This window comes from Caecibacteroides pullorum (assembly GCF_019239235.1).
Classification (GTDB): Bacteria; Bacteroidota; Bacteroidia; order Bacteroidales; family Bacteroidaceae; genus Bacteroides; species Bacteroides pullorum.
On record NZ_JAAZTS010000023.1, the window covers coordinates 1 to 52631 of the forward strand.

The window sequence follows — 52631 nt, forward strand, 5'->3', positions numbered from 1 at the left end:
AAAATAAAATTGACCCCCATCACCAGGACTTTTAAAGGGGCAATCGTATGATAAATAAGGTGGGCAGATTCTTTTTGGCCAAAGGGGTCAAATTTGTTTGGCTTTTCCAGGTATGAATTGGATAATTTTATTTTTGGCAGGATTGTTTGAGGTAAGCCTTACATTCTGCTTGGGAAAAACGAGAGAGGCATCAGGTATTGGTTTTTATCTGTGGGGAAGCGGTTTCTTGGCTTCCACGGTATTGAGTATGGCATTACTTGCCAAAGCGGTTCAGACTTTGCCATTGGGCACGGCATACGCCATTTGGACGGGTATCGGAGCGGTCGGCACGGTCTTGATTGGGATATTCGTTTTCAAAGAGCCGGCCACTCCCATACGGCTTTTCTTCCTGTTCACGCTCATTGCCTCCTTGATTGGATTGAAAGTTGTGTCATACTGAAAGGAGGAATAAATGATGAAATATGAATTGAGAGAAAACCACGGCATTCCGGCACCTCTGCTGGCTCTGCTGGCAGTCGCTACCGGGCTTTCCGTTGCCAACTGCTACTACAACCAGCCTTTGTTGGGCAGCATGGCAAAGGATTTTGGGGTAAGCGACTTTTCTGCCAGCATGGTTGCGACATTGACCCAGATAGGTTATGTAGTCGGACTTGTGTTTGTCATTCCGCTTGGCGATTTGGTTTCACGAAAGCAGCTGATATTGACCAATTATATCATTTCATCGTGCGCATTGCTTGCCATAGCACTTGCCCCTAACATCTATTGGGTGTGGGGCGCATCCTTGCTTGCCGGAGCATCTTCGGTTATGCCGCAGTTCTTCATCCCGTTGGTGTCTTTCCATTCAGCACCAGCACACAAAGTACGCAACGTGGGGATTATACAGTCCTGTCTGCTCATAGGCATTCTTGGCTCACGGGTGTTAAGTGGTTTCCTGGCTGATATGTGGGGATGGCGTTCCGTCTATTTTGTGGCTTGTGTGTTTATGCTCGGATGCTTTCTTATGATTTACAAGATGCTTCCCGTTCTGCCTGCTCGTTCACGTGAAAATTATGCGGGTCTGATGAAATCCTTGTTGCGTCTGCTTGCCAAATACCCGTACTTGCGTATCGCTTCGTTGAGGGCGGCATTGGCTTATGGCTCGTTCTTTGCGTTGTGGAGTTGCCTTGCTTTCCGGATGAAGCAAGAGCCATTCTTTGCGGATGACGATATTATCGGGGCACTCGGTTTGTGCGGATTGGCAGGTGCGTCTACGGTTGTATTCATTAGCGGCTATATCCAGAAGTACGGCGTAAGGTTCTTCTCCATTGTCGGGGGATGTGTTATCTTGGCTGCATGGTTGTTGGCATTTTTTGGAAATGACAGCTACTTGTGGATGATAATCGCCATCCTTTTGATTGATGCAGGAATGCAATGCATCCATTTGTCAAATCAGACCAGCGTGGTCTCCCTTGACGCATCCGCCATCAACCGAGTCAATACCGTTTATATGACCATCTACTTTCTGGGCGGTTCTGCTGGTACGTTCGTTTCAGGTCTGTTTTGGCAACATTACGGATGGGCAGGCGTGGTAGGAGTAGGAGTTGCCTTTACCGTGGCTTCCTTGTTCGTTAATTGCTTCCAACCAAGACTGCATAAGGATGAATGCTCAATATTCTGACTAAAATAATTTTTGGAATGATCCTTTCAGTCTGAATATTTTTCATACCTTTGTACCGTAAGAGTTTCCCGAACAAGCAAAGCGATGCAGACCACGGCAATTAGAACGGTTACCAACTCATTACCCGAAAACGAGGCAATTCTTCTAACTTTCTTGATTTCAAAGAGGTATATTCCTCATACAGATTTACGGAAAATTCATGGAAAAACGCCCCAACTTCAACAGATATTTCCTTTTATCCGCCTACAACCTTACTTCTAAAACTCCCAATACTCTTTAAGCACCAACCCGTCACATTCCTTCAACAACTTCAGAAGTCCGGGTTTGTGCTCCAGGCCAACCAATACCAACAAACGTTTGCCTGAATAGGCTTCGGCCATCTTCCGGATATTGGCAGCCATCACCTCGTTGCGCTCATACCAACGGGACGAACAAAGCCTCGCCAATGATTGAGCATCTCCTCCGTTTCCACAATAGACACCAACTTCTGATAAAGAATATACTCACGAAGCGACAAATATCCCATCGTCATGCTGGAATTCATGTCACGCGGTGAAGCGAATTCCATATCATTATAGTTCATCACTTGGAGGATCAGCTCCATATCTTCCCGATTCTTCCGACTCAGTTTATCCGCCCGATACAAGGACAATGCGTCGCGCCACATGCTGTCCTGCCGTTCAAAGTACCGATGCTCCCGATACCATTCATTTCGACCCGTAATTTCGAAAGGACGTAAATCTACGCCCCGCTCCTGCTGGTAGCGATGCGCTCCTATGTTTTCATTAGTCGACAGAAGGTCGGGATACTTCTCCAGATCGAAGCGGAAATTTTTGTCGAAGAAAGTAGAATCCAGCTCCATCAACACCACATCGGGCTGAACCCGCAACAGGATGGCATAAACACTATCACTATTGAAATACGTACAAGGATTATGTTTCGTCCCCACCAGACAAACTTCAGTCTGGCCTTGTACCCGACAGAGACTACAAAGAATAAACAGGCAAAATATCAGACTTTTTTTCATACGCTTAATAATGGTACACCTCAGTACAAAGATAACACTTCCATTTCAAAAGCAAACAGCTTTGAACAAGCGAAAAGGAAAAATCACATCCGATGCTAGAAATTTATAACAGGTTTACTATCTTTGTAATCGGGTTAAGAATATCCTTCCAAACCAATACGCATGAGAGAGAAAAAGAAGAAACGCTATGCCTGTCTCATACTTGAAAAACGGCATAATCGGCTCACGTTTCTGTATTCCAAACCTTAAACCTCTATTGAGCCCATAGAGAAATTGTATAACCATGAACAGATTTATCATTCCCCTGTTTACGTTCATCAGTCTCTTTTGGACAGCTTGCAATGACGACGACAAGCCGACAGATATCGTGAAAGAGATTGCCATGTCAGTTTCTTCGGAAACAGGCATCATGTATGCCCCCTCCGATACCGATAAAGAACACCCCATAGAATGTATGCTCATCAAGACTGAAGACAATTTCAAAGAATGGCAACCGCTTGCTTTCGGTGCCATCGAAGGCTTCACCTACGAACGAGGGCATGAATATGAACTTCGGGTCAAAAGAACCATTCTTGCCAATCCACCGATGGATGCCCCAGACCGCACCTATACGCTTGTATCCATTCTTCAGGACCGGCTTGTCACTGAGCCTGAAATACCGGATGACAAAGAAATCCAATCGGAAGAAGATATCGAGTACGAAGAATCATGCCCCATCAACAAGTATGCTATTGCTATGGGAAAAGAACTGTTGGTTGACAGTGAAGGTAATATAAGATATAATAACGGTGATCGGTTACCATCTTATGATATGGCTCGGCTTTGGATAGAAAACATTCTCCCTAAAGATGATCCGAATTGGATAGATCTCCAACGTATCCCCTATATGGCGACTTATATTTATGTTTTGTCACCCCTTACTGATGAAATCCGCCTGATCAGAAACGGTTCATCGGGACCGATGTTCAAGGATGTAGTTCCGGAGGACGAGTTCAATCACATCACAGGTTCCATGCAGGCAGGCGAAGAACTGCATTACGCACTGATTCTTGCCAATGTCTACAAACTAGGATTGCAAAAATTGGAATTCACGCTGAAGAAGCAATAATACGAACTGTCATCCTTAAATATATAAAGTACATTATTAAGGCGCGGATTACGCGGAAGAGCACGGAAAAGACTAAAAAAGATCCGTGAATTCCCGCGTAATCCGCGCCTTCATGCTACAATCGGCCAGTCACTCTTTACCACTTTCTCATATTCCTCCCCAAAAAGTTCTATTTTTGTGTAGTTTTTCCGACGGCGCCTGCGTCTAACGGACAAAAAACAACTACTTAATTCGATATGGAAACATTGGATACTACATTTGCGCAAATGATCAGGGAACACAAAAGCACCATCTACACGGTGTGCTTCATGTTCTCGAAAGATTCCGATGAAGTCAGCGACCTGTTTCAGGAAGTACTCATCAATCTGTGGAAAGGCTACGCATCTTTCCAAAACCGCAGCAGCGTTGACACCTGGATTTGGAAGGTGAGCTTCAACACCTGTATCTCCTACGAACGGAAAAAGCAGAAGCGGGCCACCCTCCCACTAACCATGGACATCAACCTGTTTGAAGACAAGGACGAAGACTCCCGGCAAATCCGGCAACTCTACGACCGCATCCACCGGCTCAAGCCTTTCGATCGTGCCATCGTCCTGCTATGGCTGGAAAACATGAGTTACGAAGAGATAGGTGCCATCGTCGGCATCTCGACCAAGAACGTATCCGTGCGCCTGTATCGCATCAAGGAGGAGTTGAAAAAAATGTCGAACCGCTAAAAACGCATCAGTATGGAAAAGTATCAAGATAACTTCGAACTGGAAGAAATGAAACAACAAATCCAGTTATTGAAAGACAAGCTGGCCAAAGAAACCATTATCAGCGAAAAAATGATGATGCAATCCACCCGGGAAAAACTAACCTATATCAATCGCAATAAGAGACTCATGTATATAGGAATTCCGTTTGCCCTGATCTATTGCAATATGTTTTTCATCTGGATGAACTATTCATGGATGTTCTGTGTCGTCACTTCCCTCTTTCTGATTGCCGCCTGCCTGTATCAGATATACAGCCACAAAGGCGTAAACATCCAAGAAATATCGACCGACAATCTGGTGGACATCAGCAAAGCCCTGATACGCATGAACCGTCTGGGGCTGAAATGGCTGTGTTTCGGACTGCCGTTCGCCCTGCTATGGATTGTTTGGTTCATCATTGAGAGCTACCCCAAAGAAAGCGGAGAATCCATCTGCATCGGAGGAAGTGTCGGGTTCGTGGCCGGAGCCATCATAGGCCTGCGGTATCTCAAGAATAAACGTCGCAAAGCCAAGGAGGCCATCCGCGACATCGAGGAATACACCCGGGAGGACTAAAATTCCATAGCCAACATTACCCACCCTAAACATCAACATTAGCTCCGTAAAGTGGCACTTTAGCGCGCTAAAGAGGGACTTTACGGAGCTAAAGAGGGATACTGCATTTCCATCTCCAAAGTTCTGTTCGAACGGACTACAGTACACATATTTTTTCTCCAGTCAGGAAATTCTTTTTTGTTAGTCAGGAAAAAATATTTTGCCAGTCAGGGCACGACATATACAAGAGTGACAAAGCAACAGATACGCAATTCAAGGAATACAAAGCCAAGAAATTGAAACATTGCATAATTTTGATAGAACAATTCCGATTGCATCGTTTAGTTGTATGTTCAGACTATAATATAGAGCTTTCCGTTTTTTGGAAAATCTGCAAAAAGAAATCAGGAACTTGAAGGGATAATCAAGAACAAATGCTATCTTTGCAATACTAACAAAAAATAGAGTTGTTCAACCCATATGAAATGGCAAGTGTGCATATAGCTACGCTTAACGGATAGCATTTTAGTCATAGTTATTCAGCAACAGACAGGCTTATAATAGGTTTGTCCTTTCTTGTTTTGCCATTATTCCAAATTCATAATTATGCGATGTGTCATGCCGCCTTGCGCAGCAGGACTTGTCGCATCATATCAAGTTGAACAATGAACTATACATATAAGAATATTTGGCTCATCAACTTTCCCGTAATGATGAGCATCCTTATCGAACAACTTATCAATATTACCGATGCTATTTTCTTGGGACATGTAGGAGAAATAGAACTGGGTGCATCCGCTCTTGCCGGGATTTGGTATCTGGCTATCTATATGCTTGGCTTCGGTTTCAGTTTGGGCTTACAGGTCGTTATCGCACGGCGTAATGGCGAGCAGCATTATTCCGAAACAGGGAAGACATTCTTTCAAGGATTGTTTTTCCTGTCGGGACTTGCTGTCTTTTTGTATTTGTTCTCCAAACTGTTTTCCCCGATTATTCTAAGTAGGCTGATTGCTTCTGCGGAAGTCTATCATGCTGTGATTGATTATTTGGACGGGCGAATTTGGGGACTATTGTTCTCCTTTCCATTCCTTGCTTTACGTTCGTTCATGGTCGGCATCACCCGTACAAAAGCCTTGAACATGGCGGCTCTGACAGCTGTATTAGTGAACATTCCAAGTAATTGGCTGCTCATATTCCATTGGAACATGGGAATAGCAGGTGCAGCCATCGCATCGTCTTTTGCCGAAGCGTGTTCGTTGGCAGTGTTGGCAATTCGTGTTTCACGTAAAATGGATAAAAGGCTTTATGGCTTGTCTTGGAGCTTCGACAAAGGTGTATTACTCCATGTTTGTCGTGTATCCGTTTGGAGCATGTTCCAATCGTTTATCAGCGTAGCCCCTTGGTTTCTGTTTTTCGTAGCAATAGAACATTTGGGAGAATTGCAACTGGCAGTGGCAAACATTCTCCGAAGCATATCCGCCCTGTTCTTTGTCATTGTCAATTCATTTGCCGCCACAACTGGTTCGTTAGTAAGCAATCTGATTGGAGCAAACGAAAGAGGACAAGTGTTTCCGCTGTGCAGCAGGGTTATACGATTAGGCTATGCCATCGGCTTACCGCTGATTACGCTTGCGTTGGTATTCCATCAGCCTGTTGTCAGTGTCTATACAGATAATTCGAATATCGTACAAACTGCATGGTTGCCGTTTGTGGTCATGTTGCTTAACTACGTCTTTGCCTTACCCGGTTATGTCTATATGAATGCTGTAACGGGAACAGGAGCAACACGGACAGCTTCCATCTTTCAGGCGACAACCATTGTCGCCTATCTGCTCTACCTGTGGGGATTGAGCCATTGGGATGTACCCCTTGCCGTTTATTGGACGGTAGAATACCTGTTCGTGATTGGACTTGGGGTGCAATCTGTTATTTATCTTAAATATAAACACTATTAAAAATTGAATGTCATGATGAAAAAGATATATCCACGCACAGGCGACACGCAGACTGTGTACCTGAATGCGGTTGTAAAAGACCCGTCTATCGAAGTGGGCGACTATACCATCTACAATGATTTCGTGTCCGATCCGTTGCTTTTCGAACGAAACAATGTGCTCTATCATTACCCTATCAACCATGAGCGGCTGATAATTGGCAAGTTTTGTTCCATTGCCTGCGGTGTGAAATTTCTGTTCAACTGTGCCAACCATACCTTGAAATCCTTATCCACCTATACTTTTCCGCTTTTTTATGAAGATTGGGATTTGCAGAAATCGGACGTGGTAACAGCTTGGGATAACAAAGGCGACATCGTGATAGGCAACGATGTATGGATAGGCTATGAAGCATTGATTATGGCTGGCGTTCACATCGGCAACGGGGTAATCATAGGCTCCCGTGCCGTTGTTACGAAAGATGTACCGCCTTATACGATAGTTGGCGGTGTTCCTGCTCGACCAATAAGGAAACGTTTCACGGACGATACAATTCAAAAACTGGAAGCATTGAAATGGTGGGATTGGTCTTATGAGAAAATCAAGCAAAGTTTGCCTTATCTTTTGAATGGAGATATCGAAAATTTATCAAAACAAAAATTCCCGTAAAGCACTGACTTTACGGGAATTAACTCGCGGAGAGACAGGCTCTCGAACTTATACTTTCACAGAATATCATAAAACTGCAAACGACTGATAATCAAGTGTAAATTACAATATAGAGTAAAAGTAAATGTTTCTAAATGTCTTTTGCTATCTCAATAATTGGGTGTATATTTGGGTGTAGAATTTCAAACGCACCCAATTATGAATATCAAGCGCAACATCATTTTTGCATTGGAGAGCCGGAAAAAGAACGGTGTGCCAATCGTAGAGAACGTACCCATCCGTATGCGTGTCATCTTTGCCAGCCAACGCATCGAGTTTACAACGGGCTACCGGATTGACGTAGCCAAATGGGATGCAGATAAGCAGCGGGTAAAGAACGGATGTACCAACAAGCTAAAGCAAAGTGCAGCCGAAATCAATACGGACTTGCTGAAATACTATGCCGAAATCCAGAATATTTTCAAGGAATTTGAGGTGCAGGAGGTCATGCCAACGACCCAACAGTTGAAGGAAGCTTTCAACATGAGAATGAAAGACACCAGCGAAGAACAGCCGGAAGAAGCCCCTGTCAGCTTTTGGGAGGTGTTCGATGAGTTTGTAAAAGAGTGCGGTAACCAGAATAACTGGACGGCATCCACCTATGAAAAATTTGCAGCAGTGAGGAACCACCTCAAAGAGTTCAAGGAGGATGCAACGTTCAACTATTTCAACGAGTTTGGATTGAACGAATACGTCAACTTCCTGCGTGACACCAAGGATATGAGAAACAGCACCATCGGCAAGCAAATGGGATTCCTCAAATGGTTCCTGCGCTGGAGCTTCAAGAAAGGACATCATCAGAACATTGCATACGATACGTTCAAACCGAAACTGAAAACCACCTCGAAAAAAGTAATCTTCCTGACTTGGGATGAACTGAACAAGCTGAAAGACTACCAGATACCCAAGGATAAGCAATACCTGGAACGTGTGCGTGATGTTTTCCTGTTCTGCTGCTTTACGAGTTTGCGGTATTCGGATGTTCGCAATCTGAAAAGAAGCGATGTGAAGTCCGACCACATCGAAATAACCACAGTCAAGACTGCCGACAGCCTGACGATTGAACTGAACAAATACAGCAAAGCCATACTGGACAAATACAAGGACATCCATTTCGAGAATTACATGGCTCTGCCCGTCATCAGCAACCAGAAGATGAACGATTACCTGAAAGAGCTGGGCGAACTGGCAGAAATCAACGAGCCTGTACGGGAAACCTACTACAAGGGAAATGAACGTATTGATGAAGTCACACCCAAATACGCTTTGCTCAGTACCCATGCAGGAAGAAGGACATTCATCTGCAATGCGCTGGCTCTCGGAATCCCGGCACAGGTGGTCATGAAATGGACGGGACACAGCGACTACAAAGCTATGAAACCCTACATTGACATAGCGGATGATATTAAGGCAAATGCCATGAACAAGTTTAATCAACTATAAAAGTATCAAACAGTTTCATAGATAGTTACCAATGACTATATTTGTAGAAATTATCATCACAATATGAGCAACAAGGAATCCAACATAGAGAAAACGAATTTTGATGCATTCATACAAGCGGTCGGTTCGGAAATAGAACAGGCACAAGTAAGGCTGATTGTTGCAGCCAATGCACAAATGCTGTTCCATTACTGGAAGATAGGCAATTACATCCTTTATCACCAGCAGCTGCACGGATGGGGAAGCAAAATCATCAAGCAGTTGGCAAAGGCTATCCGACTGCATTACCCTGAAAAGAAAGGCTATTCGGAACGTAACCTTACCTATATGTGCCAGTTTGCAAAAGCATATCCTTTAAGAGCGTTGCAAAGTTTCATAGAAACAGATGCAAGCCTGTCTGTCCCAACCATACAGAGTGTGACCAATGAAGTATTAAAACTGAATGACAAGCAATTTACGCAGGAACTTACTGCGCAAATGCAATCGATTGATTGTCAATCATTAGCAATTACGCAGGAAGTTCCTGCGCAATTTGAAGATGTGGGAAAAACCGTGTCTGCCATTTACAGGATGGGAATCAGGGAAATAGAAGAAGTTTTCTTGACCTCTCCTATAGCCAAAATAAACTGGACAAGCCAAATGACTATACTTGACAGTTCGCTACCTTTAGGTCTAAGCTACTGGTACATGAAGCAGTCTGTGGAAATGGGATGGAGCAGCAATGTATTGAAAATGCAAATTGACAGTGATTTGTATAGCCGACAAATCAGCAACAACAAGGTAAACAATTTCACGACCACACTTCCGGCTCCACAAAGCGACCTTGCCAATTACCTACTCAAAGACCCGTACATCTTTGATTTGGCAGGAGCCAAAGAAAAAGCAGACGAAAGGGATATTGAAGAACAGCTGGTGAAACACGTTACCCGCTACCTGTTGGAAATGGGCAACGGTTTTGCCTTCGTTGCCCGGCAGAAGCACTTCCAAGTCGGAAACAGCGATTTCTTTGCCGACCTGATTCTATATTCCATTCCGTTGCACGCATATATCGTGGTAGAATTAAAGGCTACCCCATTCAAACCGGAGTATGCAGGACAACTGAACTTCTACATCAATGTGGTGGATGATAAACTGAGGGGAGAGAATGACAACAAGACTATCGGGTTGTTGCTATGCAAGGGAAAAGACGAAGTTGTGGCACAATACGCATTGACAGGCTATGACCAGCCCATCGGCATCAGCGATTACCAATTGAGCAAAGCGATTCCCGAGAAACTGAAATCAGCGTTGCCCAGCGTGGAAGAAGTGGAAGAAGAACTGGCCTCTTTCCTTGACAAAGACAATAACACTCAAAAATAGTTGCGTCCATGAAAGATGTAATTACAACGCTGATTCCCCGATACGGAGAATTGAACAGAATATATAAAGACTGGTTTGATAATAAAGGTTTCTCTTTTGAAAAGCAGAAATTCATTACCAAGTTCTATCTGGACTACAATGATGTAACGGTTCTTGAAACAGCCATTCTTGAACTGGTGTTTCATCTTCCACAGGAGCAATACACACTGATTCTGAATAGCCTGAAAAAGGAAGTATGCGAAAACATAAGTTATTACAAGAAAGGATGTATGCCGGATGAACAGACCGTTTACAATATCTGCTTCCGAGTTTCAGAAATCTATAAAGAAGCCATAGAAGAACAGCAATACAAGACGACCAAGCTCCATGCTCCGCTAAACGAAGCATACCACCGATACGATTCCATAGGTTATCGGGAACACACTGCAGAGGATGAAAAGCGTGCGGAAATGGAATATGAACGGTGCAAAGATGAATACGAGGAGAAAAAAAACAAGCTGACCGAACTCTACGATCTGCAAAAACAGACCAGAGAGAAAGCCCTGCAATATGCAAAAAGCCGTTTCAATGAAATCTATCGGCTGGGCTGCCACCTCAAAGAGACATTGGCGAAATATGTATTTGATGAAACAAACGAGCCGGAAGAGCCAGCCGAACAAGAACCAAATGCCCCCAACATACAGGAAGAAGTGCTGGGAACGAAACAGACTGAGTATTTCAATATGGAACTGCTTTCGCTCATTCATGTAACCTGCGTGGGAGAACAGTTCGAGAATATTTCCGAACATGATTTCTATACCTGCATGAACCTGCTACCAAGCGACACCAAACCCCAAATCAGACCGAGAGAAAAAATACGTACCTGCTATCTGATATTCCTGATGAGCGAAAAACTGCCCAAACAGGACAGGGAGAATTGGAAGAGGAATATCCTGAAAATATTGGATATTGAGGAAAGCTACTACAAGTCAAAGTACAAAGAGCCTGTTTCCGATTTCCCCAGTGACAGCAACCGGAAATTTGCCAAAGAAATGGATGGTATATTCCGATAATCTGTGATATGCCCTGACATTTTACGAAACAACCACTTTTACCACTCAAATTAAATTTTTGAGTGGTATTTTTATTATCTGATATTCAGATAAATAACAAGATATTCCATTTATATCAACCACATCCTTACCACTTACAACCCTACCTAATTTTGCATCGTTCGAGAACAGAGATAACAGCCAGTGCGCAGGGCTGATTGTTAAACGACTAAATAGATTGAACGATGAAAAATCTTCAAGAATTATTATCAAAACCCGTCTGGCAGATGACAGGTGAAGAGTTCATATTCCTAAGTAAGCACGCTTCCCGTCAAACGGAAACGCAGCCACAGCCCATTACAGACACAGAAAGAAAATATGTGTACGGAATACTGGGCATAGCCAAACTGTTCGGGTGCAGCCTACCCACCGCCAACCGTATCAAGAAAAGCGGAAAGATTGACAAGGCAATCACTCAGATAGGACGTAAGATTATCGTGGATGTTGAGCTTGCCCTTGAACTGGCTGGAAAGAAAACAGGAGGACGGAAATAACGGGAGGCATGGCTATGGACTATATGAAAGAGACTAAGGAAATATCGGCTGAAGAAGCCATAATCCTTTGGCAAGCCTCACGTTTGAGCCTGTCGAAAAGTTATGAGAAAGCACCTGAAATCCTTAAAGTACATGATTCTGTCATTGGGACATTGGGTAATTTCAGCGCATCCATCGGCAAAGCCAAAAGTAAAAAAACGTTCAATGTATCGGCTATCGTAGCCGCTGCATTGAAGAACGGCACAGTGCTGCGGTATGTGGCTGAACTGCCTGAAGATAAGCGGAAAGTGCTTTATGTTGATACAGAGCAAAGCCCTTACCATTGTCTGAAAGTCATGACGCGCATTTTGCGAATGGCTGGTTTGCCAGATGATAGGGACAATGAGAATCTTGAATTTCTTGCCTTAAGAAAATACACGCCTGAGCAGCGTATCAGGATTGTGGAACAGGCTATTTACAATACACCCGAAATCGGTCTTGTAATTATAGACGGCATACGGGATATGGTGTATGACATCAACAGCCCCAGTGAATCAACACGCATCATATCCAAGCTGATGCAGTGGACGGACGACAGGCAGATACATATCCATACGATACTGCATCAGAACAAAGGGGATGAGAACGCAAGAGGGCACATTGGTACGGAGTTGAACAACAAGGCGGAAACCGTATTGCAGGTAGAAAAGGACAAGGGCAACGGTGACATCAGCCATGTTTCAGCCATTCACATCCGGGCAATGGACTTTGAGCCTTTCGCATTCCGTATCAACGACAAAGCCCTTCCCGAACTCATTGAGGGATACAAACCTGAAACAAAGAAGCCGGGAAGACCCGAAGAAGAGAAGTTCGACCCTTACAGGCATATCACCGAGCAGCAGCACCGTATCGCATTGGAAGCCGTTTTCGGGCTGAAAGAGGAATACGGCTACAAGGAACTGGAAGATGCCTTAATCAAGACCTATATGTCAGTGGGTGTAAAGCTGAACCATAAAAAGGCGGTATCGCTCATCACCATGCTCCGCAACAAACGGATGATAGTGCAGGAGACAGGCAGAAAATACACATTCATGCCTGACTTCCACTATTAGCCCATTTCCCTGCAATCACTTCACTTTATTCTCGGGGTGTATATATTAGGAATATAGTGAAGTGCTTGGGGAATGGGACTAAATCACTTCACTTTATTACCGTATCCTATATATACGAGAATTTAGTGAAGTGATTATAGACCGTACTTCCTAAAAAGGTACGGGCAAAAAGAAAAATAAACCAATTCACCAACTACTAAAACAATCATTTTATGGATATACAGACAGCCAAGCAAATCAGAATAGCGGATTATCTGCATAGTTTAGGATATTCTCCCGTCAAGCAACAAGGTGTCAATCTGTGGTATAAATCACCGTTAAGGGAAGAAGCCGAAGCCTCGTTCAAGGTAAATACCGAACGTGAACAATGGTATGACTTCGGTTTGGGTAAAGGTGGTGGTATCATAGAACTGGCTGCACACCTGTACGCTACCGACCATGTACCTTACATCTTGAAACGGATAGCAGAGCAGACACCGCACGTGCGCCCGGTATCTTTCTCTTTTGGAAAGCAAAACTCTTCCGAGCCGAGCTTCCAACAGTTGGAGATTGTTCCGCTGTCATCTACTGCCCTGCTTGCCTACTTACAAGGTAGAGGAATTAACATAAAACTGGCGAAAAGAGAATGTAGTGAAGCACGTTTCACTCACAACGGCAAGCGGTACTTTGCCATCGCCTTTCCCAATGGTTCGTGTGGATATGAAATCCGCAACCGCTATTTCAAGGGCTGCATCGCCCCAAAGGAAATCTCCCACATCAGGCAGTCGGGAAAAGCGAGGAATACCTGTTATGTGTTCGAGGGATTTATGGACTACCTCTCCTTTTTGACATTGAGACAAGAGAGCTGCCCAAATTATCCGGAATTGGACGGGCAGGACTACATTGTATTGAACTCCGTATCGAATGTAAACAAGGCTCTCTATCCGTTGGGCAATTACGAACGCATCCACTGCTTTTTCGACAACGACCATGCAGGACTGGAAGCACTCCGGCAAATCCGCATGGAATACGGCAGAGAGCGGTACCTCCGGGACGCTTCGCAGATTTACAGAGGATGCAAGGACTTGAACGAATACTTACAGAAACAGATTGAAAGAAAAAGGCAGCTCCAGTCCGCCAAAGGGGTGCGCAGCCAATCACCGGAAAAGAAGAACGGCTTCCAGTTATAGCCCACTATAACTACACGCTTCGCTTTCGTAGTTGTGGGCTCTCCCGAGGGGATTAGGGCTTTGCCCTAATGACCCACTCAGGGCGTTTCACCCCTGAGAACCCCGAGCAAAGAGTGACCCTCTCTTTGCAATCTCCGCTTATGGGTTACCCCTAAGAACCCCTCTGCGAAAGCGAGCAAAGTAAATCAATTGTAAACAAAGGAAAGAAGCTATGGCAACAAAATCAAGCATACATATCAAGCCTTGCAACATCGCATCGAGCGAGGCACACAACCGAAGGACTGCCGAGTATATGCGTAATATCGGGGAGTCCAGAATCTATGTCGTTCCCGAACTTTCCACCGATAACGAACAGTGGATAAATCCCGACTTCGGCACTCCCGAACTGCGAACTCATTATGACAATATCAAGCAAATGGTCAAGGAAAAGACCGGACGTGCCATGCAGGAAAAGGAAAGGGAACGCAAGGGAAAGAATGGAAAGATTATCAAGGTGGCGGGATGCTCACCCATCCGTGAAGGAGTATTGCTTATCAGACCGGACACCACACTGGCTGATGTACGCAAATTCGGTGAAGAGTGCCAAAGACGCTGGGGCATCACTCCGCTACAGATTTTCCTGCATAAAGACGAAGGGCATTGGCTGAACGGTCAGCCGGAAGCAGAAGACAAGGAGAGCTTCCAAGTCGGTAACAGATGGTTCAAACCAAATTATCATGCTCATGTCGTATTCGACTGGATGAACCATGAAACTGGAAAGAGCCGAAAGCTCAATGACGAGGATATGGCAACCATGCAGACCCTTGCTTCCGATATTCTCCTGATGGAACGTGGACAGGCAAAAGCTGTCACAGGTAAAGAGCATCTGGAACGAAATGATTTCATCATTGAGAAGCAGAAAGCCGAACTGCAACGTATAGAGGAAACCAAGCGACACAAGGAACAACAAGTAAGCCTTGCCGAACAGGAACTCAAACAGGTAAAAGCAGAGATACGCACGGACAAACTAAAGAAAACAGCCACCAATGCTGCTACCGCCATAGCAAGCGGTGTAGGTTCTCTTTTCGGAAGCGGTAAGCTGAAAGAACTGGAACATCACATCGAGCAGCTACATCAGGAAATTACCAAACGGGACAAAGCTACTGATGAATTAAAAATTCAGATACAACAAATACAGGAACAGCATAGCAGACAAATTCGTAATCTTCAAAGAATACATAATCAAGAACTTGAAGCCAAAGACAAGGAAATATCACGATTGAGCACCTTGCTTGAAAAAGCCCACAAATGGTTTCCCATGTTCAAAGAGATGTTGAGAATGGAAAAATTATGCGCTGTTATCGGGTTTACCAAAGACATGATAGAAAACCTCTTGACAAAGAAAGAATCCATACAATGTAGTGGCAAAATTTATTCCGAAGAACACAGGTGGAAATTTGACATCAAGAATGATATTTTTAGGGTTGAGAAACATCCGATGGATAGTGGTAAGCTTATGCTGACCATAAACCGACAACCCATAGTACAATGGTTTAAGGAACAATGGGAAAAGTTACAGCAGAATCTACGTAACTCGGTGCAGAGAGAGCAAAAATCCAGAGGATTTAGAATATAGAATAGCCTATTATTAATAAAATCAAGTATCTATGCATCCAAACAGATTGTTTTTATTACAGAATCAAAATCCTAAGAATTTATAAAAAATGAAGCCTAAAGAAGTTTTGGAAAAATGGATAGATTGCTTTAACAAAGCAGATGCTTATCATATAGCAGAGCTGTATGCTACTAATGCAGTAAATCATCAAGTCGCAAACGAACCAATAATAGGTAAAGAATCAATCTACAAAATGTTTGTGAATGAATTTGCCACTGCTAAAATGGTTTGTATGGTGGAAAATATTTTTGAAGATGGCGAATGGGCTATCATGGAATGGAAAGACTCTCTTGGACTTCGTGGATGCGGATTTTTTCATGTAAAAGATAACAAAATCGTCTTTCAAAGAGGGTATTGGGATAAACTTTCATTCTTGAAGCAACACAATCTTCCAATTGAATAAGTACTATCAGAATACGGACTGGGAAATTGAAATACCCAGTCCGAGTTATATAATGAATTTTACTTGTTAAACTATTTAAAGTCAGTTGGATAACAAACCATACCTTTCACATTCTCAGTAGCTCCAGGTATTAATTCAGCCACCATGCAATATTCATGAGAGACTTCGAAAGGAAATTCAATTCCTAAATCGATAGCCTTGCGATAGCCAAATCGAGGATAATACTCTTTATGCCCCAATACGACTGCTGTGCCGTAACCCAAAAGTGCTGCCCTCTGATGGGCTTACTGAATCAACATCCCCCCCAATTCCCTTACGCTGGAATTCCGGCAAGACTGCCAATGGAGCTACACTCAGGGATGTGACAGACTGGGTGTCACTGTCTATCTTTACTTCTGTAAGTAAGATATACCAGACAATTTGTTTTTCTGTCATTTTCTTGTTCTTATCTAATTGTTAGGCTCATTGTTGTTATACATTGTTTAATTATAGATAAATCGTGAATATCCTTCTCTCTTAAATCGTAGCCCGAATGGAATACTTGTTGCCCTTTTGCAGAAATGCAAGGGATGCTTCTGCCTTCAAAGACTGCTGTTCCAAAATAGTCCGGTTGAAATTCATACCAGCCTCCATCCAAGTCGGCTTGTTTGGAAGTGCCGTCCGCATTCAAGACAAAAGGATGGATATCAATATAGCCTAATTCTTTGCTATACAGTTCCATACGGGTGGGCAACCAATTTGTTTCAATTTGATATCCTCTCTCCTGCAAAAGATCAAGGAGTTGGTCTGTATAATTGGCATCAAAATCAATGTCAATATCTCTATGCAAGCGGGTTTGCTGTCCGTACAAGACATCCACTCCCCAGCCTCCATCCAACCAAAACTGCATGTCCAGGCTTTCCAACAAGTCCAAAACTTGAAATAACTCTGTAATCGTAGTGTGTTCTTTCTTTGTCATATAATAATTCTTTAATAAATAATACTATGCGTAATTATCCAACTGCTTGATTGAAGAAATAAAATTTGCACCCACTCCAATCAGAAAGATAACCCATCCGCTGATCATAAAGACGGATGTGATACCCCATGCTTCCACCCAATATCCTGAAGCTACGATACCCAGCATTGATGGAAAGGTACTCAAACTAAAGATGAGAGAAAAAGTCCGTCCAAGCATGTCCGAAGCCAAGTTCTGCTGAATAATAGCGATGAAAAGCGCATGGTAAATGGAATAGGCTATGCCTCCTGTAAATGTTAGGCAAACAAAACCTATAAATGCGCTTGATGGTAAATAACTGGCGCTAATCAGATACAATCCCAATATCACATAAGCCGTATGCATCACTAATGTTTGCTTGCTTTTCAAAGCCTTACAGGCAAGTACTAAACCGCCCAACAATGCCCCTGAGCCCCAACCCATTTCCACAACTCCCATTTGCAAAATGTTTCCGTTGAAATGCAGAAGCGTCATAAAAGGAAATAACGTAAAAACAGGCATAAGGACAAAAGTCACCAGCGTAAAGCATACGAATAAAGGCAAAATGCCCATTGTACGCCGCAAGGTATGCCAACATTCCGTCAGTTCTTTTTTGAAATCTGGAAGAACTTTCGTTTTTTGAAGAGAAGGAATCTGGACACAAAGTAAGGTCAGACAAGCAGCAACAGCTCCGATCACATCTATGAGCAGAATATACTGTATGGGAAGCCAAACAACGAGGCTTGCCCCTACAACGGGAGCTATCACCTCACTGAAGGATTGAATGGAATGGTACAAACCTGATACCCTGACAAGATGGTGCTTGGGAACCAGTAGAGGGATGCTTGCCTGTAAAGCAGGTGCATGAAACGTACTGCCTATTGAACGACAAGCAGTCAATAGATAAAAAAAAGAAAGGTCTTTATAACCCTTGGTTATCACAATAAAAAGACATAGGGTACAGAACGCGATGAACAAGTCCGAATAAAACATCGTTTTCTTTCGATTCCATCTGTCAACATAGACCCCGGCAAACAAGCCTAATACAAATTGTGGTAAAAATCCAGCTAAAATAGCCAGAGATAAAGCTGTCGGGGATTTAAATTCGTTGCTAATCCAAAAAATAATGGAGAAGCCAACAATCGTACTTGTTAAAATAGATATGAGTTGGCCTATTCCTATCACGGCCAAAGTTGATTTCCAATGATTCATTGTGCTAATATTTCATGCGTTTATAGATAAGTACTTTCGTACATTAAACAAAACGAAATTCTATCCACACAAAAAACTTGTATTATAATCCACTCCTGACGTTGGAATACAATAACAAATACTTTCAGGACGATGTAAAGTCCTGAAAAATCAAACTGAATGGATAGATAAATATTAGTCTTTTCTCATCGGATTCTTTTAATATCGCTACTCTTTTATTATGTAGTGGTTGTATTATCTTAAATAAAACAAAAACACTCGACTTTACATTCTTGGGTGTAAAACTGGGTGTTTGTTTTGCAATTTGCTGATTTTCAGCGTTTGTTGCGGAGAGACAGGGATTCGAACCCCGGGTGCCTCGCAGCACAACGGTTTTCAAGACCGCCGCAATCGACCACTCTGCCACCTCTCCAAAACTCCATCGGGGAGTACCTCCATTTTTCAAAGGCGGGGCAAAGGTACAAATATTTTTCTGAAATACAATAGTCTCAGAAAAAAAATACCTACATATTGTCATTTTTATGTTATTCAGCATAGAAATACGCATAAAGATGCCATATATATGAAATATTTAATGTATTTTTGCACGCTCAAAAGAATTATTTCTTATAACCCATCAAAAACTGAATGAATTTTATGGAATTGAACAAGACTTTCATTGACGGGCTCTGGAGCAAAGAAATCAACGTGACTGACTTTGTCAGCAGAAACATCACCCCCTACACCGGAGACGCATCTTTTCTGCAAGGACCTACCGAACGTACCAAACGCATCTGGGAAATTTGCCTGAAAGCACTCGAGGAAGAGAGAAACAACAACGGTGTCCGCTCCTTGGACAATACCACAGTATCCACCATCACTTCACATCAAGCAGGCTACATTGACAAGGAAAATGAACTGATTGTCGGCTTACAGACTGACGAACTGCTGAAACGCGCCATCAAACCTTTCGGCGGCATCAACGTCGTAGCCAAAGCTTGCCGCGAAAACGGCTTGGAAGTAGATGACAAAGTGAAGGATATCTTCACACACTATCGCAAGACACATAATGACGGCGTGTTCGACGCCTATACTGACGAAATACGTTCTTTCCGCTCGCTGGGCTTCCTCACCGGACTGCCTGACAACTATGCACGCGGACGTATCATCGGTGATTATCGCCGACTGGCCCTCTATGGTATTGACCGCCTGATTGAAGCCAAGGAAGAAGACAAGCGCAACCTGACCGGCCCCATGACTGACGCACGCATCCGCTTGCGCGAAGAGGTAACCGAACAGATCAAGGCGCTGAAAGAAATCAAAGTAATGGGCGAATACTACGGACTTGACCTGAGCCGCCCTGCCACTTCGGCACAAGAGGCTGTACAGTGGGTGTATATGGCTTACCTGGCTGCCGTAAAAGAACAGGATGGAGCTGCCATGTCGCTGGGTAACGTATCGTCTTTCCTGGATATCTTCATTGAATATGACTTGGCTCACGAACATATCGACGAGACTTTCGCCCAGGAGCTTATCGACCAGTTTGTCATCAAACTGCGTATGGTTCGCCACCTGCGCATGCAGTCTTACAATGATATCTTTGCAGGCGACCCGACTTGGGTGACCGAAGCTATCGGAGGACGTTTCAACGACGGACGTACAAAGGTAACGAAGACTTCGTTCCGCTTCTTGCAGACACTTTATAATCTCGGTCCATCGCCCGAACCCAACCTCACCGTACTGTGGAGCCCCGACCTGCCCGAAGGCTTCAAGGATTTCTGTGCCAAAGTTTCGGTAGACACCAGCTCCATCCAATACGAGAATGACGACCTGATGCGCGAGGTTCGCGGTTGCGACGACTACGGCATTGCCTGCTGTGTATCCTATCAGGCTATCGGCAAGCAGATACAGTTCTTTGGAGCACGTGCCAACCTGGCCAAAGCCTTGCTGCTGGCTATCAACGGCGGACGTTGCGAAAACACGGGTACCGTCATGGTGAAAGGTATCCCCGTACTGACCAGCGACACACTGAACTTCGAAGAGGTAATGACCAACTATAAAAAGGTACTTACCGAAATAGCACGTGTCTACAACGAAGCGATGAACATCATTCACTACATGCACGATAAGTATTATTACGAGAAAGCACAAATGGCTTTCGTAGATACAGATCCGCGCATCAACCTGGCCTACGGTGTAGCCGGACTGTCTATCGCACTCGATTCTCTGTCGGCTATCAAGTATGCCAAAGTGACGGCACGTCGCAACGAAATCGGCCTGACTGAAGGTTTCGACATCGAAGGCGAATTCCCCTGCTTCGGCAACAACGACGACCGTGTGGACCACCTCGGCGTAGACTTGGTTTACTACTTCAGCGAAGAATTGAAGAAATTGCCTGTTTACAAAAACGCACGCCCTACCCTTTCGTTGCTGACCATTACATCCAACGTCATGTATGGCAAGAAGACAGGTGCTACTCCCGACGGACGCGCCAAAGGTGTAGCTTTCGCTCCGGGTGCCAACCCCATGCACGGACGTGACAAGAACGGAGCTATCGCCTCCCTGAGCTCTGTAGCCAAATTGCGCTACCGCGACTCGCAGGACGGAATCAGCAACACGTTCTCCATCGTACCCAAGTCGCTTGGACCAACGGCCGAAGAACGTGTGGAAAACTTGGTAACAATGATGGACGGCTACTTCACCAAGGGTGCCCACCACCTGAACGTGAACGTACTGAACCGCGAGATGCTGGAGGACGCCATGGAGCATCCCGAAAAATATCCGCAACTTACCATCCGTGTATCCGGTTACGCCGTGAACTTCATCAAGCTGAGCCGTGAACACCAGCTGGAAGTAATCAGCCGCTCATTCCACGAACGCATGTAACAAACTATGATTAGAGTTCATTCTTACGAAAGTATGGGAACATTCGACGGGCCGGGACTCCGGCTCGTCGTCTTTCTGCAAGGCTGCCCGTTCCGTTGCCTCTACTGTGCCAACCCCGACACCATCGACCCGAAGGGAGAAAGCAAAGAAACACGTCCTGAGGAAATACTCGAGATGGCCGTCAGCCAAAAACCGTTTTACGGGAAAAAAGGAGGAATTACCTTCAGTGGTGGAGAACCTACCGTACAGGCTGAAGCACTGATACCACTGTTCCAAGCGTTGAAGGCACAGGGTATCCACATCTGCCTGGACAGCAACGGAGGTGTCTGGAACAAGCATGTGGAGACGCTGCTCGGACTGACCGACCTCGTACTGCTCGACGTCAAGCAAATCAACCCCGAACGCCACCGACTGCTCACAGGACGAAGCAACGAACAAACACTGCGTACAGCCGCTTGGATGGAAGAACACAACCGTCCTTTCTGGCTGCGCTACGTTCTTGTTCCCGGCTATAGCGATGCGGAAGAAGATATCCGCCACCTGGGCGAAATACTCGGAACCTACAAAAACATACAACGGGTGGAAATACTACCTTACCATCGACTGGGAGTACACAAATACGAAGCCATGGGACTGGACTACCAGCTGAAAGAGATAAAAGAAAATACTCCCGAACAGCTGGCACGAGCCGAAGCACTGTTCAAGGAGTATTTCCCCATCGTGATAGTCAACTGACCCAACCAGTTATCTTCAAATTTCTACTCAATAAGTGAGTCTCAAACCTGCCTGTAGCGTAAAACTACAAGGACGTTCCTTGCGGATGGTCTGTACTTTAGAGCCGTCGTCAAAATAATAAGATATACCCGGTTCTACATACAGACCCCATCGCCGGGATAGATTATATTGGGCACCCAGTGCACCCAAAACCGAAAGCTGTACAGGATCCACTGTCTGTTTTTCGTCACCAAGCTTCCCATATACACATTTCTCTATAGCACCACCGGCAGAGAGATATACCGAGAACTTGCGCGTATCGACAAAATTCCAGTTGACACGCAACGGGATACCCAAATAGTGCAGCTTCTGCTCCACACTGTTGTTGCCTTTGCCAAAATACAGGTCGGAATACAAATAGGTATACATCAAGCCGGACTCCACAGACAGGCCATGCCCCAGATTCTTCCTGACTGAAAAACCTACACTGACAGGCTGACGATGCTTGGCATCGACCGGTTCATCGCTCCGTTTCAGCACGTAAGGCATACCGTCCTTGAACGTCAGCTCCTGCTCACCGGGAATGGCTATCACACCATTGGTGGTTGCACTCAGGTTGATGTTACTGCCCTGTACCAGACCGCCAGGTCCCGAATCATAAATAAGATCCTTATCACCACCATCGGAAGAACCACTGCGGTTTCCCACAGACAGGCCGAACGCCCATCCATCCTCTCTCTTTTGTGACCGACTGATGACACGCGGTTCGTCCAGACTGGTCTTCTTCGAAGTAGAACGGCGTACAGGCTCCTTTTTCTCTTCTTTGGTAACCGCTACTTCTTCTACCTCGGGAACATCTACGACAGGCACTGTCTCAATGACATCTTCACCTTCTTTGGTCTCTATATTTTCTGCCGCTTCCGACACAGGCACAACTGCTACATTTACCGGAACAACTGTTCTGGAAGTCTTTGTCCGCGAAGGAACTTCAGATGCCAAAGCCAACTGTTCGTTTTCGGGAACGGAACCTGGTATCTCGTCCGGCTGAGTAACAACGGGCACCTCGGCACGACGTACCTCCTGCCCTACAGGACTCTGAAGCAACCACAGGCTGACCGCAGCAACCGCTACCAATGCCGAAGCGGCAGCTGCTACCGAACATCGGCGCATCATCACCAGACGACTCCGATGGGGAACCGCAGCAGGAGCAGCCTTGTCCAACTCTCGTTGCAACCTCTCCCAACCACCGGGAGGTAGAGGTTCCGAACAGTCGTCCAACCGTTCCTTGATTTTCTTTAACCACAATTCGTCGCTCATATCTTTAATACTATAATATAATGTATTATCTATTCGCTTTCATCCACGCCCTCACCTGTTCTGCCAATGAAGCCTTGGCCCTGGCCAGTTGAGAAGCAGACGAACGTTCATTTATGCCCAATTGGGCAGCAATTTCCTTATGTGATTTGCCCTCCATAACATACAAGTTGAATACTGTACGATAACCAGCAGGCAGTCCACTGATAAATTGCATCAACACTTGTTGGGGAATGGTTTCACAGGCTTCAGGTTCTGGTTCGTCGTAAGCCTCAAGAGGAAGATCATCCAAAGCCGTACTTTGGTTGAGTACATCGTTCTGTCGCAGGTATTGCAGCGCTGTGTTCACCATCACCCGCTCCATCCAGGCCCGCAACGAACCTTCGCCACGCCAGGTAAACTTATCAAAGGAAGAGAACAGTTTCAAAAAGCCGTCGTGCAGCAGATCTTCGGCCACTTCACGATTGCCCGAATAACGCAGACACAAAGCCAACATGCGCCCTGCATAGCGTTCGTACAATTCCCGGCGGGCACGATTGTCACCCCGCCGACACTGTTCGGCCAATTCTTTTTCTTCCATTCTCTTTTTACACGTGTTTGTCTATAAAATGCGTTGGACGCAAAAATACTGCATCGTCCGGGAAGAAAAATACACTTTTGTTTCTTTAACAAATCAGAATGCAGTATTTTGTCTAAAACTGCGTTTATCAGACAAAAACCATTAAAAACTATACGAACATGATGAAACAAATCCGCACGACTTTCATTGCGTGCATACTTCTGCTATCGGTTATGCCGATATTCCAGTCATGTCTGGACGACGACGACAGCAATCCCCTGTTTACGGTGGGAACCATCAAGACACTGAGTGACAGTGAAGGTGATTTTTACGTCCTCTTGGATGAAGACAGTAAGCTCTTCCCCGGCGACATGAGCAATCTGCACAACTACAAAGCTGTAGACGGTCAGCGAGCTTTCGTTTTCTTTGACGAACTGCCCGAAGAAATGCCCGGCTATGAATACAATGCAAAAATTCGTTGGATAGAAGACATCCTGACTAAGGATATTTACTTCATGCCTGCTGAAAAAGAAGACAGCATCGGTGATGACAAAATCAACATTACACAGATGTGGCTCACACGCAAGGATTACCTGAACATTGAATGTCAGTTCATGCACAGCGAAAATCCCGACAAAAAGCACATGCTGAGCCTGGTAGTAAACGAAGCCTCAACAGGCGAAAATGATCAGGCTGGTTATGTAACATTGGAGTTCCGCCATAATGCCAATGAAGATTCACAACTCGTACCCGGCTCGGCCATTGTTTCTTACAAACTGGACAATATAGCAGACTTGCTGGAAGGTAAGGAAGGACTGAATATCCGCGTGAACACCATTTATGAGAACGAAAAGTTCTATCAAGTGAAGTTCAAGGATGCAGCAACCGATGCTACTACCCGAGCAGGGCATCACCCTTCATCGACACTGGTCAAATAAAGCAAACTCAAAAACTCTCTATATTATTCAGGCACGGATGCCAGAAAGCTCGCGAGCTGCAGCATCCGTGCCTTTTTTATTTAAGACAATAATAGAAAAACACTACTGTCATTCACCAACCGTATCCTGCCGCTCTATCTTGCGATTGTCGATGCTCCGCCAGGCATAGAAGATGTAGGCCAGCACAAAGGGGACGAGAATGGATACATAAGCCATAGTTCGCAAAGTAAATTCACTGGAACTGCTGTTCTGCAAGGTGAGCGAGCTTTGCAGGTCGACCGTCGAAGGATAATAAGCTGTATTGTTATAGCCGGCTACCAATAAAAGAGACAGTACTGTCAGTACCGTACCAATGCCTGCAAACCAGATGCCCTTGTCGAAGCCCTTCTTCCACAACGTACGCCCGATGCCCCAAAGCACACAGACCACACCAGCCAAGAACAGCACCAGCACCAGCGGCATCTCGAGGAAATTCGTCAAATACTTGTAGTGCTCCATGCACACAAGTCCTGTCTCAGGATCGACCGCATAGCCGTCGGCCAGCAGCGTGCGCACCAAGAAGCCCAAGAAGAACGCCAAAAACAAGCTCGCATTGGCCCACAACGAACGGCGGCAACGGCCCACCAACTCTTCGTCAGCAATGCTATTCACAAAGTACAAGGCACCCAGCACCCGTGCCAGAAAGAACACCGCCAGCCCCAGCACCACATTCCAGGGATCGCCCAGTGCGTCTAGCCCATGCCATCCGTTGGCCCAACGGCTGATGACGGGCATCATCGTCTCCGTCATGCTGCCCTTGTCCACATAGAAGGCCGAACCCGTGAAAAACGTGGCTACCGCTCCGCCCAGCAGGACAGGCCCCACCACGCCGTTCACTACCAGAAAGGCACGATACGTATTCTTGCCCAGCAGATTACCCGCCTTCAGCTGAAATTCGTAGCTGACGGCCTGCAACACGAAGCTGAAGAGGATAATCATCCACAACCAATAGGCCCCGCCGAAGCTGGTACTATAAAACAAGGGGAAGGAAGCGAAGAAGGCGCCTCCGAAGGTAACGAGCGTCGTGAACGTAAATTCCCACTTGCGCCCCGTCGAGAGCACCAGCATGCGCCGTTGTTCTTCCGTCTTGCCCAGGCAGAACAGGAGCGAATTGCCCCCCTGCACAAAAAGCAGAAACACCAGGATGGCTCCCAGCAAGGAGACCACAAACCACCAATATTGTTGAAGTAATGCCATAACGTCAATAATTTGAAGAATGAATATCTACGTTTGAATTCTCAGGTCCCTTGCGGATGGCTTTCAGCATGATGCCCACCTCGGCCACCAGCAGGACAGTAAAGAGGAACAGGAAGAGGAAGAAGGTTGTCTGTACCGAACCCACCTCCAGCTTCGAGATGGCCGCGCCTACGGGCAGCATATCCTGGATGGTCCACGGCTGGCGCCCGCACTCGGCCACCACCCAACCTGCCTGTCCGGCCAGATATCCCAGCGGTACACTGAGCATGGCCACCATCTGCAACCAGCGCAAGCGGCTCAGGTCTTTCCTGAAGACCACGAACAGCACTACGAGGAAGAACACGATGAAATATCCGCCCAACATCACCATCACGCGGAACATGTAGAAGGTGAGCGGCACGTTGGGCACCAGCTCGTGCACGTCTTTGATGTATCCGTAGCCAAAATATGGCATATTCTCCTTCAACTCGACGGAAGCAACCCCGGCCGCCGCATCGTCACCCTGGGCACGCGCCTCCCGATAGGCGGCAAAGGCCCCGATGGCCTTGCGTCCGCGTTCCATCTTCTCTGTGGCCGAAAGGGCTGTCGTGCCGTCTTTCAGCTCGTAGCCACCCTCCAGCAGGTCGTTGATACCTGGTACAAAGGCATCGGCCTTGCGCTCGGCCAGCAACGAGAGCATCTTGGGAATCTCCATGCGGAAGAGGAAAGGCTCCACGCCGTCGTCGGCCTTCTGCTTGGCAGGGTTCAGCACGCCGAAGGCCACCAGGCCGGCTCCCTCCTGCCCTTCGTAATAACCCTCCATGGCGGCCAGCTTCATCGGCTGGTGCTGGGCCACCTGATAGCCCGACCCGTCGCCCGTCCAGGCAGCCATCAGTGCCGCAAACAGGCCTACGGACGCACCCACCTTGATGCTGCTCAGGGCAAAGCGGCGCTCGCGCTTCTTCCACAGATACCAGCAGCTGACGCCCACCACAAACAAGGCTCCCAGCACCCAACCTGAAAGGACGGTGTGGAAGAACTTGTTGACGGCCATCGGCGAAGTGGCTACGGCCCAGAAGTCCACCATCTCGTTGCGAGCAGTATCAGGGTTGAACTCCATCCCCACAGGATATTGCATCCACGCATTGGCCACCAGTATCCACCAGGCCGAAATGGTGGCACCCAAACCCGTCAGCCACGTAGAAGCCAAGTGGAAGCCGCGACTCACTTTCTGCCAGCCGAAGAACATCACGGCAATGAACGTCGCCTCCATGAAGAAAGCCACAATACCCTCGATGGCCAGCGGTGCTCCGAAGATGTCGCCCACAAACCAGCTGTAGTTGCTCCAGTTGGTACCGAACTCAAACTCCAGAATAAGCCCTGTAGCCACGCCTATGGCGAAGTTGATGCCAAAAAGTTTCATCCAGAATCGGGCGGTCCGTTTCCAGAAAAGGTCGCCCGTCCGATAATAAAAGGTCTCCATAAGGCCCATGACCACGGCCAGCCCCAAGGTCAGCGGCACAAAAATCCAATGGTAGATGGCGGTCAGTGCAAATTGTGCCCTCGACCAGTCGATCAGCGAAGAATCAATGTGTTCAATCATAAATAATAAAGATTTTAATCAGAAAATAAATGGTTAGGTTGTAAATAAATGAATCTTTTTACGGCATCCTTTCAATCAATTCATGGCTCACATATCCATCCTTTTCTCCACCTTCAGTTGCCTGATTCAAGAAATCAGGGAAGAAAAACAATCGAAGAATGAAAAACAGGATAAAAAGCTTGATGAGGATAATCAGCCACAACGTCCGCCCCAGCTTCATACTGCGAAAGCCGTCGCGATAGAATTGCCAAACTGTCAGAATAAACTGTTTCATTGTTTAAGGTCAAACATAATAATACAAAGATAATCCAATCTTTGAAACCACCAACCACTTTCACCGGAAAAATCAATAGTCCACCACCTAAAAAAACTGTTCACCGACAGAAAAGCCGATTGGTCGGTGAAATCTGTCGACTGGCCGTTATCCATCCGCCCTATGTCCATCTTTTTTTCACATCTGCCAGTAGTCTACTACTTTTGTGTCAGGAAAAAGAAGAGAGATACAAAATCATAGAGTAGAAAAATCCAAATTCTCAAGCAATATGACAGATCTAAGAACATTCACCCTGACGGCTCTCTGCCTGGCAGGTATCACCTGCGTAGAAGCACAAACCGTCGAGACGGTGCCGACCGTGCAGACCGACAGCATAGCCGACACTTCCATTCCTCAGCAATGGAACTTACAGACGTGCATAGACTATGCCTTGCAGCACAACATTACCATCCGCCGCAACCGTATCAGCGCACAGAGCACACAGGAAGACGTAAAAACGGCCAAAGCCGACCTCTTCCCCTCGCTCAACGCCAGCGTCAGCCAGCGCGTCGTAAACCGCCCCAATACCACCAACGGTACCATCATCAGCGGCGACAACATCACCACCAGTCAGAGCAAGACATCCTATAACGGAAGCTATGGCATCGATGCCAACTGGACGCTCTACAACGGTGGCAAACGTCTGAATACCATCAAGCAACAGCAACTCAGTCAACGTATCGCTGATCTGGCTGTAGCTGAAAGCGAAAACTCCATCGAAGAGAGCATCATGCAGGTCTACGTACAGATACTCTACGCCGCCGAAGCGGTCAAAATAAACGAAGCAACCCTCGAAGTAAGCCAGGCCCAATACGAACGCGGCAAGCAACTCTTCGAAGCCGGAAGCATCGCCCAGAGCGACCTGGCCCAGCTGGACGCACAGGTGAGCAGCGACAACTATCAGCTGGTCACCTCGCAGGCCACCCTGCAGGACTACAAACTCCAGCTGAAACAGTTGCTAGAGCTGGACGGCAGCGAGGAAATGAACCTCGACATGACAATGCCCGACGACACACAGGTGCTTTCGCCCCTGCCCACCAAGGCCGATGTCTACCGTACCGCCCTGCTGATGCGTCCCGAGATTGAGTCAGGCAAACTTGACGTCGAATCTTCCGACCTCAATATCAAGATTGCCCGTGCAGGTTACATGCCTACCATCAGCCTCAGCGCAGGAATCGGAAGCACTAACGCCAACGGAAACGACTTCAGCTTTACCGAACAGATCAAGCAGAACTGGAACAATTCACTGGGACTCACCTTGAGTATTCCTATCTTTGACAAGCGCCAAACCAAGTCGGCGGTCAATAAAGCCAAACTCCAGAAACAGACCAGCGAACTGGACCTGCTCGACAAGCAGAAGACGCTCTACAAGACCATCGAGAACCTGTGGCTAGACGCCAATAGTGCCCAGCAACAATACGTGGCCGCCAGCAAGAAACTGGAGAGCACACAGACCAGCTACGACCTCGTCAGCGAACAGTTTAACCTCGGCATGAAGAATACCGTCGAACTGCTTACCGAGAAGAACAATCTCCTCAGCGCCCAGCAAGAAATGTTGCAGGCAAAGTACATGGCACTACTCAACGCCGGCCTGCTCCAGTTCTATCAAGGCGAGAAGTTTGAACTCTAACAAAATAGAAAACAATCAAAATTTAGATTTAGAATATGAACAAGAAGAAAATCATCAGCCTCACGGCAGGCGTCATCATCGTAGCCGGAGCAGCCATATGGCTGTTCGGAGGAAGCAGCCGGAAGCAGCAGGTCACCTATGAGATGGTCAAGGTAGGACCGGCGGACATCTCGAACTTCGTCACTGCTACCGGAACCATCGAACCCGTCACCGAAGTCGAAGTAGGTACACAGGTCAGTGGTATCATCGACAAAATTTATGTAGACTACAACACCATCGTCAAGGAAGGACAGCTCATCGCCCTGATGGATAAGGTAACATTGGAAAGCGAGCTGGCTTCCTCACAAGCTACCTACGACGGTGCCAAAGCCGAATACGAGTATCAGAAGAAAAACTATGAACGCAACAAAGGACTGAAAGCCAAGAACCTCATCAGCGACACCGATTACGAACAGTCCGAATATAACTACCTGAAGGCAAAAAGCACCTTCGACAGCAGCAAGGCAGCCTTGGCCAAGGCTGAACGAAACCTGTCGTATGCCACCATCACCTCGCCCATCGACGGTGTAGTCATCAGCAAGGATGTGGAAGAAGGACAGACCGTAGCTTCCGGCTTCGAAACTCCGACCCTCTTCACCATTGCTGCCGACTTGACACAGATGCAGGTAGTGGCCGACGTTGACGAAGCCGATATAGGCGGCGTAGAACTGGGCCAACGTGTGGAGTTTACCGTAGACGCCTACCCCAATGATACCTTCCAAGGCGAAGTTACTCAGATCCGCTTGGGCGAAGCCTCCTCATCGACCAGCACTACCAGTAGCACGACGGTAGTCACCTACGAAGTTGTCATTTCAGCTCCCAATCCTGATCTGAAACTGAAGCCTCGTCTGACAGCCAACATCACTATCTACACGCTGGACAAACGTGGTGTAAACAGCGTACCAGCAGCTGCCCTGCGCTTCACCCCCGCCCGTCCCATTGTAGGAGCTGATGCCGTCATCAACGACTGCGAAGGTGAACACAAGCTGTGGACCAAGGAAGGCAATGTCTTCACTGCCCACCCCGTCAGCACAGGTATCAGTAACGGAAGCTACACTGAAATAACAGGCGGCATCGAAGCCGGAACAGAAGTCATCTGCGAGGCCAACATCACCCGCGGCGCTCAACCCGAAGCCGAACTCGAAGCCGGCGAACGCAGCCCCTTCATGCCTGGCCCTCCGGGAAACGACAAGAAAAAGAGCAGCAGTAACGGCAAACAATAAAAAAAAACAGCCATGAACAAAGTTGTCATCGAACTTCAGAACATCAAACGCAATTTCCAGGTGGGCGATGAAACGGTACATGCTCTGCGTGGCGTTTCGTTCACCATCCGCGAAGGCGAGTTTGTTACCATCATGGGAACGTCGGGATCGGGCAAGTCCACCCTGCTCAACACCCTGGGCTGCCTCGACACGCCAACCAGTGGCGAATACCTGCTGGACGGCATTGCCGTACGCACCATGTCCAAGCCGCAGCGCGCCATCCTGCGCAACCGCAAGATAGGCTTCGTCTTCCAGAACTACAACCTTCTGCCGAAAACCACTGCCGTAGAAAACGTGGAATTGCCGCTGATGTACAACCCTTCAGTCTCGGCCGCCGAACGCCGCCGTAGGGCCATCGACGCCCTGGTGGCCGTCGGTCTGGGCGACCGCCTGGAGCACAAGTCCAACCAAATGTCCGGCGGACAGATGCAGCGTGTGGCCATTGCCCGTGCACTGGTCAACAATCCCGCCGTCATCCTGGCCGACGAAGCGACAGGTAACCTCGATACACGAACTTCGTTCGAAATCCTGGTCCTCTTCCAGAAGCTTCATGCCGAAGGACGTACCATCATCTTCGTCACCCACAATCCTGAAATAGCCCAGTACAGCAGCCGCAACATTACCCTGCGCGACGGACAAGTAAAGGATGACCGCGTAAACCCGAACATCCTGAATGCAGCCGAAGCACTGGCCGCCCTCCCCGTCCCCGAAGAGGACTGAATCTAAAAAGCAAGTAACATTATGAACGGAACAAATTTATTCAAAATAGCCTTGCGTGCTCTTTCCAACAACAAGTTGCGCGCCTTCCTCACCATGCTGGGCATCATCATCGGTGTGGCCTCCGTCATCACGATGCTGGCCATTGGCCAAGGCTCGAAGAAGAGCATCCAGGCACAAATCTCCGAGATGGGTTCGAACATGATCATGATCCATCCGGGAGGTGAACGCAGAGGAGGTGTCCGCATGGATCCCAGCGAAATGCAGACTTTGAAGCTGACAGACTATGAATCGTTACGCAACGAAACGACTTTTCTCTCGGCTATCAGTCCTAACGTATCGAGCAGCGGACAACTCATTGCCGGTAACAACAACTATCCCTCCTCGGTAAGTGGTGTAGGCACAGAGTATCTGGAGATACGTCAGCTGACGGTCGAAGAAGGCGAGATGTTCACCGAAGCCGATATCCAGGTATCCGCCAAGGTCTGTGTCATCGGAAAGACGATCGTAGACAACCTCTTCCCTGACGGTACCGACCCCATCGGACGTATCATCCGTTTCAATCAGGTCCCCCTGCGCGTGGTAGGTGTCCTCAAAAGCAAAGGCTACAACTCCATGGGCATGGACCAGGACGACGTCGTACTGGCTCCCTATACCACCGTGATGAAACGACTGCTGGCCCAGACTTATCTGGAAGGCATTTTCGCCTCGGCCCTCTCTGAAGACATGACCGACTATGCCACGGAAGAAGTCAACACCATCCTGCGACGCAACCACAAACTGCGCGAAACGGACGAAGACGACTTCACCATCCGCAGCCAACAGGAGCTGAGCTCCATGCTCAACACCACGACCGACCTGATGACCACCCTGCTGGCCTGCATCGCAGGCATCTCGCTCGTCGTAGGTGGTATCGGTATCATGAATATCATGTACGTCTCCGTCACAGAGCGTACCCGAGAAATCGGTCTGCGCATGTCCGTCGGCGCCCGTGGCATCGACATCTTGTCGCAGTTCCTCATCGAAGCCATCCTCATCAGTATCACAGGTGGTATCATCGGTGTACTCATCGGATGCGGCGCGTCGTTCATCGTCAAGAACGTAGCCCACTGGCCCATCTTCATCCAGCCCTGGAGTGTCATCCTTTCGTTCGCTGTCTGCACCGTCACCGGCGTGTTCTTCGGATGGTATCCTGCCAAGAAGGCTGCTTGTCTCGACCCGATCGAAGCTATCCGCTACGAATAAGACGCTTTACAGGCATGGATTGTACGGACTCTCACGAATAAAGCTCCTCCTTTATCACGTATATCCGTATCATCCATGCCTTCAAATAATTCTTCATTCTTCATGATTAATTCTTCATTTAATCTTATCTTTGTCCCACTATGATAAAACAAAACCTGTCACAACGCCCCTATCTCGTCGAAGCCTTAACCCACATCATTGGCTGGGGTATCGTCTTCGGCTTCCCGTTCCTCATGATGAGCCGGAGCGGGTTCAATATCACATGGACCAGTTATCTGCGCCATGGATGTATCGTTCCCCTTTCGTTTCTCATCATTTTTTACCTAAATTACTGTCTGCTCATCCCTCGGTATTTATTTAGGAATCATGTCAAAACCTATCTTACACTCAATGTCTTATGCATCTTGCTCATCGCAACCGGATCGCATTTTTGGCAGGAATTTATCATGGTACATCCTGATACCCTCCGTCCCATAAAACGGCCTGACGGACCCCCAAAATGGATTTTCTTCCTGCGTGATATTTTCTCGATGATACTCACTGTGGGACTCAGCGCAGCCATCCGCATGAGTCGGCGTTGGGCTGCCAATGAGAATGCACGTCGGGAAGCCGAGCAACAACGTACAGAAGCTGAACTGAAGAATCTGCGCAGTCAGCTCAACCCTCACTTCCTGCTCAACACGCTCAACAATATCTATGCTCTCATTGCCTTCGATGCTGACAAGGCACAACAGGCAGTACAGGAACTGAGCCGTCTGTTACGTCACGTGCTTTACGACAATCAGCAGAATCTCGTTCCCCTCAACAAGGAAATGGACTTTATCCGCAACTATATTGCCTTAATGCGTATCCGGCTGGCAGCCAATGTCACGGTAGAAACCCACTTCGACATCGGGCCTGAAAACCGTACGGAGATAGCCCCGCTTATCTTTATCTCCCTCATCGAAAACGCCTTCAAGCATGGCATCTCGCCCACCGAACCCAGTTATATCCGCATACGATTCAGCCAGACTGACAACTGCGTTTGCTGCGAAATTATCAACAGCTATCACCCCAAGTCGCAAACCGACAAGAGTGGAAGTGGCATCGGACTGGAACAAGTACGCCGCCGCCTCGAACTCTCCTACCCCGGCCGCTACACCTGGAAACAGGGAATTGACGAAACCGGAAAAGAATACCATTCGACACTTACCATTGAATGTTATCCCACTAACGAACTTCAAAACGAATAAAAGATATGAAATTGAAATGTGCCATTGTAGACGATGAACCCTTGGCTCTCGGCCTGCTAGAAAGCTATGTGGAAAAGACCCCTTTCCTCGAACTGACAGGGAAATATTCCAGTGCCGTACAAGCCATGAAAGAACTTCCTGAGAAACAAACCGACCTTCTCTTCCTTGACATCCAGATGCCCGAACTGAATGGACTCGAGTTTTCCAAAATGGTAGATTCGCGTACCCGTATCATCTTCACGACCGCCTTCGAACAGTATGCGCTGGATGGCTACAAGGTAAACGCACTGGACTATCTGCTCAAGCCTATCTCCTATACCGACTTTCTCCAGGCTGCCAACAAGGCCGTACGCTGGTTCGAACTCCTCAACCAACCCCACGACGAAATCACTTCCATCTTCGTCAAAAGCGACTATAAACTGGTACAGATCGAACTGGACAACATCCTTTACGTGGAGGGCCTCAAAGACTACGTCAAGATATACGAAGAAGGCAACCAACGCCCCATCCTGTCCCTCATGAGCATGAAGGCTATGGAAGAGCTGTTACCGGCCTCCCGTTTCATGTGCGTCCACCGTTCCTACATCGTACAAAAGAGCAAAATACGTATCATCGACCGAGGCCGCATCATCTTCGGTAAAACCAGTATTCCTGTCAGTGAAAGCTACAAGGCCGCTTTTCAGGAATACCTCGACCGCAGAAGTTGAAGTGCCCACACTATCAACTTTTTAGCTATCCATACTTGATATTCCGAAAATAAATCGTATATTTGCGGACAAATAGAACAATGGAGTTGTGAAACTCTTCAATAGAATAGTTTAGTTAAGTCTAGTTTAGTTTTTGTTAGGCACTTCCACGTCAGGAAGTGCCTATTTTTTATTATTAATAATCAAGCGATTACGCTGAAAACAGTCCTAGCTACCCGAGCAGACCGGTTACCAATCAACTTTGTTCCCCTATTCTGAAGCAAAATCGAACTTACCGATAAGATTTATCAATAGTATTGTGAGATTATATACAAAATATCGTATTTTTGTTTGGATATACAACAAACTATCAAAAACAGAACAAAAAACTAAAAACGCTATGATCAAAAAGATTGGATTATTATTACTGGGAGTAAGTTGTTTCCTGTCTGCATGCACAAACAAGAAGGAAACATTAAACCTTAAATGGGCAACCATGAACATCAGACTGGATAATCCAGCCGACAGTATGGACAACTGGAAATACAGAAAAGACACTGTGGCCCAATTTATCAAAGAACAGGGACTTGACATTGTAGGTATGCAGGAGGTACTTCATAACCAGCTGACAGACCTCAAAGAAAGACTTCCTGAATACACAGAGGTGGGAGTGGGACGCGAGGACGGAGCCACCAAAGGTGAATATACTCCGATATTCTTCAAAAAAGACAAATTTGAAGTACTCGACAGCAATACCTTCTGGTTGTCCCAATACCCGGACAGCGCAGGATTCATCGGATGGGACGGTGCATGTCCACGTATCGCCACATGGGTAAAACTTAAATACAAGAAAACGGGAAAAGTATTCATGGCGATAAACACACACTTCGACCATGTAGGAGGAGAAGCGAGAAACAAAGGTGCTCTGCTTATCATCGATCGAATCAAAGAACTGGCTGGAAATGAACCTGCAGTACTGACTGGAGATTTTAATGTCAACAACAAGTCGGACGCATACAATACCCTTACTAAAAATACATTTGTACTTAAAGACGCATTCCAAATAGCAGACAAGAAATCTGGTGTAGACTATACATACCATAGCTTTGGAAGAAGAGAAAAAAGCCAACGTGAAATGATCGATTTCATATTCGTTACTCCACAAATCAAAGTGAACAGCGTGCTTATTCCTGAAGAACCGACCAGAGGTACCGGAGTTACGTTCCTGTCGGATCACAATCCGCAGATTGCTGAAATTGAATTATAATCCGAAAAAAGCGGATTGAATACATCCTTTAAAATATACCCTCCTTATCAAACCTGTCTTGAACATTTGATAAGGAGGGTATTTCTTTTTTTGCTCCCTAAAATAGAGCAAAAAAAAACGGAGCTTTTCACAAAGTCCCGTTTTCAGTTTTCAATAGGTATTAGTTTTTTTTTAAGGTAAAAAGATTGTTTTCAGGATAACGGTGCAAATATAGGCCCTTTTCGTTTGACAAGCCAAATAAAAAAGTATGTCCTATAACATGTTTTCTTAATTTTTTTTGCCTTTATTAGGATTTGTAAATTACCGTCGGCAACCAGAGAAATAAATGGGCAACACTCCCCTTCAGAAAGGTTCCAAACGGGATTTATGCCCGGTTTTTCAGCTCTCAAATATAGTTTTCTTTTTCGGATTAGCCAAAATTCCAGGGAACTTATTCCTGTTTTATAATCTATATATGGCCATCCCTCCCAATTAAAGATGGGGATTCCAAAGTAGGCAATGGCGATGCTAAAGTGGATAGTTACGACGCTAAAGTGGGTAGTTACGGAGCTAAAGTAGGTAGTTATAGCCTACAGAAACAGACATAAAAAAAACGAGTCAGTTCTCACGAACTACTCGCCTCGGCGTAAGAAAAGCCCTAAGGCTTTTCTTTTGTTTTACATCATCTTGTTATCCAAAAATCAATCTTAAAAATTTTACATCAAAAAAAAATCTAATACGCTATGAAAACTCTAACTAAATAGCCTATGAAAAAAATTCTCTTTAGTACTTAACTAATTTACCTATGAAAACTGCGGTTTCACAACCACGATGCAAAGGTATGAATTCTTCTGTAATCAGCAATACGGCAGGCTCAAAAACCGCCAATCTATAACATCTTTTTCAAGTTCAACAGGATTGTTTACAATATTCATCAAAAAACAAACCACCGAAGCGCTCGAGAGAGTGCTCCGATGGTTGTCCCCTTAAACACCTTTAAACAAAATGAATATCGCATTTTCCCTTTCGGCTTTGCAACAGATTTCCGAAACCCACTGCTAACCTACACGGGACTGATACGTCAAAAAATTACTTTCTTGCTTCGGCAATGTAGCCCAAAGCTTCCTTGCACTTCTCAGTGACATAGGCCCAGTCCTCAGCAGCTACCTTGTCCTTCGGGAAGAGCTTGGATCCCATACCTACGCAGAATACGCCGGCCTTGATCCAAGAAGTCAGGTTTTCCTGAGTAGGCTCTACACCACCAGTCACCATCAGTTTGGACCAGGGCATCGGAGCCAGCAGACCTTTCACGAGTTTCGGACCAAGTACATCGCCCGGGAATACTTTGCAGAGGTCGCAGCCTACTTCCTGTGCGAAACCTACTTCAGATACGCTACCGCAACCCGGAGTATAAGCTACCAGACGACGGTTACAGATCTTTGCTATTTCGGGGTTGAACAGCGGACCTACGATGAAATTGGCCCCCAGCTGAAGGTAAAGAGCTGCCGTAGCAGGATCTACGATGGAGCCTACACCCATAGCCATTTCAGGACATTCCTTGGCTGCGAACTTCACAACCTCGGCGAATACTTCGTGAGCGAAGTCGCCACGGTTTGTAAACTCGAAAGCGCGGACACCGCCGTCATAACATGCCTTTACCACTTTCTTTGCTACTTCTGCATCCTTGTGATAGAACACAGGTACCATGCCGGTCGAACCAATCTTGTTCAATACGGCTATCTTATCGAATTTTGCCATGATCTTCTTGATTTAATTTACGATAAATGATTGATGAATGTTTATCTCTGTACACGTCCGCTGGCATCGCCACCTGCCAAAGCTTCTACTTCTTCTGCAGAAACAAGGTTGAAGTCGCCGTTGATAGTGTGCTTCAAAGCAGAAGCAGCTACAGCAAATTCGAGGGCAGCACCCTGATTGGGCTTCGTCAGCAAGCCGTGGATGATACCACCGGAGAAGGAGTCGCCACCACCAACACGGTCGACGATCGGGTTGATGTCATAGCGCTTAGACTCATAGAATTCCTCACCGTTGTAAATCATAGCTTTCCAGCCGTTGTGTGTAGCCGAGAAGGATTCGCGCAGCGTAGAGATAACATACTTGAAACCGAATTCCTGGGCCATGGCCTTGAAGATGCCCTTGTAGCCTTCAGCGTCGGTTTTTCCACCCTCAACGTCAGCATCGGGTTTGAAGCCCAGACAGAGTTCGGCGTCTTCTTCGTTACCGATACATACGTCTACATACTTCATCAGCGGCTTCATGATAGACTGAGCTTTTTCCTTTGTCCAAAGTTTCTTGCGGAAGTTCAGGTCGACAGAAACAGTCACACCGTGACGCTTGGCAGCTTCGCAAGCCAGACGAGTCAACTCGGCAGCCTTGTCGGAAATGGCCGGCGTGATGCCCGACCAGTGGAACCAGTCAGCACCTTCCATGATAGCATCGAAATCGAAATCGGAAGGATCAGCTTCGGCTATAGCAGAATGGGCACGGTCGTAAATCACCTTGCTGGGGCGCATGGATGCACCAGTCTCCAGATAGTAGATACCTACACGGTCGCCGCCACGGGCAATGAAGTCTGTCTTCACACCATACTTGCGCAGTGCGTTGACAGCCGACTGACCGATTTCATGCTTCGGCAATTTAGTTACGAAATAGGCATCGTGTCCATAGTTGGCGCAACTTACAGCCACGTTGGCTTCGCCACCACCGTATACAACATCAAAAGAGTCAGACTGTACAAAACGAGTATTGCCCGGAGTAGACAATCTCAACATGATCTCACCAAGGGTTACGACTTTCTTTCCCATAATCTTTCTATCTTTTAATAAGTAATGAATAATAGTTTTCTTTCAATTTATAACTTTCGCGTTACAAATACATATAATTGCTTGAAAATATGCGAGTAAGGTCTAAAACCGACCATATCTCACATCTTTCGTGTGCGGGCACAAAGATACAACAATTTTTGGAATACAAAAAATTATTATATATTTGTGTCGAAAATATTAAGATTATTATTGTGTACGTACACAAAGACGACAAACAAGGTCCGTCAGACAGGTATATCACGGTAAAAGGTAACTGAACAGATGAGCAGAATCAGAATCAAAGACATAGCACAGATGGCCGACGTTTCGGTGGGCACGGTAGACCGCGTCCTGCATGGCCGCAGCGGTGTATCCGAGTCCAGCCGCAAACGCGTGGAGGAAATACTGAAACAACTGGACTATCAGCCCAACATGTATGCCAGCGCACTGGCCACCAACAAAAACTACACTTACGCCTGCCTGCTGCCCCAACACGAAGCCAGTGAATACTGGACAGCTGTGGAGGCCGGCATCCGGGAAGCAACCGCCACTTACTCGGACTTCAACATCCAGGCACACCTGTCCCACTACGATCCGTACGACTACCACTCCTTCGAGCAGGCGTCCCAACAAATCGTAGACATGCAGCCCGACGGGGTACTCTTTGCCCCCACTGTTCCCCAGTACACCCAACCGTTTACTGACGCACTGAACCACCTGAATATACCTTATATATATATAGACTCAAACATCAAGGAGCAGCCGGCCCTTTCTTTCTTCGGGCAGAACTCACACCAAAGCGGACACTTTGCCGCCCGCATGCTGATGCTTCTGGCCGGAAAAGACGCACAGGAAATTGCCATCTTCCGCAAGATAAACGAAGGCATCGTAGGCTCCAACCAGCAGGAAAGACGCGAAATAGGTTTCCGGGAATACATGAAGCAGAACCACCCGGCCTGCCACATCTGGGAACTCAACCTTCACGCCAAACGCGACAGTGAAGACACGCAGATGCTGGACGACTTCTTTGCCGCACATCCTACGCTGAAAAACGGCATCACTTTCAACTCGAAGGCCTACATCATCGGCGAATACCTGCAGAAAAAGCAGCTGACAGATTTCAATCTTGTAGGCTACGACCTGCTGCAACGCAACGTCGAATGCCTGAAGCAGGGAAGCATCTTCTTCCTGATAGCCCAGCAACCCACTTTGCAAGGCTTCAACGGCATCAAGTACCTCTGTGACCACCTGATTCTGAAGAAAGAAGTACCACACGTCAACTTCATGCCTATCGACCTGCTGACCAAGGAAAACATTGACTTCTACTACAACCGATAACGAACTAACTAATTTAAAAAGGCATTATGAATACAAAGTACCTGAAAATCAATCCGGCCGACAACGTTGCGGTAGCCATCCTGCCTCTGAAGGCCGGCGAAACCATCACGGTGGACGGACAGGACATCACACTGAACGAAGACATACCCGCCGGACATAAATTTGCATTGAAAGATCTGGCTGAAGGCGAAAACGTCATCAAATACGGATACCCCATCGGACATGCACGCGAAGCCCGGAAGCAGGGTGACTGGATGAACGAAAACAATATCAAGACCAACCTGGCCGGCCTGCTGGACTACACCTACAACCCTGTAGACGCCAGCCTGGACATTGCAGACCGGAAACTGACTTTCAAAGGCTATCGCCGCAAAAACGGTGATGTAGGTGTCCGCAACGAGATATGGATCATCCCCACTGTGGGCTGCGTAAACGGCATTGCCAACCAGCTGGCTGAAAACCTGCGCAAAGAGACTGGCTGTAGCGGCGTGGATGCCATCATGGCCTACCCGCATAACTATGGTTGCTCCCAGCTGGGCGACGACCACGAGAATACCAAGAAAATCCTGCGCGACATGGTACTTCACCCCAATGCGGGTGCCGTACTCGTAGTCAGCCTGGGATGCGAAAACAACCAGCCCGACGTATTCCGCGAGTTCCTGGGCGACTACGACCACGACCGCGTGAAGTTCATGGTTACCCAGAAAGTGGACGACGAATTCGAGGAAGGCATGAAGCTGCTGCGCGAACTCTACGCCAAGGCTTCGCAGGATGTACGCGAAGACGTGCCCCTGAGCGAACTGCGTGTCGGCCTGAAGTGCGGTGGTTCCGACGGCTTCTCGGGTATCACGGCCAATCCGTTGCTCGGCATGTTCTCCGACTTCCTCGTGGCACAGGGCGGTACAACCGTTCTGACCGAAGTACCCGAAATGTTCGGTGCGGAAACCATCCTGATGAACCGTTGCCGCAACCGCGAACTGTTCGACCAGACCGTGAAGCTCATCAACGACTTCAAGGAATATTTCCTGAGCCACGGCGAACCCGTCGGCGAAAACCCCTCGCCGGGCAACAAGGCAGGCGGTATCTCCACCCTGGAAGACAAAGCCCTGGGCTGTACGCAGAAGTGCGGCAAGAGCTATGTCGAAGGCGTATTGTCTTACGGTGAACGCCTGAAAGTGAAGGGCCTCAACCTACTCTCTGCCCCAGGCAACGACCTCGTAGCCGCTACAGCTCTGGCTTCGTGTGGTTGCCACATGGTACTCTTCACCACCGGACGCGGAACCCCCTTCGGTACCTATGTGCCCACCATGAAGATCTCGACCAACTCCAACCTGGCCAATCACAAGCCGGGCTGGATCGACTTCAATGCTGGTGTCATTCTGGAAGACGAACCGATGGAACAGACTTGCGAACGCTTCATCGACTACATCATCCGTGTGGCCAGTGGCGAACCGGTAAACAACGAGAAGAAAGGCTACAAAGAAATAGCCATCTTCAAGAATGGCGTAACGCTTTAAAGGATCATAGACTGTGGATAATGGATAATGAAACGTCGTTATCCATTATCCTTTTTTATCAATAACCCTTTCCTTACTTATGCAAGAAACCACCCAACCCAGGCAGGGAAGTTGGTGGGCACTCAGCCCGCTTGGCGTATTCCTCTGCCTCTACCTCGTGACGTCGTTGCTGATGAACGACTTCTACAAGATGCCCATCACCGTGGCCTTCCTGTTCTCGTCGTGCTATGCCGTAGCCATCACCCGCAGCCTGAAGCTGGAGGAGCGCATCTACCAGTTCTCTCTCGGAGCCAGCAACAAGAACATCCTGATGATGATCTGGATCTTCGTACTGGCCGGTGCCTTCGCCCAAAGCGCCAAGCAGATGGGGGCCATCGATGCTACCGTCAACCTGACCCTCCACATCCTGCCGGACAACTTGTTGCTGGCAGGCATCTTCCTGGCCGCCTGCTTCATCTCTCTTTCCATCGGCACCAGCGTGGGCACCATCGTGGCCCTGACGCCTGTAGCTGTCGGCTTGGCGGAAAAGACCGGCGTCGACCTGGCCTACATGACGGCTATCGTAGTGGGTGGTTCGTTCTTTGGGGACAACCTTTCGTTCATCTCCGACACCACCATCGCCTCGACACGAACACAGGACTGCGTGATGACGGACAAGTTCCGCGTCAATTGCCTCATCGTCGTACCGGCGGCCCTGATTGTACTGGGCGTCTACATCTTCCAGGGACTGAACGTCAGCGCACCACCCCAGACTGAGAGCATCCAGTGGCTCAAGGTCCTCCCCTACCTGGTCGTATTGGGCACTGCCGTAGCGGGCGTCAACGTCATGCTGGTCCTGATGCTGGGCATCGTGTCTACCGGCTTCATTGGCTTCTTGACGGGTATGTCGTTCTTCGACTGGTTCGGAGCCATGGGCTCGGGCATCACCGGCATGGGCGAACTCATCATCATCACACTGCTGGCAGGTGGCATGCTCGAACTGATACGCTACAACGGCGGCATCGACTTCATCATCTCCCGCCTCACCCGCCACGTCAAGGGCAAGCGGGGTGCCGAACTGAGCATCGCCGCCCTGGTAAGCATTGCCAACCTCTGCACTGCCAACAACACCATCGCCATCATCACCACCGGTCCCATCGCCCGCGACATAGCCTTACGGTTCCACCTGGATCGCCGCAAGACGGCCAGCATCCTCGACACCTTCTCGTGTCTGACGCAAGGACTCATTCCCTACGGAGCCCAGATGCTCATCGCGGCAGGCCTGGCGTCCATCTCGCCCCTGAGCATCATCGGCAACCTCTACTACCCCTTCTGCATGGGACTTTTTGCCTTGCTGTCCATCTTGTTGAGGTATCCGAAGAAATATTCCTGATGACCGGTCGCAATGTCTGCAGTCCACGCATTCCACACATTTTCTGTGCATTTGCTTGGCGGTCAAAAAGAAAATGCTTACCTTTGCGCCCGCTATTACGAGTTAGTAGCATAATTCAAATCATTAAACTAATAAACATTTATGGCAACAAAAATCAGATTGCAAAGACATGGACGTAAGAGCTACGCTTTCTACTCCATCGTAATTGCTGACGTAAGAGCACCACGTGATGGTAGATTTATTGAAAAAATCGGTACTTACAACCCGAACACGAATCCTGCCACAGTAGATTTGAACTTTGAACGCGCACTGAAGTGGGTGATGAATGGCGCACAACCCACCGACACTGTCCGTAACATCCTTTCTCGTGAAGGTGTCTACATGAAGAAACACCTGCTGGGCGGTGTAGCTAAAGGCGCATTCGGTGAAGCGGAAGCAGAAGCCAAGTTCGAAGCCTGGAAGAACAACAAGCAGAGCGGACTGGCCGCACTGAAGGCTAAGCAGGACGAAGCCAAGAAGGCTGAAGCCAAAGCACGCCTCGATGCTGAGAAGAAGGTAAACGAAGCTAAAGCTAAAATCGTAGCCGAGAAGAAGGCTGCTGAAGCTGCTGCCAAAGCTGCTGAAGAAGCCGCTAAGGCTGCTGAAGAAGCACCCGAAGCTCCTGCTGCTGAAGCTGAAACTCCCGCAGCCGAATAAAAAAACATTAATATACTTATTTCAAACAAACAAGAAAGAGGACGCGTCTTCCGGACACGTCCTCTTTTCTTTTGCAGACTTCCCGATAAAATCTGAAATCTTTTACGTACCTTTGCCCAAATTACAATTAAATCCATAACAAAACAATGAAAAAGTTTACTTACCTACTCGCCGCAGCCGCCGTAATGGCAGCCTGTAACGGCAACAAGGGTTACACCGTAACCGGTACTGTAGAAGGAGCCGCCGACGGCGACACCGTATACCTGAAAATGGCAGAAGGCCGCCAGCTCGTCAGCCTCGACTCTGCTGTCATCGCCAATGGAACATTCACTTTCAAAGGTGTACAAGACACCGTTGCCAACCGCTATATCACGTATGCCGCACAGGACAAGGAACCACTGATGATCGACTTCTTCCTCGAAAACGGACAAATCAACATCAACCTGACGCGCGACAACGATTCGGCCACCGGTACTCCGAACAACGACATCTACCAGACTATCCGCACCCAGCTCAACAGCCTGAACGGACAAATCATGGCTATCTACGAATCAATGGCCAACGACACAACCCTCACCGAAGAGCAACGTAACGCCAAAGGCAGCGAGATCGAAGCCTTGCAGGATAAGTCTGTCAGCATCCTGAAAGACGCCATCAGCCAGAACATCACCAATGCCGTAGGTGTCCACCTGCTGAAACAGAATTTCTACTACATGGAGCTTGAAGAACTGGATCCGCTGATGCCTCAAATCCCCGCTGCGTATGACAACGACGAGGCTATCGTCAAGATCAAGGCCAACGTAGAAAAGATGAAAGCTACCGCCGTAGGCCAGAAGTTCACCGACTTCGAGATGCAGACCCCCGAAGGCAAGACCGTGAAGCTGTCCGACTATGTAGGCAAAGGCAAAGTGGTACTCGTTGATTTCTGGGCAAGCTGGTGCGGCCCCTGCCGTCGCGAGATGCCCAACCTGGTAGAAGCCTACAAGCTCTACAAGGACAAAAACTTTGAAATCGTAGGTGTATCACTCGACCAGAGCGGTGAAGCCTGGCAAGCTGCCATCAAACAGCTGAACATCACCTGGCCTCAGATGTCCGACCTGAAATACTGGAACTGCGAGGGTGCCAAACTGTATGCCGTAAGCAGCATTCCTCACACTGTCCTGATCGACGGCGAAGGTACCATCATCGCCCGCGGCCTCCATGGCGAAGGCTTACAGGAAAAGCTGGCCGAAGTTCTGAAATAATCATTTTCGACATAGAAAGCCTAGAAAGCTCCCGTCACCTGCGGGAGCTTTTTTATTGCATATATGCAAACACAAATAGAAACCACATAAAATACAAAGTTTTCCAAAACAAGATAAACATGTATTGCAAATCAGATGATTAACAATTTTTGTATCACAAAAAGTTTCCCAAAACTGGAAACTATCAGATAAGATTGATACCTTTGCATCACCTAAAAAGAACAATAATCCACATCAAACAAGATTCTAAACCGTATGATACAGACAGTTATCAAGCGTGACGGCCGCATTGTCGGCTTCAACGAAGAGAAGATTGCCACTGCCATCCGAAAAGCCATGTTGCACACCGATAAAGGCGAAGACATGCAGCTCATCCACCAGATCACCGACCACATTTCTTTCCGCGGTGCAGCACAGATGACCGTAGAAGCCATCCAAGACATGGTAGAACTGGAGCTGATGAAGAGCAGTCGCAAAGATGTGGCACAAAAATACATTGCTTACCGCAACCAGCGCAGCATTGCCCGCAAAGCCAAGACGCGCGACATGTTCCTGGAGATCATCAACATCAAGTCCAACGACGTCACCCGCGAGAACGCCAACATGAATGCCGACACCCCCGCCGGCATGATGATGAAGTTTGCCAGCGAAACCACCAAACCGTTCGTAGACGACTACCTGCTGGACGAAGAGATCCTGAATGCCGTGAAGGGCAACTACCTGCACATCCACGATAAGGACTACTACCCCACCAAGAGCCTGACGTGCGTACAACACCCGCTGGACCGCATCCTGACTCACGGTTTCTCGGCCGGACACGGCGAATCACGCCCGGCCAAGCGTATCGAGACAGCCAGTATCCTGGGCTGCATCTCGCTGGAGACCGCCCAGAACGAAATGCACGGCGGACAGGCCATTCCCGCATTCGATTTCTACCTGGCCCCCTACGTCCGCCACAGCTTCATCGAAGAAGTACAGACCCTCGAACGCCTGAACGGTGCCGACTATTCCCACCTCTACCAGACAGAGCTGGACGACTACCTGTCCCGTCCGCTCGACGGACTCCAGGGAGACGAACGCCTGGTACAGCACGCCGTCAACCAGACCGTAGCCCGTGTCCATCAGGCTATGGAGGCCTTCATCCATAACATGAACACCATCCACTCACGCGGTGGAAACCAAGTCGTGTTCAGCTCCATCAACTACGGTACAGACACCTCGGCCGAAGGCCGCTGCATCATCCGCGAACTGCTGAACAGCACCTACCGCGGTGTGGGCAATGGCGAAACTGCCATCTTCCCCATCCAGATCTGGAAAAAGAAACGGGGCGTCAGCTATCTGCCGGACGATCGCAACTACGACCTCTACCAACTGGCCTGCAAGGTAACAGCCCGTCGCTTCTTCCCCAACTTCCTCAACCTGGATGCCACTTTCAACCAAAGCAAGGAATGGAAGGCCGACGACCCGAAGCGATACCTGCACGAAGTAGCCACCATGGGATGCCGTACCCGCGTCTTCGAAAACCGTTTCGGTCCTCAGACATCTGTCGGACGAGGAAACCTGTCTTTCTCCACCATCAACATCGTCCGCCTGGCTATCGAGTGCATGAACATTGCCAAGCCCGAGGAACGCATTGCCCGCTTCTTCGCCAAGCTCGACGCCATGCTCGACATCACCGCACGCCAGCTGCACGAACGTATGGAATTCCAGAAGACCGCCTTCGCCAAGCAGTTCCCTCTGCTCATGTCGTCCTTGTGGTTGGGATGCGACCAGTTGCGCCCCGACGACACCATCGCCCCCGTCATCAACCAGGGCACGCTGGGCATCGGTTTCATCGGCCTGGCCGAATGCCTGGTGGCACTGACAGGCAAGCACCACGGCGAGTCGGCCGAAGCGCAGGAACTTGGTCTGAAGATCATCACCTACATGCGCGACCGCGCCAACGAATTTTCGGAGAAATACCAGCACAACTACAGTATCCTGGCCACACCCGCCGAAGGTCTTTCCGGCAAGTTCACCCGTGCCGACCGTCAGCAGTTCGGCGTCCTGGCCGGCATCACCGACCGCGAGTACTACACCAACTCCAACCACGTCCCCGTCTACTACAAATGCAGTGCCCGTCATAAGGCAGAAGTCGAAGCGCCCTACCACGACCTGACCCGTGGCGGCCACATCTTCTACGTAGAAATAGACGGCGACGCCACCCACAATCCCGAAGCCATCATGCGCGTGGTCGATATGATGGACCGCTACAACATCGGCTACGGCTCTGTCAACCACAACCGCAACCGCTGTATGGACTGCGGCTACGAGAACTCCGACGACCACCTGGACGCCTGCCCGAAATGTGGCAGCACGCGCATCGACCGTCTTCAGCGCATCACCGGCTACCTCGTAGGTACCACCGACCGCTGGAACAAGGCCAAGCTGGCCGAACTGAACGATCGTGTCATTCACCAATAAACCCGTTCGCCATGCTCTCCATACTCGACATTCTCGAAGACACGACTGCCGACGGCCCCGGTTTCCGCACTTCCATCTATGCGGCCGGGTGTCCCAACGCATGCCCCGGCTGCCACAATCCCGAGTCGTGGGACATTCGCCATGGCCGTCGCATGTCTACTGAAGAAATTCTGGAAAAAGTGCTCGACGATCCCTTTGCCGACGTCACCTTCAGCGGAGGCGACCCCATGTTCCAACCGGAGGGCTTCGCCGAGCTGGCCCGCGCCATCAAGGAAAAAAGCGACAAGAACATCTGGTGCTACACCGGATATACCTTCGAAAAGCTACTCGAAGACCCTCGCCAGAGCCTTCTGCTGCAGTATATCGACGTGCTGGTCGACGGACGCTTCCGTCAGGACCTGCGCGACGAGAGCCTCTGTTTCCGGGGCAGCAGCAACCAGCGGCTCATCGACGTACCGGCTTCCCTGAAAGCGCGAAAAGCCGTGGCCTACCACTACGCCCCCTATCACACCGTGTAATCTTTATTTTCCGTACATCGTTTCGTAGTATTTCTGGTAATCCCCTGAAGTCACGTTGTCCATCCATTCCTGATTATCCAGATACCAGCGCACCGTCTTCTCGATGCCTTCCTCAAACTGCAGGCTGGGCTCCCAACCCAGCTCCTGCTGAAGCTTCGTCGAGTCAATGGCGTAGCGCATGTCGTGGCCCAGACGGTCCGTCACGTACGTAATCAGGTCCATATCCTCGCCCTCCTTGCGGCCCAGCAGACGGTCCACCGTGTTGATCACCACCTTGATGATGTCGATATTCTTCCACTCGTTGAACCCGCCGATGTTGTACGTTTCGGCAATCTTTCCGTTGTGGAAGATGACGTCGATGGCCCGTGCGTGATCCTCCACATACAGCCAGTCGCGTACATTCTCACCCTTACCATACACCGGCAACGGTTTGCGGTGACGGATGTTGTTGATGAACAGTGGTATCAGCTTCTCCGGGAACTGGTACGGGCCGTAGTTGTTCGAACAGTTTGTCACGATGGTCGGCATCCCGTACGTGTCGTGGTAGGCGCGAACGAAGTGATCGCTCGATGCCTTGCTGGCACTGTACGGACTGTGCGGATTATACTTCGTCGTCTCATAGAAGAAATCCTTGCCGTAGGCCAGGTGATGCTTGCCCGACGACGCCTTCGTCGTAAACGGAGGCTCGATACCTTCGGGATGCGTCATCTCCAGTGCTCCATACACCTCGTCTGTTGAGATATGGTAGAAGCGTTTTCCCTCGTACTTCTCCGGCAGGCTTTCCCAGTACAGCTTCGCAGCCTGTAGCAGGCTCAGCGTACCCATCACGTTTGTCCGTGCGAAGGTGAAGGGATCTTTGATGCTTCGGTCCACGTGGCTCTCCGCTGCCAGGTGGATGATGCCGTCCACGTGTTCTTCCTGCATCAGGCGGTAGAAAGCCTCGAAGTCGCAGATGTCCATCTTCACGAACTTGTAGTTCGGACGGTCCTCAATGTCCTTCAGGTTTGCCAGATTGCCCGCATACGTCAGCTTATCCAGGTTGATGATGCGATACTCCGGATACTTGTTCACGAACAGGCGAACCACATGGCTGCCGATGAAACCGGCACCGCCGGTAATGACTATAGTACGTTGAAATGTTGCCATTTGAATTGATAATTGAAAGTTGAAAATTGAAACATGACAAAAACTCGACTTTGAAATCTGAAATCAGAACCCTAAATTCAGAAATCAGAACTCTGAAATCTTAAACGGCGTTTCAAAGTCCTTCAGCACCGGATGCTTCGTGTCCTTTTCACTCAAGATCGCCTTCTCCGTCGGTATGCGCCAGTCGATACCTAGGCTTTCGTCCAGAATACTGATACCCCCGTCCGCCTCCAGATGGTAGAAGTTGTCACACTTGTACTGGAACACCGCTGTCTCGCTCAACACCGCAAACCCGTGGGCAAAGCCCTGCGGGATGAAAAACTGCCGGTGGTTCTCCTCCGTCAGCTCCACCGCCACGTGTTGCCCGTACGTCGGGCTACCCTTGCGGATATCCACCGCCACGTCCAGCACCGCGCCCTTCACGCAGCGCACCAGTTTGCTCTGCGCATACGGCGGACGCTGGAAATGCAGCCCGCGCATCACGCCATAGCTCGACATGCTCTCGTTGTCCTGCACAAAAGTAATCGGTTTCACCTTCTCATCAAATTCCCGTTGCGAGAACGATTCAAAGAAATATCCTCTCGCATCCTTAAAGATACGTGGCTCAATAATCACCACGCCCTCTATACTTGTTTTGATTATTTCCACTTGTTTAATTGATAATTGAGAATTGAAAGTTGAAAATTAATTCTTCATTCTTCATTTTTAAAGGTTCGATTTTCCCGTTCGTTCCACCTCGTCTACCACCTGTAGCAGGTATTGTCCGTACTGGTTCTTCAGCATCGGCTGTGCCAGTTCCCGCATCTTTTCAGCCGTAATCCAGCCCTTGCGGAAAGCGATACCCTCCAGACACGCAACCTTCAAGCCCTGCCGCTTTTCGATCACCTCGATAAACGTCGACGCCTCGCTCAGCGAATCATGCGTCCCCGTGTCCAGCCAGGCAAAGCCACGGCCCAGGGTCTGCACCTTCAGTTCTCCGTCCTCCAGGAAACGTTGGTTCACCGTCGTTATCTCCAGTTCCCCGCGAGCCGACGGTTTAATATTCTTCGCGATATCCACCACCTTGTTCGGGTAGAAGTATAAGCCCACCACGGCATAGTTCGATTTCGGATGCTGTGGTTTCTCCTCGATGGAGAGACAGTTCCCTTCGTGGTCGAATTCCGCCACACCGTAACGTTCCGGATCGCTCACCCAGTAGCCGAACACCGTTGCCTTCTTCTCCTCTTCCGCCGTGCGCACCGCCTCTTTCAGCATCGCACTCAGCCCGTTGCCGTGGAAGATGTTGTCGCCCAATACTAGGCACGCCGAATCGTTTCCGATAAAGTCCGCCCCGATGATGAACGCCTGCGCCAGCCCGTCCGGACTCGGTTGTTCCGCGTACTCAAAGTGTACGCCGTAGTCCGAACCGTCGCCCAGCAAGCGTTTGAAGCCCGGCAAGTCCTGTGGTGTCGAGATAATCAGTATCTCGCGGATACCCGCCAGCATCAGCACCGATATCGGATAATAAATCATCGGTTTGTCGAAGATAGGGAGCAGCTGTTTGCTCACGCCCTTGGTGATGGGATACAGACGCGTCCCGCTACCACCGGCCAATACAATACCCTTCATATCTAATCGTTCTTAAGGTTTTCCATTTGCGTTATTTATACAAAGTTAGGCAATCCCCCCGACATACCCAAACCTCCCCAAACAAAAATCGGGCGAAGCCACCATTCCTCAGCTTCGCCCGATTTTCTCATCCACACCTTCTCATTAAACATTAATCAGACTCTCCAGTTTGTCAAGTAGATGACGTACAGGATCCACCAATGGCAATACATCCTCTTCTGCAAAATCAAAAAAGTCATTATAATCCCCGGTTATACGATTCTGCAACAACCGTGAATACAACCGTCCTTCTTCTCTTGTCAGAAGCCCCTTGGATACATAATGCATCCCCAATTGGCCAACGACGCCATTATGCGTCTGCGACTTCAATCCCGCACTGACCAGCAAAGCTGAAGCCATATAAAAACAAGCATAATACATCCGTTGCATGGCCAGATTCCAATGCTTCGTCACGATCATGTCTTCAGCCTCACGCAATGTCGCATGCGCCTTTTCCTTACGATAAAAGACAACTGCTTTAATATCCTCTTCACTCAAACTCATAACAACAAAATACCTTCGTCTTTCACATTATGAAAAAAAGGAGTAAAATGATATTTCATCCAATCTCTTACCGTATAGAGTACAGGACTGATGCACTCATTAAGCGACCACCCCAATTCAACCAAAGGATAAGAGACATTATCATAATCTTCCGCCTCAATTTTCTGCTTGTCCAACAGGATCAATATATCCCAATCCGAATCCGGACGGGCATCACCACGTGCCTGAGAGCCATACAGATAAGCATGGGAGCCAGATGGTAGCAATTTCTGCAAAGCATCTTTCAATTGAATCAATACATCTGTCTTCATCTTTCACCTCCTTTTATGCAAAGAAAAGAAATTCCTCGCAGAAAACCAAATCTCCACCGCCACAATCATCCTCTGTCCCCAGACAAAAATCGGGCGAAGCCGCTATTCCTCAGTTTCGCCCGATTTTTCATACCTAATACTTGAGCTTGTATTATCACTCGTCGTCTCTCTCTACAAACGATATCATATCTTCAACCACCACAAGCATTTCCGGAAGATTCGATTTAACGACGTCCTAACAGATGCAAGACATGCTCTTTCTTATACATAAATTCCCTCCTCCATAATATCCCGTTTCAACAGGGCATCCATATTCTGACGGATGCGGACCACATCAACCTCACAACCGAACAACTGGCACAATTCCTCTTTAATATGCACCAGACTGAATATACTGGGCACTGTCAAGTCCACACAAACATCCACATCACTACCCTCCGTCTGCTCTCCACGAGCTACAGATCCGAAAATACCAATGCGGGATATACCATAAAGTATTCCCCGTTTCTGCTTATACTCCTTCAACAGTTGAATATATTCCTGAGTCGTCTTCATATCCATTCTTTTTCTGTTCCTGTCTTCCGTATAACAAAGATACACAATTCCCCGCACAAAACCAAATCTCCACCGCCACAATCATCCTCTGTCCGCAGACAAAAATCGGGCGAAGCCGCTCTGTCGCTGCTCCGCCCGATTTCATTCTTCAGGTATCTCCTCCCCCTCTCTTTGGGAGAAAGGTCAGGGGTGAAGCTTCACCCGCTTCGCACTCCCCAGCTCCTCCCGTTCCGTCACCGTGAGCCATCCCTCCTGCTCCAGTTCGAACAGGGCCGGATACACCCGCAGTTTCTCCGCTC

The 52631-nt window shown here is 48.0% G+C and carries 49 protein-coding genes and 1 tRNA gene; 32 read left to right on the forward strand and 18 right to left on the reverse strand.

Translation table 11 applies throughout. From position 1 onward, the window contains the following. The first annotated feature begins 112 nt into the window (after positions 1-112). Positions 113-439 (forward strand): DMT family transporter, encoded by a 327-nt coding sequence (locus HF894_RS12370; protein WP_021928755.1) that lies wholly within the window; start codon positions 113-115, stop codon positions 437-439. A 15-nt stretch (positions 440-454) separates the two neighbouring features. Continuing rightward, entirely contained in the window at positions 455-1657 is a 1203-nt protein-coding gene (locus HF894_RS12375) for an MFS transporter (protein WP_072546245.1), read from the forward strand. A 257-nt stretch (positions 1658-1914) separates the two neighbouring features. On the opposite strand, the gene HF894_RS12380 is transcribed toward HF894_RS12375, so the two are convergent. Together HF894_RS12380 and HF894_RS12385 are read right to left on the reverse strand one after the other, a co-directional pair. After that, a complete protein-coding gene (locus HF894_RS12380) occupies positions 1915-2058 on the reverse strand; it encodes a hypothetical protein (RefSeq protein ID WP_204972799.1) in 144 nt (47 codons plus the stop codon). Beyond that, a complete protein-coding gene (locus HF894_RS12385; protein WP_204972801.1) occupies positions 2058-2684 on the reverse strand; it encodes a hypothetical protein in 627 nt (208 codons plus the stop codon). The genes HF894_RS12380 and HF894_RS12385 overlap by 1 nt, the downstream gene beginning before the upstream one ends. A gap of 283 nt (positions 2685-2967) precedes the next feature. On the opposite strand from HF894_RS12385, the gene HF894_RS12390 reads away from it, so the two are divergent. From HF894_RS12390 to HF894_RS12450, 13 genes are all read left to right on the forward strand, one after another. After that, positions 2968-3792, forward strand: coding sequence for a DUF4377 domain-containing protein (locus HF894_RS12390; RefSeq protein ID WP_204972803.1), 825 nt, complete (start codon positions 2968-2970; stop codon positions 3790-3792). Between the two features lie 236 nt (positions 3793-4028). Next, positions 4029-4508 carry an RNA polymerase sigma factor gene (locus HF894_RS12395; protein WP_021846488.1) on the forward strand — a complete coding sequence of 160 codons (480 nt, stop codon included), beginning with the start codon at positions 4029-4031 and terminating at the stop codon, positions 4506-4508. Between the two features lie 12 nt (positions 4509-4520). Continuing rightward, complete coding sequence (locus tag HF894_RS12400; protein ID WP_204972805.1) at positions 4521-5105, forward strand: hypothetical protein; 585 nt, start codon at positions 4521-4523, stop codon at positions 5103-5105. 644 nt (positions 5106-5749) lie between these two features. After that, on the forward strand, positions 5750-7039 hold the full coding sequence (locus tag HF894_RS12405) for an MATE family efflux transporter (RefSeq protein ID WP_204972807.1): 1290 nt from the start codon (positions 5750-5752) through the stop codon (positions 7037-7039). 12 nt (positions 7040-7051) lie between these two features. Beyond that, entirely contained in the window at positions 7052-7687 is a 636-nt protein-coding gene (locus tag HF894_RS12410; RefSeq protein WP_204972809.1) for a CatB-related O-acetyltransferase, read from the forward strand. A gap of 198 nt (positions 7688-7885) precedes the next feature. After that, positions 7886-9169 (forward strand): site-specific integrase, encoded by a 1284-nt coding sequence (locus HF894_RS12415; RefSeq protein ID WP_004308773.1) that lies wholly within the window; start codon positions 7886-7888, stop codon positions 9167-9169. 63 nt (positions 9170-9232) lie between these two features. After that, a complete protein-coding gene (locus tag HF894_RS12420; RefSeq protein ID WP_032582750.1) occupies positions 9233-10528 on the forward strand; it encodes a PDDEXK nuclease domain-containing protein in 1296 nt (431 codons plus the stop codon). Between the two features lie 8 nt (positions 10529-10536). Further along, positions 10537-11580 (forward strand): hypothetical protein, encoded by a 1044-nt coding sequence (locus HF894_RS12425; protein WP_004308775.1) that lies wholly within the window; start codon positions 10537-10539, stop codon positions 11578-11580. 224 nt (positions 11581-11804) lie between these two features. Further along, complete coding sequence (locus HF894_RS12430) at positions 11805-12113, forward strand: DUF3853 family protein (protein WP_004308776.1); 309 nt, start codon at positions 11805-11807, stop codon at positions 12111-12113. Positions 12114-12127: 14 nt separating this feature from the next. Beyond that, entirely contained in the window at positions 12128-13204 is a 1077-nt protein-coding gene (locus HF894_RS12435; RefSeq protein WP_008766855.1) for an AAA family ATPase, read from the forward strand. Between the two features lie 212 nt (positions 13205-13416). Next, the gene (locus HF894_RS12440) at positions 13417-14373 is read left to right on the forward strand and encodes a toprim domain-containing protein (protein ID WP_025077123.1); all 957 of its coding nucleotides are present in this window, start codon (positions 13417-13419) and stop codon (positions 14371-14373) included. Positions 14374-14584: 211 nt separating this feature from the next. Continuing rightward, a complete protein-coding gene (locus tag HF894_RS12445) occupies positions 14585-15988 on the forward strand; it encodes a hypothetical protein (RefSeq protein WP_004308779.1) in 1404 nt (467 codons plus the stop codon). Positions 15989-16076: 88 nt separating this feature from the next. Continuing rightward, complete coding sequence (locus tag HF894_RS12450; RefSeq protein WP_004308780.1) at positions 16077-16430, forward strand: nuclear transport factor 2 family protein; 354 nt, start codon at positions 16077-16079, stop codon at positions 16428-16430. A 445-nt stretch (positions 16431-16875) separates the two neighbouring features. Here HF894_RS12450 and lnu(AN2) read toward each other — a convergent pair whose 3' ends face one another. The 3 genes from lnu(AN2) to HF894_RS12465 all read right to left on the reverse strand — a co-directional run bounded on the left by lnu(AN2) (position 16876) and on the right by HF894_RS12465 (position 19030). Then, positions 16876-17388, reverse strand: a complete 513-nt coding sequence (gene lnu(AN2), locus HF894_RS12455; RefSeq protein ID WP_009038171.1) for a lincosamide nucleotidyltransferase Lnu(AN2) — start codon at positions 17386-17388, stop codon at positions 16876-16878. A 24-nt stretch (positions 17389-17412) separates the two neighbouring features. Next, the gene (gene mef(En2) / locus HF894_RS12460; RefSeq protein ID WP_005786079.1) at positions 17413-18618 is read right to left on the reverse strand and encodes a macrolide efflux MFS transporter Mef(En2); all 1206 of its coding nucleotides are present in this window, start codon (positions 18616-18618) and stop codon (positions 17413-17415) included. Between the two features lie 327 nt (positions 18619-18945). After that, positions 18946-19030 (reverse strand) — tRNA-Ser (locus tag HF894_RS12465). A 224-nt stretch (positions 19031-19254) separates the two neighbouring features. Between HF894_RS12465 and pflB the strand changes: the two genes are divergently transcribed. Continuing rightward, positions 19255-21483 (forward strand): formate C-acetyltransferase, encoded by a 2229-nt coding sequence (gene pflB / locus HF894_RS12470; protein ID WP_204972812.1) that lies wholly within the window; start codon positions 19255-19257, stop codon positions 21481-21483. A 6-nt stretch (positions 21484-21489) separates the two neighbouring features. Next, positions 21490-22218, forward strand: a complete 729-nt coding sequence (gene pflA / locus HF894_RS12475; RefSeq protein WP_204972814.1) for a pyruvate formate-lyase-activating protein — start codon at positions 21490-21492, stop codon at positions 22216-22218. A 27-nt stretch (positions 22219-22245) separates the two neighbouring features. Here pflA and HF894_RS12480 read toward each other — a convergent pair whose 3' ends face one another. After that, the gene (locus tag HF894_RS12480; protein WP_204972816.1) at positions 22246-23514 is read right to left on the reverse strand and encodes an outer membrane beta-barrel protein; all 1269 of its coding nucleotides are present in this window, start codon (positions 23512-23514) and stop codon (positions 22246-22248) included. Positions 23515-23539: 25 nt separating this feature from the next. Beyond that, the gene (locus HF894_RS12485) at positions 23540-24091 is read right to left on the reverse strand and encodes an RNA polymerase sigma factor (RefSeq protein ID WP_021847298.1); all 552 of its coding nucleotides are present in this window, start codon (positions 24089-24091) and stop codon (positions 23540-23542) included. 161 nt (positions 24092-24252) lie between these two features. Here HF894_RS12485 and HF894_RS12490 point away from each other — a divergent pair, with 161 nt between their 5' ends. After that, complete coding sequence (locus tag HF894_RS12490; RefSeq protein WP_204969455.1) at positions 24253-25008, forward strand: NigD1/NigD2 family lipoprotein; 756 nt, start codon at positions 24253-24255, stop codon at positions 25006-25008. Between the two features lie 108 nt (positions 25009-25116). Here HF894_RS12490 and HF894_RS12495 read toward each other — a convergent pair whose 3' ends face one another. From HF894_RS12495 to HF894_RS12505, 3 genes are read right to left on the reverse strand one after another with little or no spacing between them, the layout of a single operon-like run. Further along, positions 25117-26244 (reverse strand): cytochrome d ubiquinol oxidase subunit II, encoded by a 1128-nt coding sequence (locus tag HF894_RS12495; protein ID WP_204972818.1) that lies wholly within the window; start codon positions 26242-26244, stop codon positions 25117-25119. 4 nt (positions 26245-26248) lie between these two features. Beyond that, entirely contained in the window at positions 26249-27826 is a 1578-nt protein-coding gene (locus HF894_RS12500) for a cytochrome ubiquinol oxidase subunit I (protein WP_204972819.1), read from the reverse strand. A gap of 58 nt (positions 27827-27884) precedes the next feature. Beyond that, positions 27885-28100: a DUF4492 domain-containing protein gene (locus tag HF894_RS12505; RefSeq protein WP_021847302.1), complete on the reverse strand. Its 216-nt coding sequence runs from the start codon at positions 28098-28100 to the stop codon at positions 27885-27887. Between the two features lie 268 nt (positions 28101-28368). On the opposite strand from HF894_RS12505, the gene HF894_RS12510 reads away from it, so the two are divergent. The 7 genes from HF894_RS12510 (at position 28369) to HF894_RS12540 (ending at position 36217) form a co-directional block, all read left to right on the forward strand. Further along, entirely contained in the window at positions 28369-29769 is a 1401-nt protein-coding gene (locus HF894_RS12510) for a TolC family protein (RefSeq protein WP_075316736.1), read from the forward strand. Between the two features lie 35 nt (positions 29770-29804). Further along, positions 29805-31031, forward strand: a complete 1227-nt coding sequence (locus HF894_RS12515) for an efflux RND transporter periplasmic adaptor subunit (protein ID WP_204972821.1) — start codon at positions 29805-29807, stop codon at positions 31029-31031. A 12-nt stretch (positions 31032-31043) separates the two neighbouring features. Further along, positions 31044-31790, forward strand: coding sequence for an ABC transporter ATP-binding protein (locus tag HF894_RS12520; protein WP_075316734.1), 747 nt, complete (start codon positions 31044-31046; stop codon positions 31788-31790). Positions 31791-31811: 21 nt separating this feature from the next. Beyond that, complete coding sequence (locus HF894_RS12525; protein ID WP_021847306.1) at positions 31812-33032, forward strand: ABC transporter permease; 1221 nt, start codon at positions 31812-31814, stop codon at positions 33030-33032. Between the two features lie 143 nt (positions 33033-33175). Further along, positions 33176-34264, forward strand: coding sequence for a sensor histidine kinase (locus HF894_RS12530; RefSeq protein ID WP_394334107.1), 1089 nt, complete (start codon positions 33176-33178; stop codon positions 34262-34264). A gap of 5 nt (positions 34265-34269) precedes the next feature. Continuing rightward, the gene (locus tag HF894_RS12535) at positions 34270-34971 is read left to right on the forward strand and encodes a LytR/AlgR family response regulator transcription factor (RefSeq protein ID WP_204972823.1); all 702 of its coding nucleotides are present in this window, start codon (positions 34270-34272) and stop codon (positions 34969-34971) included. 379 nt (positions 34972-35350) lie between these two features. Beyond that, positions 35351-36217 carry an endonuclease/exonuclease/phosphatase family protein gene (locus tag HF894_RS12540; RefSeq protein ID WP_075316731.1) on the forward strand — a complete coding sequence of 289 codons (867 nt, stop codon included), beginning with the start codon at positions 35351-35353 and terminating at the stop codon, positions 36215-36217. Between the two features lie 1068 nt (positions 36218-37285). On the opposite strand, the gene HF894_RS12545 is transcribed toward HF894_RS12540, so the two are convergent. Both HF894_RS12545 and HF894_RS12550 read right to left on the reverse strand, forming a co-directional pair. Then, positions 37286-37954 (reverse strand): bifunctional 4-hydroxy-2-oxoglutarate aldolase/2-dehydro-3-deoxy-phosphogluconate aldolase, encoded by a 669-nt coding sequence (locus HF894_RS12545; RefSeq protein WP_021847312.1) that lies wholly within the window; start codon positions 37952-37954, stop codon positions 37286-37288. A 41-nt stretch (positions 37955-37995) separates the two neighbouring features. Then, a complete protein-coding gene (locus HF894_RS12550; protein ID WP_021847313.1) occupies positions 37996-39021 on the reverse strand; it encodes a sugar kinase in 1026 nt (341 codons plus the stop codon). A 282-nt stretch (positions 39022-39303) separates the two neighbouring features. Here HF894_RS12550 and HF894_RS12555 point away from each other — a divergent pair, with 282 nt between their 5' ends. The 7 genes from HF894_RS12555 (at position 39304) to nrdG (ending at position 48169) form a co-directional block, all read left to right on the forward strand. Next, complete coding sequence (locus tag HF894_RS12555) at positions 39304-40359, forward strand: LacI family DNA-binding transcriptional regulator (protein WP_075316728.1); 1056 nt, start codon at positions 39304-39306, stop codon at positions 40357-40359. A 26-nt stretch (positions 40360-40385) separates the two neighbouring features. Next, positions 40386-41876, forward strand: a complete 1491-nt coding sequence (locus HF894_RS12560) for a UxaA family hydrolase (protein ID WP_021847316.1) — start codon at positions 40386-40388, stop codon at positions 41874-41876. Between the two features lie 79 nt (positions 41877-41955). Continuing rightward, positions 41956-43248 (forward strand): Na+/H+ antiporter NhaC family protein, encoded by a 1293-nt coding sequence (locus HF894_RS12565; RefSeq protein WP_204972826.1) that lies wholly within the window; start codon positions 41956-41958, stop codon positions 43246-43248. 141 nt (positions 43249-43389) lie between these two features. Then, entirely contained in the window at positions 43390-43944 is a 555-nt protein-coding gene (locus tag HF894_RS12570; protein ID WP_021847318.1) for a 30S ribosomal protein S16, read from the forward strand. A 146-nt stretch (positions 43945-44090) separates the two neighbouring features. Further along, entirely contained in the window at positions 44091-45188 is a 1098-nt protein-coding gene (locus tag HF894_RS12575) for a TlpA disulfide reductase family protein (RefSeq protein WP_204972828.1), read from the forward strand. Positions 45189-45443: 255 nt separating this feature from the next. Further along, positions 45444-47651 (forward strand): anaerobic ribonucleoside triphosphate reductase, encoded by a 2208-nt coding sequence (locus tag HF894_RS12580; protein WP_075316724.1) that lies wholly within the window; start codon positions 45444-45446, stop codon positions 47649-47651. A gap of 11 nt (positions 47652-47662) precedes the next feature. Beyond that, positions 47663-48169 carry an anaerobic ribonucleoside-triphosphate reductase activating protein gene (gene nrdG, locus HF894_RS12585; protein ID WP_021847321.1) on the forward strand — a complete coding sequence of 169 codons (507 nt, stop codon included), beginning with the start codon at positions 47663-47665 and terminating at the stop codon, positions 48167-48169. A gap of 3 nt (positions 48170-48172) precedes the next feature. Here nrdG and HF894_RS12590 read toward each other — a convergent pair whose 3' ends face one another. The 6 genes from HF894_RS12590 to HF894_RS12615 all read right to left on the reverse strand — a co-directional run bounded on the left by HF894_RS12590 (position 48173) and on the right by HF894_RS12615 (position 52332). Next, positions 48173-49315 (reverse strand): dTDP-glucose 4,6-dehydratase, encoded by a 1143-nt coding sequence (locus tag HF894_RS12590; protein WP_204972830.1) that lies wholly within the window; start codon positions 49313-49315, stop codon positions 48173-48175. 84 nt (positions 49316-49399) lie between these two features. Then, positions 49400-49963, reverse strand: a complete 564-nt coding sequence (gene rfbC, locus HF894_RS12595; protein WP_204972832.1) for a dTDP-4-dehydrorhamnose 3,5-epimerase — start codon at positions 49961-49963, stop codon at positions 49400-49402. Between the two features lie 57 nt (positions 49964-50020). Continuing rightward, a complete protein-coding gene (gene rfbA / locus HF894_RS12600; protein ID WP_204972834.1) occupies positions 50021-50923 on the reverse strand; it encodes a glucose-1-phosphate thymidylyltransferase RfbA in 903 nt (300 codons plus the stop codon). A 144-nt stretch (positions 50924-51067) separates the two neighbouring features. Continuing rightward, positions 51068-51466: a HEPN domain-containing protein gene (locus HF894_RS12605; RefSeq protein WP_021847325.1), complete on the reverse strand. Its 399-nt coding sequence runs from the start codon at positions 51464-51466 to the stop codon at positions 51068-51070. Then, entirely contained in the window at positions 51463-51777 is a 315-nt protein-coding gene (locus tag HF894_RS12610; RefSeq protein ID WP_204972837.1) for a nucleotidyltransferase domain-containing protein, read from the reverse strand. The genes HF894_RS12605 and HF894_RS12610 overlap by 4 nt, the downstream gene beginning before the upstream one ends. A 261-nt stretch (positions 51778-52038) precedes the next feature. Beyond that, positions 52039-52332: a nucleotidyltransferase family protein gene (locus HF894_RS12615; RefSeq protein ID WP_075318812.1), complete on the reverse strand. Its 294-nt coding sequence runs from the start codon at positions 52330-52332 to the stop codon at positions 52039-52041. Positions 52333-52631 lie beyond the last annotated feature (299 nt).

Bases quoted from the DNA above. Each gene is read 5' to 3' on its own strand.
- HF894_RS12550 (WP_021847313.1), bottom strand. From the start codon at position 39,021: ATGGGAAAGAAAGTCGTAACCCTTGGTGAGATCATGTTGAGATTGTCT.
- nrdG (WP_021847321.1), top strand. From the start codon at position 47,663: ATGCTCTCCATACTCGACATTCTCGAAGACACGACTGCCGACGGCCCC.
- HF894_RS12615 (WP_075318812.1), bottom strand. From the start codon at position 52,332: ATGAAGACGACTCAGGAATATATTCAACTGTTGAAGGAGTATAAGCAG.
- HF894_RS12430 (WP_004308776.1), top strand. From the start codon at position 11,805: ATGAAAAATCTTCAAGAATTATTATCAAAACCCGTCTGGCAGATGACA.
- HF894_RS12515 (WP_204972821.1), top strand. From the start codon at position 29,805: ATGAACAAGAAGAAAATCATCAGCCTCACGGCAGGCGTCATCATCGTA.
- HF894_RS12395 (WP_021846488.1), top strand. From the start codon at position 4,029: ATGGAAACATTGGATACTACATTTGCGCAAATGATCAGGGAACACAAA.
- HF894_RS12505 (WP_021847302.1), bottom strand. From the start codon at position 28,100: ATGAAACAGTTTATTCTGACAGTTTGGCAATTCTATCGCGACGGCTTT.
- HF894_RS12420 (WP_032582750.1), top strand. From the start codon at position 9,233: ATGAGCAACAAGGAATCCAACATAGAGAAAACGAATTTTGATGCATTC.
- HF894_RS12545 (WP_021847312.1), bottom strand. From the start codon at position 37,954: ATGGCAAAATTCGATAAGATAGCCGTATTGAACAAGATTGGTTCGACC.
- HF894_RS12480 (WP_204972816.1), bottom strand. From the start codon at position 23,514: ATGAGCGACGAATTGTGGTTAAAGAAAATCAAGGAACGGTTGGACGAC.
- HF894_RS12490 (WP_204969455.1), top strand. From the start codon at position 24,253: ATGAAACAAATCCGCACGACTTTCATTGCGTGCATACTTCTGCTATCG.
- HF894_RS12380 (WP_204972799.1), bottom strand. From the start codon at position 2,058: ATGGCTGCCAATATCCGGAAGATGGCCGAAGCCTATTCAGGCAAACGT.
- pflA (WP_204972814.1), top strand. From the start codon at position 21,490: ATGATTAGAGTTCATTCTTACGAAAGTATGGGAACATTCGACGGGCCG.
- HF894_RS12410 (WP_204972809.1), top strand. From the start codon at position 7,052: ATGATGAAAAAGATATATCCACGCACAGGCGACACGCAGACTGTGTAC.
- HF894_RS12535 (WP_204972823.1), top strand. From the start codon at position 34,270: ATGAAATTGAAATGTGCCATTGTAGACGATGAACCCTTGGCTCTCGGC.
- HF894_RS12520 (WP_075316734.1), top strand. From the start codon at position 31,044: ATGAACAAAGTTGTCATCGAACTTCAGAACATCAAACGCAATTTCCAG.
- HF894_RS12400 (WP_204972805.1), top strand. From the start codon at position 4,521: ATGGAAAAGTATCAAGATAACTTCGAACTGGAAGAAATGAAACAACAA.
- HF894_RS12575 (WP_204972828.1), top strand. From the start codon at position 44,091: ATGAAAAAGTTTACTTACCTACTCGCCGCAGCCGCCGTAATGGCAGCC.
- HF894_RS12495 (WP_204972818.1), bottom strand. From the start codon at position 26,244: ATGGCATTACTTCAACAATATTGGTGGTTTGTGGTCTCCTTGCTGGGA.
- HF894_RS12510 (WP_075316736.1), top strand. From the start codon at position 28,369: ATGACAGATCTAAGAACATTCACCCTGACGGCTCTCTGCCTGGCAGGT.
- HF894_RS12435 (WP_008766855.1), top strand. From the start codon at position 12,128: ATGGACTATATGAAAGAGACTAAGGAAATATCGGCTGAAGAAGCCATA.
- HF894_RS12440 (WP_025077123.1), top strand. From the start codon at position 13,417: ATGGATATACAGACAGCCAAGCAAATCAGAATAGCGGATTATCTGCAT.
- pflB (WP_204972812.1), top strand. From the start codon at position 19,255: ATGGAATTGAACAAGACTTTCATTGACGGGCTCTGGAGCAAAGAAATC.
- HF894_RS12580 (WP_075316724.1), top strand. From the start codon at position 45,444: ATGATACAGACAGTTATCAAGCGTGACGGCCGCATTGTCGGCTTCAAC.
- HF894_RS12565 (WP_204972826.1), top strand. From the start codon at position 41,956: ATGCAAGAAACCACCCAACCCAGGCAGGGAAGTTGGTGGGCACTCAGC.
- HF894_RS12415 (WP_004308773.1), top strand. From the start codon at position 7,886: ATGAATATCAAGCGCAACATCATTTTTGCATTGGAGAGCCGGAAAAAG.
- HF894_RS12570 (WP_021847318.1), top strand. From the start codon at position 43,390: ATGGCAACAAAAATCAGATTGCAAAGACATGGACGTAAGAGCTACGCT.
- HF894_RS12425 (WP_004308775.1), top strand. From the start codon at position 10,537: ATGAAAGATGTAATTACAACGCTGATTCCCCGATACGGAGAATTGAAC.
- HF894_RS12450 (WP_004308780.1), top strand. From the start codon at position 16,077: ATGAAGCCTAAAGAAGTTTTGGAAAAATGGATAGATTGCTTTAACAAA.
- HF894_RS12560 (WP_021847316.1), top strand. From the start codon at position 40,386: ATGAATACAAAGTACCTGAAAATCAATCCGGCCGACAACGTTGCGGTA.
- HF894_RS12610 (WP_204972837.1), bottom strand. From the start codon at position 51,777: ATGAAGACAGATGTATTGATTCAATTGAAAGATGCTTTGCAGAAATTG.
- HF894_RS12540 (WP_075316731.1), top strand. From the start codon at position 35,351: ATGATCAAAAAGATTGGATTATTATTACTGGGAGTAAGTTGTTTCCTG.
- HF894_RS12390 (WP_204972803.1), top strand. From the start codon at position 2,968: ATGAACAGATTTATCATTCCCCTGTTTACGTTCATCAGTCTCTTTTGG.
- HF894_RS12525 (WP_021847306.1), top strand. From the start codon at position 31,812: ATGAACGGAACAAATTTATTCAAAATAGCCTTGCGTGCTCTTTCCAAC.
- HF894_RS12445 (WP_004308779.1), top strand. From the start codon at position 14,585: ATGGCAACAAAATCAAGCATACATATCAAGCCTTGCAACATCGCATCG.
- HF894_RS12375 (WP_072546245.1), top strand. From the start codon at position 455: ATGAAATATGAATTGAGAGAAAACCACGGCATTCCGGCACCTCTGCTG.
- HF894_RS12590 (WP_204972830.1), bottom strand. From the start codon at position 49,315: ATGGCAACATTTCAACGTACTATAGTCATTACCGGCGGTGCCGGTTTC.
- HF894_RS12405 (WP_204972807.1), top strand. From the start codon at position 5,750: ATGAACTATACATATAAGAATATTTGGCTCATCAACTTTCCCGTAATG.
- HF894_RS12385 (WP_204972801.1), bottom strand. From the start codon at position 2,684: ATGAAAAAAAGTCTGATATTTTGCCTGTTTATTCTTTGTAGTCTCTGT.
- HF894_RS12370 (WP_021928755.1), top strand. From the start codon at position 113: ATGAATTGGATAATTTTATTTTTGGCAGGATTGTTTGAGGTAAGCCTT.
- HF894_RS12605 (WP_021847325.1), bottom strand. From the start codon at position 51,466: ATGAGTTTGAGTGAAGAGGATATTAAAGCAGTTGTCTTTTATCGTAAG.
- HF894_RS12555 (WP_075316728.1), top strand. From the start codon at position 39,304: ATGAGCAGAATCAGAATCAAAGACATAGCACAGATGGCCGACGTTTCG.
- HF894_RS12485 (WP_021847298.1), bottom strand. From the start codon at position 24,091: ATGGAAGAAAAAGAATTGGCCGAACAGTGTCGGCGGGGTGACAATCGT.
- HF894_RS12500 (WP_204972819.1), bottom strand. From the start codon at position 27,826: ATGATTGAACACATTGATTCTTCGCTGATCGACTGGTCGAGGGCACAA.
- rfbA (WP_204972834.1), bottom strand. From the start codon at position 50,923: ATGAAGGGTATTGTATTGGCCGGTGGTAGCGGGACGCGTCTGTATCCC.